Annotated in this window: 52 protein-coding genes (2 of these 52 only partly in view); 33 read left to right on the forward strand and 19 right to left on the reverse strand. The window is 64.3% G+C overall.

Annotated elements, in window-relative coordinates:
* Nucleotides 1–549, forward strand: partial view of an RsmB/NOP family class I SAM-dependent RNA methyltransferase gene (locus ACPEE1_RS06165; RefSeq protein WP_423935559.1) — the 3' portion only. The gene continues 723 nt to the left of window position 1, outside the view; 549 of the gene's 1,272 nt are visible here — the last part of the coding sequence; the start codon falls outside the window, past its left edge; it ends in the stop codon at nt 547–549.
* A gap of 64 nt (nt 550–613) precedes the next feature.
* Here ACPEE1_RS06165 and ACPEE1_RS06170 read toward each other — a convergent pair whose 3' ends face one another.
* Nucleotides 614–994, reverse strand: coding sequence for a hypothetical protein (locus ACPEE1_RS06170; protein WP_423935561.1), 381 nt, complete (start codon nt 992–994; stop codon nt 614–616).
* 258 nt (nt 995–1,252) lie between these two features.
* On the opposite strand from ACPEE1_RS06170, the gene ACPEE1_RS06175 reads away from it, so the two are divergent.
* Nucleotides 1,253–2,788 carry a PLP-dependent aminotransferase family protein gene (locus ACPEE1_RS06175; protein WP_423935563.1) on the forward strand — a complete coding sequence of 512 codons (1,536 nt, stop codon included), beginning with the start codon at nt 1,253–1,255 and terminating at the stop codon, nt 2,786–2,788.
* 118 nt (nt 2,789–2,906) lie between these two features.
* On the opposite strand, the gene rpmG is transcribed toward ACPEE1_RS06175, so the two are convergent.
* The 3 genes from rpmG to trxB all read right to left on the reverse strand — a co-directional run bounded on the left by rpmG (nt 2,907) and on the right by trxB (nt 4,546).
* The gene (gene rpmG / locus ACPEE1_RS06180; protein WP_021026858.1) at nt 2,907–3,077 is read right to left on the reverse strand and encodes a 50S ribosomal protein L33; all 171 of its coding nucleotides are present in this window, start codon (nt 3,075–3,077) and stop codon (nt 2,907–2,909) included.
* 11 nt (nt 3,078–3,088) lie between these two features.
* Entirely contained in the window at nt 3,089–3,322 is a 234-nt protein-coding gene (gene rpmB, locus ACPEE1_RS06185; RefSeq protein ID WP_021026859.1) for a 50S ribosomal protein L28, read from the reverse strand.
* Nucleotides 3,323–3,592: 270 nt separating this feature from the next.
* A complete protein-coding gene (gene trxB, locus ACPEE1_RS06190) occupies nt 3,593–4,546 on the reverse strand; it encodes a thioredoxin-disulfide reductase (RefSeq protein WP_021026860.1) in 954 nt (317 codons plus the stop codon).
* A gap of 515 nt (nt 4,547–5,061) precedes the next feature.
* Here trxB and ACPEE1_RS06195 point away from each other — a divergent pair.
* Together ACPEE1_RS06195 and lolA are read left to right on the forward strand one after the other, a co-directional pair.
* The gene (locus ACPEE1_RS06195) at nt 5,062–7,470 is read left to right on the forward strand and encodes a DNA translocase FtsK (RefSeq protein ID WP_409935187.1); all 2,409 of its coding nucleotides are present in this window, start codon (nt 5,062–5,064) and stop codon (nt 7,468–7,470) included.
* Between the two features lie 145 nt (nt 7,471–7,615).
* Nucleotides 7,616–8,248, forward strand: a complete 633-nt coding sequence (gene lolA, locus ACPEE1_RS06200) for an outer membrane lipoprotein chaperone LolA (protein ID WP_182343277.1) — start codon at nt 7,616–7,618, stop codon at nt 8,246–8,248.
* A gap of 109 nt (nt 8,249–8,357) precedes the next feature.
* On the opposite strand, the gene mqo is transcribed toward lolA, so the two are convergent.
* The gene (gene mqo, locus ACPEE1_RS06205; protein WP_182343275.1) at nt 8,358–10,085 is read right to left on the reverse strand and encodes a malate dehydrogenase (quinone); all 1,728 of its coding nucleotides are present in this window, start codon (nt 10,083–10,085) and stop codon (nt 8,358–8,360) included.
* Between the two features lie 225 nt (nt 10,086–10,310).
* Nucleotides 10,311–11,630 (reverse strand): branched-chain amino acid transport system II carrier protein, encoded by a 1,320-nt coding sequence (gene brnQ, locus ACPEE1_RS06210; protein ID WP_182343273.1) that lies wholly within the window; start codon nt 11,628–11,630, stop codon nt 10,311–10,313.
* A gap of 392 nt (nt 11,631–12,022) precedes the next feature.
* On the opposite strand from brnQ, the gene ACPEE1_RS06215 reads away from it, so the two are divergent.
* From ACPEE1_RS06215 to ACPEE1_RS06235, 5 genes are all read left to right on the forward strand, one after another.
* Entirely contained in the window at nt 12,023–13,330 is a 1,308-nt protein-coding gene (locus tag ACPEE1_RS06215; RefSeq protein WP_116927777.1) for a replication-associated recombination protein A, read from the forward strand.
* 359 nt (nt 13,331–13,689) lie between these two features.
* Nucleotides 13,690–15,093: a cytochrome c gene (locus ACPEE1_RS06220; RefSeq protein ID WP_423936400.1), complete on the forward strand. Its 1,404-nt coding sequence runs from the start codon at nt 13,690–13,692 to the stop codon at nt 15,091–15,093.
* A 5-nt stretch (nt 15,094–15,098) separates the two neighbouring features.
* A complete protein-coding gene (locus ACPEE1_RS06225; RefSeq protein ID WP_260720216.1) occupies nt 15,099–15,692 on the forward strand; it encodes a sorbitol dehydrogenase family protein in 594 nt (197 codons plus the stop codon).
* Nucleotides 15,689–17,329 (forward strand): GMC family oxidoreductase, encoded by a 1,641-nt coding sequence (locus tag ACPEE1_RS06230; RefSeq protein WP_423935568.1) that lies wholly within the window; start codon nt 15,689–15,691, stop codon nt 17,327–17,329. The genes ACPEE1_RS06225 and ACPEE1_RS06230 overlap by 4 nt, the downstream gene beginning before the upstream one ends.
* Before the next feature lie 79 nt (nt 17,330–17,408).
* Nucleotides 17,409–18,320 carry a bestrophin family protein gene (locus tag ACPEE1_RS06235; RefSeq protein ID WP_116927780.1) on the forward strand — a complete coding sequence of 304 codons (912 nt, stop codon included), beginning with the start codon at nt 17,409–17,411 and terminating at the stop codon, nt 18,318–18,320.
* Here ACPEE1_RS06235 and ACPEE1_RS06240 read toward each other — a convergent pair.
* The 5 genes from ACPEE1_RS06240 to ACPEE1_RS06260 form a co-directional block, all read right to left on the reverse strand.
* Nucleotides 18,283–19,713 (reverse strand): sensor histidine kinase, encoded by a 1,431-nt coding sequence (locus tag ACPEE1_RS06240; RefSeq protein ID WP_116927781.1) that lies wholly within the window; start codon nt 19,711–19,713, stop codon nt 18,283–18,285. The two genes, ACPEE1_RS06235 and ACPEE1_RS06240, sit on opposite strands and share 38 nt — an antisense overlap.
* A complete protein-coding gene (locus ACPEE1_RS06245; RefSeq protein WP_423935570.1) occupies nt 19,710–20,411 on the reverse strand; it encodes a response regulator transcription factor in 702 nt (233 codons plus the stop codon). Before ACPEE1_RS06245 ends, ACPEE1_RS06240 begins: the two co-directional genes overlap by 4 nt.
* A gap of 92 nt (nt 20,412–20,503) precedes the next feature.
* A complete protein-coding gene (locus ACPEE1_RS06250) occupies nt 20,504–22,048 on the reverse strand; it encodes a tripartite tricarboxylate transporter permease (protein ID WP_116927783.1) in 1,545 nt (514 codons plus the stop codon).
* 44 nt (nt 22,049–22,092) lie between these two features.
* Nucleotides 22,093–22,509 carry a tripartite tricarboxylate transporter TctB family protein gene (locus ACPEE1_RS06255; protein WP_423935573.1) on the reverse strand — a complete coding sequence of 139 codons (417 nt, stop codon included), beginning with the start codon at nt 22,507–22,509 and terminating at the stop codon, nt 22,093–22,095.
* 188 nt (nt 22,510–22,697) lie between these two features.
* Nucleotides 22,698–23,609, reverse strand: coding sequence for a LysR family transcriptional regulator (locus ACPEE1_RS06260; RefSeq protein WP_116927785.1), 912 nt, complete (start codon nt 23,607–23,609; stop codon nt 22,698–22,700).
* A gap of 121 nt (nt 23,610–23,730) precedes the next feature.
* On the opposite strand from ACPEE1_RS06260, the gene ACPEE1_RS06265 reads away from it, so the two are divergent.
* The 15 genes from ACPEE1_RS06265 to ACPEE1_RS06335 all read left to right on the forward strand — a co-directional run bounded on the left by ACPEE1_RS06265 (nt 23,731) and on the right by ACPEE1_RS06335 (nt 40,894).
* On the forward strand, nt 23,731–25,851 hold the full coding sequence (locus ACPEE1_RS06265; protein ID WP_116927786.1) for a 3-hydroxyacyl-CoA dehydrogenase NAD-binding domain-containing protein: 2,121 nt from the start codon (nt 23,731–23,733) through the stop codon (nt 25,849–25,851).
* Nucleotides 25,852–26,017: 166 nt separating this feature from the next.
* On the forward strand, nt 26,018–27,214 hold the full coding sequence (locus ACPEE1_RS06270; RefSeq protein ID WP_423935575.1) for an acetyl-CoA C-acyltransferase: 1,197 nt from the start codon (nt 26,018–26,020) through the stop codon (nt 27,212–27,214).
* Nucleotides 27,215–27,354: 140 nt separating this feature from the next.
* Nucleotides 27,355–28,551: an acyl-CoA dehydrogenase family protein gene (locus ACPEE1_RS06275; RefSeq protein ID WP_116927788.1), complete on the forward strand. Its 1,197-nt coding sequence runs from the start codon at nt 27,355–27,357 to the stop codon at nt 28,549–28,551.
* Between the two features lie 156 nt (nt 28,552–28,707).
* A complete protein-coding gene (locus ACPEE1_RS06280) occupies nt 28,708–29,865 on the forward strand; it encodes an acyl-CoA dehydrogenase family protein (protein ID WP_116927789.1) in 1,158 nt (385 codons plus the stop codon).
* Nucleotides 29,865–30,674, forward strand: coding sequence for an oxepin-CoA hydrolase, alternative type (locus tag ACPEE1_RS06285; protein ID WP_116927790.1), 810 nt, complete (start codon nt 29,865–29,867; stop codon nt 30,672–30,674). Before ACPEE1_RS06280 ends, ACPEE1_RS06285 begins: the two co-directional genes overlap by 1 nt.
* A 69-nt stretch (nt 30,675–30,743) precedes the next feature.
* Nucleotides 30,744–31,970: a CaiB/BaiF CoA transferase family protein gene (locus tag ACPEE1_RS06290; RefSeq protein WP_116927791.1), complete on the forward strand. Its 1,227-nt coding sequence runs from the start codon at nt 30,744–30,746 to the stop codon at nt 31,968–31,970.
* A 68-nt stretch (nt 31,971–32,038) separates the two neighbouring features.
* Nucleotides 32,039–32,788, forward strand: coding sequence for an electron transfer flavoprotein subunit beta/FixA family protein (locus ACPEE1_RS06295; RefSeq protein WP_116927872.1), 750 nt, complete (start codon nt 32,039–32,041; stop codon nt 32,786–32,788).
* A gap of 43 nt (nt 32,789–32,831) precedes the next feature.
* The gene (locus tag ACPEE1_RS06300; RefSeq protein WP_423935578.1) at nt 32,832–33,764 is read left to right on the forward strand and encodes an electron transfer flavoprotein subunit alpha/FixB family protein; all 933 of its coding nucleotides are present in this window, start codon (nt 32,832–32,834) and stop codon (nt 33,762–33,764) included.
* A gap of 436 nt (nt 33,765–34,200) precedes the next feature.
* On the forward strand, nt 34,201–35,130 hold the full coding sequence (locus ACPEE1_RS06305) for a branched-chain amino acid ABC transporter permease (RefSeq protein ID WP_021027913.1): 930 nt from the start codon (nt 34,201–34,203) through the stop codon (nt 35,128–35,130).
* 10 nt (nt 35,131–35,140) lie between these two features.
* Nucleotides 35,141–36,217: a branched-chain amino acid ABC transporter permease gene (locus tag ACPEE1_RS06310; protein WP_021027914.1), complete on the forward strand. Its 1,077-nt coding sequence runs from the start codon at nt 35,141–35,143 to the stop codon at nt 36,215–36,217.
* A gap of 15 nt (nt 36,218–36,232) precedes the next feature.
* On the forward strand, nt 36,233–37,012 hold the full coding sequence (locus ACPEE1_RS06315; protein WP_423935581.1) for an ABC transporter ATP-binding protein: 780 nt from the start codon (nt 36,233–36,235) through the stop codon (nt 37,010–37,012).
* Nucleotides 37,013–37,014: 2 nt separating this feature from the next.
* Entirely contained in the window at nt 37,015–37,746 is a 732-nt protein-coding gene (locus ACPEE1_RS06320) for an ABC transporter ATP-binding protein (RefSeq protein ID WP_116927504.1), read from the forward strand.
* 450 nt (nt 37,747–38,196) lie between these two features.
* Complete coding sequence (locus ACPEE1_RS06325) at nt 38,197–38,844, forward strand: DUF47 domain-containing protein (protein ID WP_021027917.1); 648 nt, start codon at nt 38,197–38,199, stop codon at nt 38,842–38,844.
* A 31-nt stretch (nt 38,845–38,875) separates the two neighbouring features.
* Nucleotides 38,876–39,886: an inorganic phosphate transporter gene (locus ACPEE1_RS06330; protein WP_116927506.1), complete on the forward strand. Its 1,011-nt coding sequence runs from the start codon at nt 38,876–38,878 to the stop codon at nt 39,884–39,886.
* A gap of 72 nt (nt 39,887–39,958) precedes the next feature.
* Nucleotides 39,959–40,894 carry an alpha/beta hydrolase gene (locus ACPEE1_RS06335; protein ID WP_116927559.1) on the forward strand — a complete coding sequence of 312 codons (936 nt, stop codon included), beginning with the start codon at nt 39,959–39,961 and terminating at the stop codon, nt 40,892–40,894.
* Between the two features lie 18 nt (nt 40,895–40,912).
* Here the strand turns inward: ACPEE1_RS06335 and ACPEE1_RS06340 are convergent, their stop codons facing one another.
* Nucleotides 40,913–41,392, reverse strand: a complete 480-nt coding sequence (locus tag ACPEE1_RS06340) for a TM2 domain-containing protein (protein ID WP_232539424.1) — start codon at nt 41,390–41,392, stop codon at nt 40,913–40,915.
* Between the two features lie 15 nt (nt 41,393–41,407).
* Nucleotides 41,408–41,935 carry a GNAT family N-acetyltransferase gene (locus ACPEE1_RS06345; protein WP_116927507.1) on the reverse strand — a complete coding sequence of 176 codons (528 nt, stop codon included), beginning with the start codon at nt 41,933–41,935 and terminating at the stop codon, nt 41,408–41,410.
* A 107-nt stretch (nt 41,936–42,042) separates the two neighbouring features.
* Between ACPEE1_RS06345 and rpsP the strand changes: the two genes are divergently transcribed.
* The 6 genes from rpsP (at nt 42,043) to ACPEE1_RS06375 (ending at nt 46,165) form a co-directional block, all read left to right on the forward strand.
* The gene (gene rpsP, locus ACPEE1_RS06350; RefSeq protein ID WP_116927508.1) at nt 42,043–42,294 is read left to right on the forward strand and encodes a 30S ribosomal protein S16; all 252 of its coding nucleotides are present in this window, start codon (nt 42,043–42,045) and stop codon (nt 42,292–42,294) included.
* A gap of 103 nt (nt 42,295–42,397) precedes the next feature.
* On the forward strand, nt 42,398–42,970 hold the full coding sequence (gene rimM / locus ACPEE1_RS06355; protein ID WP_116927509.1) for a ribosome maturation factor RimM: 573 nt from the start codon (nt 42,398–42,400) through the stop codon (nt 42,968–42,970).
* Between the two features lie 39 nt (nt 42,971–43,009).
* The gene (gene trmD, locus ACPEE1_RS06360) at nt 43,010–43,786 is read left to right on the forward strand and encodes a tRNA (guanosine(37)-N1)-methyltransferase TrmD (protein WP_116927510.1); all 777 of its coding nucleotides are present in this window, start codon (nt 43,010–43,012) and stop codon (nt 43,784–43,786) included.
* Between the two features lie 133 nt (nt 43,787–43,919).
* Nucleotides 43,920–44,303, forward strand: a complete 384-nt coding sequence (gene rplS / locus ACPEE1_RS06365; RefSeq protein WP_027011119.1) for a 50S ribosomal protein L19 — start codon at nt 43,920–43,922, stop codon at nt 44,301–44,303.
* 93 nt (nt 44,304–44,396) lie between these two features.
* Complete coding sequence (locus ACPEE1_RS06370; RefSeq protein ID WP_116927511.1) at nt 44,397–45,140, forward strand: CoA pyrophosphatase; 744 nt, start codon at nt 44,397–44,399, stop codon at nt 45,138–45,140.
* 47 nt (nt 45,141–45,187) lie between these two features.
* A complete protein-coding gene (locus ACPEE1_RS06375) occupies nt 45,188–46,165 on the forward strand; it encodes a CobD/CbiB family protein (protein WP_116927512.1) in 978 nt (325 codons plus the stop codon).
* Nucleotides 46,166–46,169: 4 nt separating this feature from the next.
* On the opposite strand, the gene ACPEE1_RS06380 is transcribed toward ACPEE1_RS06375, so the two are convergent.
* A complete protein-coding gene (locus tag ACPEE1_RS06380) occupies nt 46,170–47,336 on the reverse strand; it encodes an MFS transporter (RefSeq protein WP_116927513.1) in 1,167 nt (388 codons plus the stop codon).
* Nucleotides 47,337–47,495: 159 nt separating this feature from the next.
* On the opposite strand from ACPEE1_RS06380, the gene ACPEE1_RS06385 reads away from it, so the two are divergent.
* Nucleotides 47,496–48,476: a LysR family transcriptional regulator gene (locus ACPEE1_RS06385; RefSeq protein WP_423935587.1), complete on the forward strand. Its 981-nt coding sequence runs from the start codon at nt 47,496–47,498 to the stop codon at nt 48,474–48,476.
* A gap of 17 nt (nt 48,477–48,493) precedes the next feature.
* Here ACPEE1_RS06385 and rsgA read toward each other — a convergent pair whose 3' ends face one another.
* From rsgA to ACPEE1_RS06400, 3 genes are read right to left on the reverse strand one after another with little or no spacing between them, the layout of a single operon-like run.
* Nucleotides 48,494–49,477: a ribosome small subunit-dependent GTPase A gene (gene rsgA / locus ACPEE1_RS06390; RefSeq protein ID WP_423935589.1), complete on the reverse strand. Its 984-nt coding sequence runs from the start codon at nt 49,475–49,477 to the stop codon at nt 48,494–48,496.
* A 5-nt stretch (nt 49,478–49,482) separates the two neighbouring features.
* Complete coding sequence (locus tag ACPEE1_RS06395) at nt 49,483–49,827, reverse strand: 4a-hydroxytetrahydrobiopterin dehydratase (RefSeq protein WP_021027931.1); 345 nt, start codon at nt 49,825–49,827, stop codon at nt 49,483–49,485.
* Nucleotides 49,820–51,109 carry a M48 family metallopeptidase gene (locus ACPEE1_RS06400; protein WP_423935591.1) on the reverse strand — a complete coding sequence of 430 codons (1,290 nt, stop codon included), beginning with the start codon at nt 51,107–51,109 and terminating at the stop codon, nt 49,820–49,822. The genes ACPEE1_RS06395 and ACPEE1_RS06400 overlap by 8 nt, the downstream gene beginning before the upstream one ends.
* Nucleotides 51,110–51,169: 60 nt before the next feature.
* Between ACPEE1_RS06400 and orn the strand changes: the two genes are divergently transcribed.
* The gene (orn, locus tag ACPEE1_RS06405; RefSeq protein ID WP_116927515.1) at nt 51,170–51,784 is read left to right on the forward strand and encodes an oligoribonuclease; all 615 of its coding nucleotides are present in this window, start codon (nt 51,170–51,172) and stop codon (nt 51,782–51,784) included.
* Here orn and ACPEE1_RS06410 read toward each other — a convergent pair.
* On the reverse strand, nt 51,777–52,502 hold the full coding sequence (locus ACPEE1_RS06410) for a hypothetical protein (protein WP_423935593.1): 726 nt from the start codon (nt 52,500–52,502) through the stop codon (nt 51,777–51,779). The two genes, orn and ACPEE1_RS06410, sit on opposite strands and share 8 nt — an antisense overlap.
* 406 nt (nt 52,503–52,908) lie before the next feature.
* Between ACPEE1_RS06410 and ACPEE1_RS06415 the strand changes: the two genes are divergently transcribed.
* On the forward strand, nt 52,909–54,981 hold the full coding sequence (locus tag ACPEE1_RS06415; protein ID WP_423935595.1) for a DEAD/DEAH box helicase: 2,073 nt from the start codon (nt 52,909–52,911) through the stop codon (nt 54,979–54,981).
* Between the two features lie 111 nt (nt 54,982–55,092).
* Here the strand turns inward: ACPEE1_RS06415 and ACPEE1_RS06420 are convergent, their stop codons facing one another.
* Nucleotides 55,093–55,917, reverse strand: partial view of a multidrug effflux MFS transporter gene (locus ACPEE1_RS06420; protein WP_116927517.1) — the 3' portion only. 414 nt of this gene lie beyond the right edge of the window; the window shows 825 of its 1,239 coding nt (coding positions 415–1,239); its start codon lies beyond the right edge, outside the window — the gene reads right to left on this strand; its stop codon occupies nt 55,093–55,095.

The raw sequence follows: 55,917 nt of genomic DNA on the forward strand, positions 1-55,917 counted from the left end.
CGCAGCACCGGCCGCCTCTACGCCTTTGATGTGTCGGCCCACCGCCTGGAGGCGCTCAAGCCGCGCCTGGCCCGCTCGGGCCTGTCGAATGTGCACCCGGCTGCGATTGCGCATGAGCGCGATGAGCGGGTCAAACGCCTGGCCGGCAAGATGGACCGCGTGCTGGTCGATGCCCCCTGCTCGGGCCTGGGCACCTTGCGCCGCAATCCCGATCTGAAATGGCGCCAAAGCCCCAAGGCCATTGAAGAGCTGACGGCCAAGCAAACCGCCATTCTGGCCAGCAGTGCCCGCATGGTGAAGTCCGGCGGCCGCCTGGTCTATGCCACCTGCAGCATCCTTCCCGCAGAGAACGAGGCGATTGCCGAGGCCTTTGCCGCCGCCCACCCGGACTTTGTGCCGATGGATGCCGGCGAGCTGCTGGCAGGCCTGAAGGTCGAGCACGCCGCCAGCCTGTGCAGCGGCGGCGACAGCGGCAGCCTCTACCTGCGCCTGTGGCCCCACCTGCACCAGACCGACGGCTTCTTTGCCGCCGTCTGGCAGCGCAAGTAAGGCAGTCAGTCCAATAAGGCATAGGCCACCAAGGCGATTGCGCCTTGGCAGGCTGCCTCAGCTGTCAGCCTTTCCAGCCCAGCCAGTCGGCCACACTGCGCCAACCGGCGCGCCAGCCCGCATAGGCCTGCACCTGCACCAGCAATTGGGCGGGCTGCACGCCTTGTGCTTGCAGCCAGTACCAGCCCGCATGGGCGCCATTGCAGTGCGGGGCGTCTTCGGCCACCAGGCGCAGCGCGCTGTGCCAGGGCGAGCTGATCTGCAGCTGCCCGGCGTGGCAGTACAGGCTGCTGCCCGCCTCCAGATACAACCATTGGCCCTGGCCTGCACGCAAGGCCAGGCTGCTGCTGTGGATGCCTGGCTGCGCGGGGGCGCTGGTCTGGACCTGGGAGGCGGCGCTGCCTGGCAGGGCGGAGGCGAGGAGGGCGGTGGTGCTGGTGGTCATTTTTGCGCTTTCCTGAGCGTGGCAGAACAGGGCTCTAGCGTAAAAAAACGCGCTGCAACACAACAGACACAGTCCGCACCAGGGTCGGGCAGAACAGCGCAAGCACAAAGGGTCTGTTCTGGTTCAAAATCGCAGTTTCTGTATCTGTTCTGTCAGGGTTGAACCTGAGACCATAGCGCTGCGAATGGGAACCTGGCCCTGGCCACTGCGGTGGCGCACAAGGGTGATGGACAGGTTCCCGGAACCAGGAGTCCTGCTGTGCCGCTGTTAGATGAGAGTCTGTGTGACATCCCCGAGAGCCATTCCGTAGACGCGGCAGGCAGCCCGCCCGCCGACGATGCGTTTTTGTACGAGCGCATCGCCGCGCATTTTGAGCAGGCGATTGCCCAGCAGACCCTGGGTGTGGGGGCGCGCATGCCCTCGGTACGCGATATCCGGCGCCAGCACCATGTCAGCCACAGCACGGCGCTGCAGGTGCTGCGCGTGCTGGAGTCGCGCGGGTTGATCGAGGCGCGGCCGCGTGTGGGCTACTTTGTCAGCGACAGGGCTTTGCAGATGCCCGCCGCGCGCGAGCCGCTGCAGCTGGGCCCTTTTCCGATGCAGGACCACCGCTTTGAAGGCATTGGCGAGCGCGCGGCCGAGTACCTGAACAAGGCGCGCCTCAAAGGGCCGCTCAAGGTAGACCTGGGCAGCGCCATGCCCGCGCCCGAGCTGTTCGATGCCAAACTGCTCAATCAGCTGGCCGTGGCCTTGCTGCGCGAGCAGCCCCAGATCCTGGTCCATGGCCCTTCGGCGCCTTTCACCCATCCGGATTTTCAGGCCTCGATGGCGCGCTACGCGCTGGGCTTTGGCGTGCGCCTGGCGCCGATGGACATTGCGGCCACCTTTGGCAATTCCGAGGCGGTGAACCTGGCGCTCGATGCGCTGACCCAGTCGGGCGATATGGTGGCGATTGAGTCGCCCACCTTCTACGGCATCCTGCAGGCGATCGAGGCCAAGAAGCTGCAGGCGCTGGAGATCCCGTCGAGCCCGCACACGGGCATGTCGATCGAGGCGCTGGAGCTGGCCTTGCGCACCCACCCCAACCTCAAGGCCGTTGTGGTCGTGCCCCATCTGCAGATGCCCCAGGGCGCCACCATGCCTGACAGCCACAAGCGGCGCCTGGTGGCCCTGTGCCGCGAGTACCGGGTCGCGCTGATCGAGGACGATATCTACCGCGAATTTGTCGAATCCGACGAGGTGCTCAAGCCCTGTAAGGCCTGGGACACCGATGGCTCGGTGATCTATTGCTCCTCGCTGTCCAAAAGCTATGCGCCGGGCCTGCGCCTGGGCTGGATGAATGCCGGGCGCTGGCAGGAGCGGGTGCAGATGATCAAGTTTGCACGCTCGCGCAACCTGCCGGTCTGGCCCCAGCTGCTGGGCGCACGCACGGTGGGGTCACCGTCGTACATGCGGCACCTGGTGCGCCTGCGCCAGCAGCTGCGCGTGCAGCGCCAGGCCGCGGCGCAGGCGGTGGCGCGCTATTTTCCGATTGGCACGCGCCTAAGCCTGCCCGCGGGCGGCCTGAGCATCTGGCTGGAGCTGCCCGAGCAAATCTCGTCCAGCCGCCTGTACGACGAGGCGCTGGCCGTGGGCATCCGCGTGGCGCCTGGCGACATGTTCAGCAACACTGGCCATTACGACCACTTTCTGCGGCTGAGCTGCGGCATGCCGTTTACCGACGCAGTGGACGAGGCCTACCGCAGCCTGGGGCGCATGATGCATGCGCAGCTGGGGCTGCCGCCCAGGGCTTGATGCCGAGGCGCCGTGGGCGTGCTGCCTAGAAAAACCGGACGCAAAAAAACACAAAGGACACCGAGGTGTCCTTTGTGGTGTTTGCATGCCACCAAGTCAATGGCGGCGTACAGGCTGATTACTTCAGCTTCACTTCCTTGTAATCCACATGCTTGCGAGCCTTGGGATCGAACTTCGTGATCAACATCTTTTCAGGCATTGTCTTCTTGTTCTTGGTGGTCGTGTAGAAGTGACCGGTGCCGGCTGTCGATTCCAGCTTGATTTTTTCGCGTCCGCCTTTGGATGCCATGGTGATACTCCTTAAGCTTGGCCACGTGCGCGCAGGTCTGCGAGCACAGAATCAATACCGTTCTTGTCGATCAGACGCAGAGCGGCGCTGGAAACACGCAGGCGAACCCAGCGGTTTTCAGTTTCCACCCAGAAACGGCGATATTGCAGGTTCGGCAGGAACCGGCGCTTGGTTTTGTTGTTGGCGTGGGAAACGTTGTTTCCCACCATGGGCTTCTTGCCCGTTACTTCGCAAACGCGTGCCATCAGGACACTCCGAAAGTTTTAACAGCTGCTTGCCCTGTCCGCCTCGTTAAAAGCAGCGCGGCGCGGCTTGCAGCCTCACCTCGCCAATCAAAGGGTGGCGGTAGCCCATGTTCACAGCCGGGTCGGCTCAGTGGTGCAAGACCGCTGGCAAACCTGCCGTAGTTTCCTGTTCACGCGCCGAAGATTGCGAATTAGCAAAAGGCGGCAAGCAGCAAAGCCAAGGATTATAGCCTGAAAGCAAAATTCGGGCTATGCCCCTGGCTTGCGGGCTTATTCCTGTTCCAGAAAGCGCTGGGCATCTAGCGCAGCCATGCAGCCCGTGCCCGCGCTGGTAATGGCCTGGCGGTAGACATGGTCTTGCACGTCGCCAGCCGCGAAGATGCCGGGCACGCTGGTTTGTGTGGCAAAACCGCCACGGCCCATCTGGGTCACCAGGTAGCCGTTTTCCATCTCCAGCTGGCCTTGGAAGATGTCGGTATTGGGGTGGTGGCCAATGGCGATAAAGCAGCCTTGCAGCGCGATGTCCTCGGTGTGGCCGTCTTGCGTGCTCTTGATGCGGATGCCGTTGACGCCCGATTGGTCGCCCAGCACTTCATCGAGCGTGAAATGGGTCTTGAGCTCGATCTTGCCTTCCTGGACTTTCTCCATCAGCTTGTCGACCAGGATGGGCTCGGCCTTGAACTTGTCGCGGCGGTGCACCAGCGTCACCTTGCTGGCGATGTTGGACAGGTAGAGCGCTTCTTCCACGGCGGTGTTGCCGCCGCCGATCACGCAGACGGGCTGCTCGCGGTAGAAGAATCCGTCACAGGTCGCGCAGGCCGACACGCCACGGCCCATGAAGGCCTCTTCGGTGGGCAGGCCCAGGTACTTGGCCGATGCGCCGGTGGCGATGATCAGGCTGTCGCAGGTGTAGGTGCCGCTGTCGCCCTTCAAGGTGAAGGGGCGCTTGCTGAAGTCGACCTGGTTGATGTGGTCAAAGATGATCTGGGTCTTGAAACGCTCGGCATGCTCCAAAAAACGCTGCATCAACGCCGGGCCTTGCACGCCCATCACATCGGCGGGCCAGTTGTCCACTTCGGTGGTGGTCGTCAGCTGACCGCCCTGGGCCATGCCGGTGATCAAGACGGGATCGAGGTTGGCACGCGCCGCATAGATGGCGGCGGTATAGCCCGCAGGGCCCGAGCCCAGGATCAGAACTTTGGCATGTTGGTGGATGGCAGACATAGAACTCCTATCGCATTCAGGGGGCAGCTGCGGGGCAGCCGCGAATCAGTGAGCAGGCTGGCGCATGGCGCTCAGCAAAACATGAAAGAGTATCAAACACTGGCCACCCTCTGTGGATGGCTTGTGTCAATGTCCTTGATTGTCGCAAGCCATCACAGCACCTGAGGACGCCCGGCGCTGCATTTGCGCGCCAATGACAACAATCGTTGCGGCGTGCTGGCGCAAGGGGTGGGATTGTAGGAAGATAGGTAGATTACAAAATGTTGCGTATTGCCAGGTGACAGGGGCCTAGCACCGGTAGCTAGCCATGCTTTTCGTGCATCAGACTTATGTTTTTATTGGGTATTTGTGCTGATGGCCAGCGCCTGTCGGGGCCTTGGCGGCCCGCTCTGTGCGGCAGGGCCGCCCGCACTTTGCCTGAAGCACCGCGTCGCACCAAGGCATCACCCGGCCCCAGGCGCCTGGCCTGCTATCGAATTTGCAATCCGCTTAGGGTAAGCTCTGGCTCCTAGGTTATGGCTTACTCATCAAAGAAATCAAAGACAGCACCCCAGACCGGCCATTCGCTGGTGATGGGGGTTCGCCGTTTTGGGCACGAGCTGGTGCTCATCGTCAGTTTTGTGCTGATGGCGTTTTGCGTGGCGGCCATGGTCAGCTACTCGCCCAAGGACCCGGCCTGGTCCACCTCGGGCACGCAGATGGCTGGCCATGTCAGCAACTGGATGGGTCGCCTGGGCGCGATGGTGTCTGACGGCGGCTATTTCATGGTGGGTTTTTCCGTCTGGTGGCTGGTGGTGGCCGCCGTGCTGGCCTGGTTCTCGTCGCTGGCGCGCTGGCTGCGCGCCGGTGAGGCGCCACCCAACGATCCGCGCCCGCTGTGGCTGCGCCGCATGGTGTTCTGGGGGGGGCTGGTGGTGCTGCTGCTGGCCAGCGCTGCGCTGGAATGGTCGCGCCTCTACCGTTTTGAGGCCAGCCTGCCCGGCGCTGCCGGCGGTGTGCTGGGCTTTTTGCTCGGCCCGATGGCCGAGCGTTGGATGGGCTTTACCGGCTCGGGCATTGTCGGCGTGATGCTGCTGCTGCTGGGCCTTTCCTGGATTCTGGGCTTCTCCTGGGGCCAGATCGCCGAGAAGGTCGGCGCCGGGATCGAGCGTACTTTGCAAAAGCTGATGCTGCGCCGCGAAGCCGCTGCCGACAAGGCCGTGGGCAAGAAGGCAGCGCTGGCGCGTGAGGCCGAGGTCAGCAGTGCAGCCCCTGTGCCGATGGCCTCACGCCTGGATCCAACCGGTGATGGCCTGGACAGCATGCTGCCCGCTGCGCCGCGCAGCGCAGCGGTCGATTCGGGCCTGCATATCGCCCAGCCGCTCAAGCCCCAGGCGCAGCCCAGCGCCCGCGTGGTCAAGGAGCGGCAAAAGCCGCTGTTCAACGAGCTGCGTGACACGCGCCTGCCCCAGGTGGACCTGCTCGATGCGGCGCCCAAGACGCAGGAGAGCGTCTCCTACGAAACCCTGGAGATGACCAGCCGCCTGATCGAGAAAAAGCTCAAGGACTTTGGCGTCGAGGTGCGCGTGGTCGAGGCCGCACCCGGCCCGGTGATCACCCGCTACGAGATCGAGCCGGCCACCGGCGTCAAGGGCTCTCAGATCGTCAACCTAGCCAAGGACCTGGCCCGTTCGCTGTCGCTGGTGTCGATCCGCGTGGTCGAGACCATCCCCGGCAAGACCTATATGGCGCTGGAGCTGCCCAATGCCAAGCGCCAGACCATTCGGCTGACCGAAATCCTGGGCTCACACGAGTACCACGACGCCAAGAGCCTGCTGACCATGGGTCTGGGCAAGGACATCATCGGCAAGCCCGTGGTGGCCGACCTGGCCAAGATGCCCCATGTGCTGGTGGCCGGTACCACCGGCTCGGGCAAGTCGGTGGGTATCAATGCGATGATCTTGTCCGTGCTCTACAAGGCCGAAGCCAAGGATGTGCGGCTGATGATGATCGACCCCAAGATGCTGGAAATGTCGGTCTACGAAGGCATTCCGCACCTGCTGTGCCCGGTGGTCACCGACATGAAGCAGGCGGCCAACGGCCTGAACTGGTGCGTGGCTGAGATGGAGCGCCGCTACAAGCTGATGAGCAAGCTGGGGGTGCGCAACCTGGCGGGCTACAACACCAAGATCGACGAGGCCAAGGCGCGCGAGGAGAGCATTCCCAACCCCTTCAGCCTGACGCCCGAATCCCCCGAGCCCCTGCAGCGCCTGCCGCATATCGTCGTGGTGATCGACGAGCTGGCCGACCTGATGATGGTTGTCGGCAAGAAGATCGAAGAGCTGATTGCACGCTTGGCGCAAAAGGCGCGCGCTGCTGGTATCCACCTGATCCTGGCCACTCAGCGCCCCAGCGTCGATGTGATCACTGGCCTCATCAAGGCCAATATCCCTTCGCGGATCGCGTTCTCGGTGGGCTCCAAGATCGACAGCCGCACTATCTTGGACCAGATGGGCGCCGAGGCGCTGCTGGGCATGGGTGACATGCTCTACATGGCGAGCGGCACGGGCTTCCCGGTGCGGGTGCATGGCGCCTTTGTGTCTGATGAGGAAGTGCACCGCGTCGTCAGCTACCTCAAGGAGCAGGGCGAGCCCGACTATATCGACGGTGTGCTCGAAGGCGGCACCGGCGAGGGCGATTCCGGCTTTGGCGATGAAGAGGGCGGCGGCAGCGGTGAGAAGGACCCGATGTACGACCAGGCGGTCGAGATCGTGCTCAAGGACCGCAAGGCCAGCATCTCCTACGTGCAGCGCAAGCTGCGCATCGGCTACAACCGCTCGGCCAACCTGCTCGAAGAGATGGAGCGCGCCGGCCTGGTGAGCGCCTTGACCGGCAGCGGCCAGCGCGAAGTGCTGGTGGCCCACCGTCCCGGCGGTGAAGAATAGCGCAGCGGCGGGTAAACATTCGCAAAGCCAGCGCCTTGGCGGCCCACAGCGGGCACTTGTGGCCCGCTGCCGCACTCCAAACCCCTTGTTGGCCCGAAAGTGGCCCATGCATTGGCTTTGTTCGCAAAGCACGAAAGGATTCACGATGAAACAATGGATCGCAGCAGCCGCCCTGGTCAGCCTGACCGGTTGGGCACAGGCCGATGGCCTGCAAAGCCTGGAAAAGTTCATGACCAGCTCGCAGGCCGGTGAAGCCCAGTTCACGCAGACGGTCACCTCGCCCGCCAAGCAGGGCCAGGCAGGCAGGGTCAAGACCTCCAGCGGCAGCTTTGCTTTCCAGCGGCCGGGCAAGTTCAAGTTCATCTACCAAAAGCCGTTTGACCAGACCATCGTCGCCGATGGCGCGGTGCTGACCGTCTATGACGCCGACCTGAACCAGGTCACCCAGCGCCAGCAGAGCAAGGCCCTGGGCCAGACGCCTGCCGCGCTGCTCGCGTCCGCTTCAAGCTTGCAGGCGCTGAAGGCCGAGTTCGACGTGAGCAGCTTGCCCGAGGCCGATGGCCAGCAATGGGCCCAGGCCATTCCGAAGAACAAGGACGGCCAGATCAAGCAGGTCAAGGTCGGCTTCAAGGGCGATGAGCTGCAGACCTTGGAGATCGAGGACGGTTTTGGCCAGCGCTCGGTGCTGCGCTTTGTCGGCTTCAAGGCCCTGCCTTCGTTGCCGGGCTCGGCGTTCGAGTTTGCGATTCCTTCTGGCGCGGAAGTGATTCGCCAGTAAGCAGCATTCCAGCGGTGATGCCAACCGCGCGGACATAAAAAAAAGGTGCTCACGCATAGGTGAACACCTTTTTTGCTGTGCAGCCACCGTGGACGGCTGCAGCTAGGGCTTACAGCGCCATGTCCGGCACCTTCTTGACAGCGCCCTTGTCTTCCTGGGGCTGCACACCGGCTTCCACGCCGTGCAGGCTGGGCGAGGCAATCGCCAGGTTCAGCGCCTGCTCGGTGGCCTGCCATTCCTGCTGCAGCATGGCGGGGTTTTCGTTGAGCTTGACGCCGTAGCTCGGCACGATCTGGCGGATCTTCTCTTGCCAGTCGGCGCTCTTTACCTTCTCGGGGAAGGCCTTTTCCAGCAGGGTCAGCATGATCGCTGGCGAGGTCGAGCCCCCGGGCGACGCGCCCAGCAGCGCGGTCAGCGAACGGTCCTGGGCCACGACGACCTCGGTGCCGAGCTTGAGAATGCCGCCCTTTTCGGGGTCGTTCTTGATGATCTGCACGCGCTGGCCCGCTTCCCACAGGCGCCAGTCGGCATCCTTGGCCTCGGGCATGTAATGGCGCAGCGCGTCCATCTTCTGCTCCTTGTTCAGGCTCAGCTGCTGGGCCAGGTACTTGACCAGCGCAAACTCGTTGACGCCGACCTGCAGCTGCGGAATCACGTTGGCAAAGGTCGTGGCCTTGGCCAGGTCAAAGTAGGAGCCGTTCTTGAGGAACTTGCTCGACCAGGTCGCGAACGGCCCGAACAGCAGCACACGCTTGCCGTCCAGCACGCGGGTGTCCAGGTGGGGCACCGACATCGGAGGCGAGCCGGTATCGGCCAGGCCATAGACCTTGGCCAGGTGGCGCTCAGTGATCTCGGGCTTTTCGGTGACCAAGAACTCGCCGCCGACTGGGAAGCCGCCGTAGACCTTGGACTCGGGAATGCCCGACAACTGCAGCAGCGGCAGCGCCGCGCCACCGGCGCCGATAAAGATAAAGCGCGCATCCACGGTCTGGATCTTGCTGCTGTCCTTCATGTCGAAGGCCGACACGCGCCAGGAGCCGTCGCTGTTGCGCGTGATGGAGCGCACTTCCTGGCCGGTGCTGAGCTTGAAGTTGGGCTTGGACGACAGGTTCTTGTAGAACTGGCGGGTAATTTCACCCAGGTTCACGTCGGTGCCCAGCGGCGAGCGGGTGGCGGTCACCACTTCGGCCGGGTCGCGGCCTTCCATCATCAGCGGGATCCATTCCTTGATCTGTGCTGGGTCGGTGGACGACTCCATGCCGGTGAACAGCGGCGAGGCTTCCAAGGCCTTCAGGCGCTTTTGGATGAAGGAGCGGTTTTCCTCGCCGAACACCAGGTTCATGTGCGGCGTGGAGTTGATGAACTCGCGCGGATTGCCGAGTACTCCAGCGCGCACCTGGTGCGACCAGAATTGGCGCGAGACCTGGAAGTTTTCATTAATGTTAATGGCAGAGGAAATCTGCACATTGCCATTTTTATCCATCGGCGTGTAATTGAGCTCGCACAGCGCCGAGTGGCCGGTGCCGGCATTATTCCAGCCATTGGAGCTTTCTTCGGCAACCTGGTCGAGGCGCTCGAACAATTCATAGCTCCAACCGGGTTCGAGCTCCTGCAGATAAACGCCCAAGGTGGCACTCATGATGCCGCCGCCAATCAGCAGCACATCGACCTGGCGGTCTGCTTTTTCTGCGCGGTATTGGCTACCGAAGAAATACTGGTAACCGACCACGCCCGCACCGACGGCCGCTGCCGAGGCGACGAACTTGCGGCGGGTGAAGCCCTTCTTGGGCGCTTTGGCAGCGGAGGCCGCTTGGGGATTTTCTGTTGGATTCGTCATTGCTGAAACTCCACAAATTTTTGGATTTTGACGGTGTTGTCGTAAAAGACCATGAATAACCATGGTTTAAGCAGGCTCAATGTCTCTCCGATTCTGGGGTGCCTGTTCTGACGGTATTGAGCTGCTTGGCGTAGGCGGTTCTGAATGAGGGTGTCAATGAATATCCGAGGCCGATATTAAGGGTGGCTCTGCATATCCATTAAGCAGGAAGTGGTTAATCAGCCATCAAGGACGCACCGGTATTTGGCGGCGTGCCAAAAACCAGTCGGCCAGCCCCGCGCAGACCACGGTGGCGGCCACTGGCGTAACCCAGCCCAGGCCCAGCGCGGCGCCGGGCAGGTGGTCCAGCCAGGTGGGCAGGGCAGCAGTCCATTGCAGCGCCTTGGCGCCGTCGACCAGGCCAAACACCAGCGCCACCAGCATGACGGGGATGTAGACCCGAGCGGGCTGCTGCCAGCGCTGCAGCAGGCTGAGCGAGACCAGCGCAATCGCGGGGGGGTAGAGGGCGACCAGCACCGGGCCGGCGATCTCGATCAGCTGCGCCAGGCCCTGGTTGGCCACGGCGGCACTGAAGATGCACAAGGACAGCGCGACACTGCGGTAGGAGAAACCGGTGAGCTGGCTGAAAAAGCTGCTGCAGGCGCTCACCAGGCCTACGCCGGTTGTGAGGCATGCCAGCAGGATCACGGCGGCGATCAGCCAGATGCCGGCGCTGCCAAAGCGGTGCTGCACAAAGGCGCTGAGGATCTGCACGCCAGTCACGGTGTTCTGTGCCAGCTCGCCATTGGTGGCGCCCAGGTAGCACAGTGAGATGTAGACCAGGCTCAGGCACACCGCAGCAATCAGCCCGGCATAGATGGCGTAGCGGGTGTGCAGGCGCGCATCGGTCACGCCCGCATCCTTGATCGCGTTGACGATGACAATGCCGAACACCAGCGAGGCGAGGGCGTCCATGGTCTGGTAGCCCTGCACAAAGCCCTGGGCAAAGGCGGCCAGCTGCGTGCCATAGTCGGGGTTGGCCGTGCTGTAGCCGCCCACAGGGGCCAGCACCGCCATGCCGCCCAAAGCCAGCAACGCGGCAATCAGCAGCGGGGTGATGAGCTTGCCCAGGGTGTCCATCAGCTTGCCGGGGAACAGCGACAGCAGCAGCACCAGCGAGAAATAGACAATGCTGAACACCAGCAGCGCAATCGAGGTATTGCCGACAAAGGGGGCAATACCCATCTCGAAAGAGACCGTGGCGGTGCGTGGCGTGGCAAAGAAGGGGCCAATGGTCAGATAGATCGTGGTGGCCAGCACCAGGCCGGCAATGCGGCCAATCGGATGGGTCAGCTGGTCCAGGCCGCCACCGACGCGCGCGAGTGCAACGACGCCCAATAGCGGCAGGCCCACGCCGGTCAGCAGGAAGCCGGTGGTGGCGCCCACCAGGTTCTCGCCAGCGGCCAGGCCAACCAGCGGCGGGAAAATGATATTGCCCGCGCCCAGGAACAGGGCAAAGGTCATGAAGCCGAGGGCGATAATGTCCCTGGTTTTCAGTGATTTCATAATGGCTCTTGGTTCTTGCTGGTTAGCGCCCACTTGTAGTGGATGCCGTCAGCGAATGGATTCGCGCAGACGCGCATCAGAAAAATCGCCCCATGGGGGACATGCGCTGTGCAAAGCGTTGGCTGCGGGCTCGGCGCAAAGGCCTGGAGCGCGTGGCGTCCATGTCGGGCTGGTGTTATAGGCTGGGCCAATAAGAGCCCTGTCATCTGAAGCGGCGCAAATCCGTATAAACCCTTATTTTCTGCGAAAAATCGTGACCCATATCAGCAAAGGCATATGTACCCCAGGGATTAGTGGGGTGGCAGCGCACAAACGTAGTAAGCACCTGCCCCGCCCCGAGGCGCAGCGGCTGGCGCCTGGCCAGGCACCAGGCCGTGGTTCCGGAGCCCTGCATGGCTGATTTGTTCAGCCAGGAACCGGCCGCGCCGCTGGCCGAAGCGCTGCGCCCCAAGACCCTGGACGAGGTGGTGGGTCAGTCCCATTTGCTGGGAGAAGGCAAGCCGCTGCGCCTGGCCTTCCAGTCCGGCAAACCGCATTCGATGATCTTCTGGGGTCCACCCGGCGTGGGCAAGACCACGTTGGCGCGGCTGACGGCGACGGCGTTCCAGTGCGAGTTCATCGCCCTGTCTGCGGTCTTGTCGGGTGTGAAGGACATCCGCGAGGCCATGGAGCAGGCCAGGCAATATCTTGCGCAGGGCAAAAACACCATCTTGTTCGTAGACGAAATCCACCGGTTCAATAAGTCGCAACAAGATGCCCTGTTGCCGCATGTGGAATCAGGGCTGTTCACCTTTATCGGTGCTACCACCGAGAACCCCTCCTTTGAGGTCAACTCGGCGCTGCTGTCGCGGGCCCAGGTCTATGTCCTCAAGTCGCTGACAGAGGCGGAGCTGAAGCGCTTGCTCCAGCGGGCCCAGGAAGAACATGCGCTTGACGATCTGGCGTTTGACGACCTGGCCGTCGATACCCTCGTGGGGTATGCGGATGGTGACGCCAGAAGATTTTTGAACCTGCTTGAACAAACGAGCACAGCAGCCAAGGCTTCAGGCGTTGCGGAGATCACGGCCGAGTTCTTGCAGAACGCGCTGACCTTGAACAGCCGCCGTTTTGACAAGGGCGGCGACAATTTCTACGACCAGATCTCGGCCTTGCACAAGTCGGTGCGCGGCTCGCACCCCGATGCCGCGCTCTACTGGCTCACGCGCATGCTCGATGGTGGCGCCGATGCGCGCTACCTGTCCCGGCGCATTGTGCGCATGGCCTGGGAAGACATTGGCCTGGCTGACCCACGCGCGATGCAGATTGCCAACGATGCTGCGCTGACCTATGAGCGCCTGGGCAGCCCCGAAGGCGAGCTGGCGCTGGGCCAGGCCGTCATCTACCTGGCCATGGCCGCCAAGAGCAATGCCGGCTACAACGCCTACAACCAGGCCAAGGCCTTTGTGAAGCAGGACAAGAGCCGCGAAGTGCCGGTGCATTTGCGCAACGCCCCGACCAAGCTGATGAAGGAGCTGGGCTATGGGCATGAATACCGCTACGCCCATGACGAGCCCAATGCCTATGCAGCGGGAGAAACCTATCTGCCAGATGGGATAGACCCGCCCGGCTGGTACCAGCCCGTGCCCCGGGGGCTGGAGCTCAAGATTGGCGAGAAGCTGGCGCAGCTCAAGCGCTGGGATGAGGAAGCCGGGCAGGACTGAGGCCCGGTTTTTCCAGCGCAGTCATTGGCTTGCTGGCGGTTTGAGCGGCGTGGTAGGGCACCCGCTGCCAAGGCCTTGCCTCCTGTGCGCAGCACGCGCTGATAGTTGCGCATGAAACCGGTACCACATCTTCGCGCAACGCATATTGCGCTGGATGAAGTGTGAGTAAAACACCGGGGTACACCCGGGGACCTCGGCAGAGGTCGTACAAGTTGTCGAAAATTTGCCGTAGATACGACAAAAGACTCTAGCGAGCATGGCGGGCATGCGCGGGAGTCGTATGACAACAAAGGTCTCTCACGATGCGGTTTTGCAAGTCAAAGTCGGGCGTCTCCTGGTCCAGGACTGCCTTCGGCTTGGTGTTTTCTGTGTGGGCGGGGATGCATGCGGCTCAGGCCCAGACGGCGGCGCCTGTAGCGGCCACGGCCTCTAGCGATGCGCTGCTGGTGGAAAAGGGCCGTAAGCTGGCGGTAGCTGCGGATTGCGCAGCCTGCCACACGGCGCCCAAGGGTGGCGCCAGTTTTGCCGGTGGCTACCCCATCGCCTCACCGCTGGGCAGCATCTATGCCACCAATATTACCCCGTCCAAGACGGCCGGCATTGGCAGCTACAGTCTCGAAGACTTCAGCCGCGCGCTGCGCCAAGGGCTGCGCAAGGACGGGGCCCATCTGTACCCGGCCATGCCGTACACGGCCTATGCCCAGATCAGCGACGAAGACACCGAGGCGCTCTACGCCTACTTCATGCATGGCGTCGAGCCGGTGGACCAGGCCGCGCCGCAAACGGCCCTGCCTTTCCCCTTCAACATCCGCCTGTCGATGGCCGTGTGGAATGCGCTCTACCTGAAGGACCAGCGCTTCAAACCCGATGCCAGCAAGCCGCCGGAGTGGAACCATGGCGCCTACCTGGTCGATGCGCTGGCCCACTGCAGCACCTGCCACACACCGCGCAATGCGCTGATGGCTGAAGACAGCAGCCGCTACCTGGGGGGCGGCTCGCTGGGCGCCTGGTACGCGCCCAATATCACGTCGGACGCGGTTAATGGCATCGGCGGCTGGACCGAGGCCGAGCTGGTGCAGTACCTCAAGACCGGCCGCGTGCCCGGCAAGGCCCAGGCCGCCGGCCCGATGGCCGAAGCCATCGAGCACAGCCTGCAGCACCTGCCTGACAGCGATATTCAGGCTATGGCGTCCTACCTCAAGCAAACCAAGGCGGTGGCAGGCGGAGAGACCCAGCCGCGCTACCGCTATGGCCAGGCCAGCCTGCAGTCCGAAGACACGCAGCGCGGGCTGGTCGACGGCGCCGATGCCGGCTGGAAGGTGTTCAGCGGCAGCTGCGCCCACTGCCACCAGGCCAATGCCAGCGGCACGGCCAATGGCGAATACCCTTCGCTGTTCCACAACAGCGTGACCGGTGCCGACCGCGCCGACAACCTCATCGCCACCATCCTGCACGGCGTGGACCGCACGGTGCAGGGGCGTGCCCATTTCATGCCTGCGTTTGGCGATGCCGCATCCTTCACCGACCGGCTCAGCGACCAGGAGATCGCCGATGTCAGCAACTATGTGCTCACGCAGTACGGCAACCCGGCCGTCAAGGTGCAGGCCGCCGATGTGGCTGCCGCACGCGCCGGAGGCAAGCCGCCGCTGATCGCCCAGCTGCCCGCCCTCATCGTGCCGGCCGCTGTGCTGCTGCTGGTGTTGGTGCTGGCCTTCATCGTGATCCGTCAGCGCCGCAAGGCCGCTGCCTCGTCTGGAGTCTGACCCGCATGACCTCGTCCTCTTTCCCCCCATCCGCCGTGCTCTGCGCCAAGCCCCTGGTGCCTGCGATGCCTGCGGGCATCTCGCGCCGCCGCCTGCTGGGCGCTGCGGCTGCCACCGGTGTGGCGCTTGCCGCCGGCGGCTTTGCCGTGCTGGGCTCCAGCAATGCCTTTGCCGCCAGCGAGGCAGCCGATGATTTCCTGCGCCTGTCGGAGTTCGTCACCGGCGGCAGCCCGCTGTCGGCAGCCCTGGCCACGCGCTACCTGGCGGCACTGACCAAGAGCGATGCGGCCTTTGCCGCCGCAGCGCAGGCGCTGCACCAGCATGTGGCCAGCCAGAAGATCAGCCATGTCGACGACCTGCTCGCTGCGCCCGATCTGGACCCGGCGCTGCGCGCCACCGCCACCCAGATCGTCTCGGCCTGGTACCTGGGCGTTGTCGGCGAAGACGCAGACGCCGTGCTGATCAGCTATGCCAATGCGCTGATGTACCGCCCCACGGCCGGCATCCTCGATATTCCTACCTACGGCAGTGGCCCCGATTCCTGGGGCGAAAAGCCCGTCGTGCCTGTCAGCCCCAACAAAAAGAGCCCACAAGCATGAGCAGCAACCAAACGCAATACGACGCCGACCTGATCGTTATCGGCTCCGGGGTCATGGGCGGCATCATCGGTGCCAAGCTGGCGCAGGCCGGCAAGTCCGTCATCATTCTGGAAGCGGGACCGCGCGTGCGCCGAGCCGACATCGTCGAGACCTTCCGCAATGCGCCGATCAAGCTCTCGCTGGCCAATATGAAGCTGCAGGGTGCGGGCTCGCCGTTCCCCAATCCGCCGCATATCCCCTCCACCTATGGCGACTACCTGCAGCAGACCGGCCCGGTGAAATACCCCACCAAGTACCTGCGCGTGGTGGGCGGCACCACCTGGCACTTTGGCTCGGCGCTGTGGCGCATGATCCCCAATGACTTCAAGCTGCAGACGCTGTACGGCCGCGGCCGCGACTGGCCGATTGGCTATGACGAGCTCGAACCCTATTACTGCGAGGCCGAGGCCGAGCTGGGCGTGACAGGCTACGACGGCCAGGACGAGAGCGGCCACGGCGGCGAGGCGCATCCGCCGCGCTCCAAGCCCTTCCCGATGAAGGGCTTCAACGTGCCCTACTTCATGCAACGCATGGACGAGATGCTCAAGCCCGGTGGCTACCACCCAGTGCTGGAGCCCCATGGCCGCGCCAGCCGCCCCTACGGCAACCGCCCGGTCTGCGCCGGCAACAACAACTGCAACCCGGTCTGCCCGATCGGCGCCAAGTACGACGGCTCCATGCACATCGATGTGGCCGAGCGCGCAGGCGCCAAGCTGCTCGACAACGCTGTGGTCTACAAGATCGAGGCGGGTGACGACGGCAAGATCACGGCCGTGCACTACAAGAAGCCCGATGGCACATCGCAGCGCCTCACCGCACGCCACTTTGTGCTGGCCGCCTATGGCATCGAAAGCCCCAAGCTACTGTTGATGTCGACCTCGGAGAAATACCCGAACGGCATTGCCAATTCGTCCGACCAGGTGGGCCGCAACCTGATGGGCCACACCGGCATCAGCATGAACATCATGATGAACGAGGACGTGTGGCCGGGCCAGGGCCCGACCGAGCTGCTGGTCTACCTGAACTACCGCGATGGCGCCTTCCGCAAGGACATCCCCAGCTACAAGACCAAGTTCCGCAATACGGTGACGACCTCGCAGATTACCTCCAGCCTGATCGCCAAGGGCGTGCTGGGCAGCAAGCTGGACGAGGAAATCCGCCGCCAGTCGGCCCGCTCGCTCAACGTGGCAGTGGACTTCGAGACCGAGGCGCTGCCGCAAAACCGCGTGGTCCCCAGCAAGACCAAGACGGATGCGATCGGCATCCCCGTGCCCGAGATCTACTACAGCGTCAATGACTACTGGAACGCCGGCCGCGACTTTGCCGTGAAGGACCTGCAGCGCATGGCTGGCCTGTTGCAAGCCGACATCCTGAAGATGGACACCAACCACCAGGACCGCCAGCACATCATGGGCACCACCATCATGGGCGACGACCCGAGCAACTCGGTCGTGGACCGCGACTGCCGCACCCATGACCATCCCAACCTGTTCATCGCCGGTACCAGCGTGATGCCCTCGGCATCGTGCATGAACCCGACCTTGACGGGGGCCGCCTTGAGCGTGCGTATTGCGCACCAACTGCTGAAAGAAATCTAAGCAGCCCGGCCTCAGCCGCTGCCCGGCGCTGAGGCCAGCCTTTCCCCTCGGATAAGCCCCGAGCAGGACAATACCGGCCATGATCGTCCGTCCTCCCTTGCATTGGCTGCGCATGCTGTTTGTGTGGCGCGGCTCCATCCTGCCGGCGATCACGCCGCAGCTGATCCTCATCACCATCCTCGCGGTGGTGGCCACGCTGCTGCATGGCTCCATCCTGAGCTGGAAGGTGCCGCTCAACTTTGTGCCGTTCTCGCTGATCGGCCTGACCCTGGCGATCTTTCTGGGCTTCAGAAACAGCACCTCGTATGCGCGCTTTTGGGAGGCGCGCACGCTCTGGGGGGTGCTCCTGGTCGAGAGCCGGCACCTGGCCGCCCAGGCGCTGAGCCTGACCCAGGACCGCGCACAGGCGCGCGTGCTGGTGCTGCGCCTGTGCGCCTTTGCCTATGCGCTCAAGCACCAGCTGCGCGCCAGCGATGCGCGTGCCGATCTGGCGCTCTTCCTGCCACCGGGCGAGGTGCAGCAGATCAGCGAAGCGCGCTTTCCGGGCGCGATGGCCATGCTGCTGGTGCAGCGCTGGGTGGGTGAGCAATGCCAGCAGGGCCGCATTGCGCCGGCCGTGGTGCCCGTGTTCGAGCAGGCGCTGGCGCGCCTGGGCAGTGCGCTGGGCGGCTGCGAGCGCATTGCCAGCACGCCCATTCCGTTCACCTATTCGGTGATCCTGCACCGCAGCATCTACATCTACTGCTTTTTGCTGCCCTTTGGCTTGCTCGATTCCATCGGCACGATGACGCCGGTGATCGTCTGCTTTGTCGCCTACACCTTCTTTGCACTGGAGGCGCTGGGCGCCGAGCTGGAGCACCCCTTTGGCATGGAAGCCAATGACCTGGCGCTCGATGCGATGGTCTACGGCATTGAGTCCTCGGTGCTGGAGATGCTGGGCGAGGCGCCGTTGGCTAAAGCTCCCCAGGTGCGCGATTTTGTACTGCACTGAACACCAGGCTGGCGCGCAGTCCTGCGCCCTCTGAGCGCGGCGCCAGCTGAAACCGTGCCTGCTGCAAATGGGCCAGTTTGGCCACAATCGCCAGGCCCAGGCCTGCGCCCTGGCCGAGCGACTGGCCGCTGGGCCCTTGCTGCCAGCGCTGCATGGCGGCCTGGCATTGCGCCTCGCTCATGCCCGGGCCGTCGTCAATGACGGCCAGCTCGACGCTGCGGCCATCGTCAGCAGCCTGCAAGGCCACGGTGACCGACTGGCCGCCATAGCGCAGCGCATTGAGGATCAGGTTGTCGAGCATGGCTGCGAGCAGGTTGGCATCGGCGGCAATGCGCAGCTGTTCGGACTCGGGCCTGTCCAGGCCCTCGGCACCCAGGTCGATCCGGGCGCGGCTGGCGGCATCCCAGTGGCGCAGCACCGCCTGCTGCACCAGGTCAGCGGGGGCGACGGGCAGCAACTGCACGGCGCTGGCCTCGTCGCTCAGCGCCAGCAGCAATAACTGATCGACCAGGTGACTGGCACGCGCCACGCTGTCGGAGATGCGCTGCAGTTGCTGCTGCTGCACCGCAGGGTCAGCATGGCCCAGCCCATAGTCGGCCAGCGCCTTGATGCCGGCCAGCGGCGTGCGCACCTCATGGGCCACATTGCCGGCAAACTCGCGCTGGGCCTCGACGTTGTCGGCAATGCGGGCGAGCAGCGCATTGGTGGTCTGGCGCAGCTGCTCGATCTCGCGCGTGGTGGCCGGCGCGCTGGGGGGGATGGGCGCCAGATCCTGGGCATCGCGCCGCGACAGCGACCGTTGTAGCGCCGCGAGCGGCGCCATGTCTTGGCCAATGCGGTGGTGCAGCCACCACAGCAGCAGCACCAGCAAGCTCAGCTGCGGGATCGCGGCATAGAGGAACAGGTGCTGGATCAGGCTGTCGCGCACCCGCGTGGTGTGCATCATCACGATGCTGAGCTGCTGCTCGCCCACGGCGCTGCGCAGCGCCACGGCCCGTACCAGCTGGCCGTTGTACAGGGTCTCGCGGTAGCTCACCGGCTCGCTCTCGTCCCAGGGCAAGAGCGGCAGCGGCTCGCCGGCCAGCTGGCTGCCGTCGGCGCGGTAGACCGCGTAGTACACATACTCGGCTTGGTCAAACAGGGCAGCCTTGAGTTCGCTGTCGGTCAGCTGCAGGGCCACGTCGCCTGCGTCATCGGCGCGCAGGTGCGAGGCAATCGCATAGGCATCGTCGAGCAGCGCGCGGTCAAACGCACTTTGGGTGAAATGGTTGGCCAGGCCCATCATGAACACGGTGCCCAGCAGCCAGGTCCAGACCAGCGGCCAGCGCACATGGCGCAGCACGCGCATGCGCAGCGATGGCAGCGCGGCGGGATGGGGGGCCGCGGCGCTCATGGGGCATCGCCGCTGTCGGCCTCGATCAGGTAGCCAATGCCGCGCAGGGTGCGGATGGCCGCGCCGCTGTGCTGCAGCTTCTTGCGCAGGCGCGAGATAAAGGCTTCGAGCGCGTTGTCGCCCAGCGCCTCATCAAAGTCCGAGAGCTTGTCCGACAGGCTGCGCTTGCTCACCGCGCGGCCGGGCGGGCTCATCAGCTCCCAGAGCACTTCGAACTCGCGCGCGGGCAGGTCCAGCGGCAGCGCACCCACGCGAAAGCGGCGGTTGTTGCGCTCCAGGCTGAGCTGGCCCACGGTCGATACATCCTGCGTGCCAATGGCGCGGCGCACCAGGGCGCGCAGCCGGGCCTCGACCTCGGCCAGCTCAAAGGGCTTGCCCAGGTAGTCGTCGGCGCCGCTGTCCAGGCCGGCAATGCGCTCGGGGGTCTGGTTGCGGGCGGTGAGCACCAGCACGGGGGTGTTGTCGCCGCGCCTGCGCACCTGCTGCAGCAGCGCCAGGCCGCTGACCATCGCACTGCCGCGCACGGCGCTGCAGGGCAGGTTCAGGTCGAGCAAGATGGCATCAAAGCGCTGCACCCGCCACCAGTGCTCGGCCGCGCCCAGGTCGGCCGCCTGGTCCACATGGTGGCCTGCATCGCGCAGGCTGCTGACCACCACATCGCGCAGCACCGCGTCGTCTTCAATCACAAGAATTCGCATGGTCCAAGCCTAGCAAAAGCAAAGCACCGCAGCCAGAAAAAAGCCTGTTCAGGCCGGATGGCCAGAACAGGCGCACACTGGAGTGCAAACGGTCAAGACGATGCTGCAGCGGGCACAGCGATGTCTTGCGCCTGGGCAAAGGCCCGGGCTTCCTTGCGCGATTTGCGCACGCCCGACCAGATGGCCCACAGCAAGATTGCGCCAGTCAGCGCCAGCAAGGAGGCGCTGATCGGGCGATTGAAGAACACCGAGGCATCGCCACGCGAGAGCAGCATCGCACGGCGCAGGTTTTCTTCGAGCATCGGTCCCAGGATATAGCCCAGCAGCAGCGGCGCCGCTTCAAAGCGCAGCACCATCAGCACATATCCGATGATGCCCAGCACGGCCACCATGTAGATGTCGAACAGGTTGTTGTTGACGCTGTAGACGCCCAGCGCGACAAAGACCAGGATGGCCGGGTACATCCAGGCAAACGGAATGCGCAGCAGCGCCACCCACAGCCCGATGGTGGGCAGGTTCAGGATCACCAGGAAAATATTGCCGATCGCAAAGCTGACGATCAGCCCCCAGAACAGCTCGGGCTGCTCGGTCATCAACATCGGGCCGGGCTGGATACCGTGGATGATCAGCGCGCCCAGCATCACGGCCATCACCGCGTCACCCGGAATACCGATGGACAGCGAAGGCACAAACGCGGTTTGCGCAGCGGCATTGTTGGCCGACTCGGGCGCAGTGATGCCTTCGATGGCGCCATGGCCAAAGCGGCTCGGGTCCTTGGCCACGCGCTTTTCGATCGCATACGACATGAAGGACGCAATCGACGGGCCCACGCCCGGCAGCGCCCCCAGGAACGAGCCCAGCGCCGAGCCGCGCAGCATCGGCTTGACGGTGGCGCGGAACTCCTCGCGCTCAGGCACCATCGAGCGCAGGGTGACCTTGTCGGGCTTTTGGTTGGCATCGGCCAGGTTGATGCATCGGATCACTTCGGCCACGCCAAACAGGCCCATCGCCAGCGCCACCAGGTTGACGCCATCCATCAGCTCGGGAATGTCAAACGAGTAGCGCGCCACGCCCGAGTTCACATCGGTACCGATCATGCCCAGCAGCAGGCCAAACACCACCATGCACAGGCCCTTGGTGGCCGAGCCGGCGCTCATCGACGAGGCGGCGACGAGGCCCAGCAGCATCATCGAGAAGAACTCGGTGGGGCCAAACTGCAGGCCGATCTTGGAGATCGCCGGCGAGAACAACACGAGCAGGATGAGGCCCGACATCGCGCCGACCAGCGAGGCAATGGTGGTGACAAAGAGCGCCACCCCGGCCTTGCCCTTGCGCGCCATCGGGTAGCCGTCCAGACAGGTCACCGCCGAGGACGGTGACCCGGGCAGGTTCAGCAAGATGGAGGCGGTGGAGCCGCCATACTGCGCGCCATAGTAGACGCCGGCCAGCATGATGATGGCCGCCGTGGGCGACATATGGTAGGTAAAGGGCAACAGCAGCGAGATGGCAGCGAGCGCACCGATGCCGGGCAGCACGCCGACGACGGTGCCCAAAAAGACGCCCAAAAAGCAGTACCACAGCGTCGAGGGATCGGCCACCACATTGAGGCCCATCCAGAGGTTTCCAAGCAAATCCATACAGATCCTTCGTCAGTGCCGGGCTCAGGGCCAGATGGGCAGCGTCATGCGCAGGCCAATGGGAAAATCACGGTGGTCAGGGCCGCGACGGCCAGGCTCACCAGCAAGCGGGTGCGGATGCGCATCTTGGTGGCCAGCAGTGCGACCAGGCTGGCCACCAGCGCGGCCAGCGCCACGCCCAGCGGATAGAGCAGCAGCGCAAAGGCCAGCAGACTGGCCACGGACCAGAACAGGTTGCCCCACTGCAGCGTGATGGGGCTGCCCTGGCGCCAGAAGGCGGGCAGGGCCAGCAGCAGGCCCAGGCCAAACAGCAGCCAGCCCAGCACGACCGGGAAGTAGCCCGGCCCCATGCGATCGGCGCTGCCAAAGTTGTATTCGCGCCCGTACAGCGCAAAGAACAGGCCTGCTGCTGACATCAGCAGGCCGCCGACGATGTCATGGATGTCTCTTGTCATTTTCATTCGGTTCAATCCTGTGTGGTTCCATGCCTGCGCGCAGTGGAGCCAGGATGGGCACACACGCAGGCGCCGCCACCTTAAAGGCGCTTACCTGACGGGAACCTGATTGAAGGGCGCAAGTCGCGCTGGCAGGCGTGCTGCGGGCGACTCGGCGCTGAGCCTTGAAGGGCCGCTGAAACGGGGCCCGACGCTTAGCCCAACGCAGCCAAGCTGCCGGCCTGCTGCGACTGCTCGAGCAAAAAGCTGATCATCGTGCGCACGGCCTTGGTCTGGTGGCGGTTGGGCATCCACAGCAGGTACATGTGGTTGCCAAAAATGCTCAGCCGCCAGTCGCGCAAGGTGGTGACGACCTCGCCGCGCTCGACCTCGGCGCGGATCACATAGTCGGGCACGATGCCCACGCCCAGGCCGGCCATGATGCCCTGGCGCAGAAACGGAAAATGCTCGGAGATGAGGCTGGGCTCGAGCCGGATCTCCTTGCGCAGCTCGCCCTGGTAGGCGCGCACCAGCAGCTGCTGGCCGACTACACCGCTGGTGATCAGCGGCACATGGCGCAGGTCCTCGGGCTGCTGGGGCAGCATGTTCTGGCCGGCATAGTCGATGCTGGCGCAGGCCACATAGTTCATCTCGCCCATGTGGCGGGCCACCAGGTTGTCCGGTGGCGTGGGCAGCACGCGCACTGCAATGTCCACCTCATCGCGCACCAGGTTGTCGACCCGGTTCTCAAAGATCACATCGAGCACGATGTCGGGGTAGAGGCGCTTGAAGGCGATCAGCCAGTCGCTCATCACCAGCTGGCCATAGCCGCTGGGCACCGCCAGCCCGACCCGGCCTTGCAGGCCCTTGCCCAGGCTGCGGATGGTCTCGGCGGCGGCGGCCAGCTCGTTGCGGATGCTGCGGCCATGCTCATACAGGCGCAGGCCCACCTCGGTGGGCTCGACCCGGCGCGTGGTGCGGCGCACCAGCTGCACGCCCACCGATTTCTCCAGCTGGCCCAGGTGGTAGCTGACATTGGCGCGGCTCATCTTGAGCTTGGCGGCAGCCCGGCTGAGATTGCCGGAGTCGATGATTTCCACCAGCAGGGTGAGGGCGTTGTGGTCCATGGGGTGTGATTGTCCAAATTCTTTTGACAGTCTGTCAATCCTCTATGTGATTGTCAAATAAGCCTAGTTGCATTGACAATGGTTCGCAACCCGTTTTCGATTGAACAACCAGGAGACATGCATGAGCGCAGAGAACGCTGCGGTGGTGGACATTGCCCGCGAAGGGCAGGTATTGGTCGTCACCATCCAGAACCCCCCCGTCAACGCCTTGAGCCAGGCCGTGCGCCAGGGCCTGGCCGATGCCGTGGCCCAGGCGCGCAGCGATGCGCAGGTCCAGGCCATCTTGCTGGTGGGCAGTGGCAAGGCCTTTATCGCCGGTGCCGATATCCGTGAGTTCGGCAAGCCTGCGATGCCGCCCAGCCTGCCCGATGTGCTGGTGCAGCTGGAAAACAGCGACAAGCTGGTCGTGGCTGCCATCCATGGCCCGGCCCTGGGCGGCGGCCTGGAAGTGGCGCTGTCTTGCCACTACCGCCTGGCGGTCTCCGGCGCCAAGCTGGGCCTGCCCGAAGTGCAGCTGGGCCTGCTGCCCGGCGCCGGTGGCACGCAGCGCACGCCGCGCCTCATTGGCGTCAAGGCTGCGCTCGATCTGATGCTCTCGGGCCGCCACGCCAGTGCCGAAGAAGCGCTGACCATGGGCCTGGTCGACAAGGTCGAGCCCGCAGGCAGCGATGCCCGCACGGCAGGCCTGGCCTACGCCAACGCGCTGCTGGCGCAAAACGCCCCGGTGCGCCGCACCCGCGAAGCGACGGCGCTGGCCGACAAGGCCACCTCGCAGGCCGAGCTCGATGCCGCCAAGGCCGAGTCGGCCAAGAAAAGCCGGGGCCTGTTCTCACCCGGCAAGATCATCGAATGCGTGCAAGGCGCGCTCGATCTGCCGTTTGAGCAGGGCATGCAAAACGAGCGCAAGCTGTTTGTGCAGTGCCTGGAGAGCCCGCAGCGTGCCGGCCTGATCCACGCGTTCTTTGCCGAGCGTGAAACCGCCAAGATCCCCGAAGCCAAGGCCGCTGCACCGCGCGCCCTGAACAGCATCGGCGTGGTGGGTGGCGGCACGATGGGTGCTGGCATCACCGTGGCGGCACTCGATGCCGGCCTGCCGGTGGTGATGGTCGAGCGCGATGAGGAATCCATCGCCCGGGGCCGCGCCAATGTCGAAAAGGTCTACGACGGCCTGATCGCCAAGGGCCGCATGACCGCTGAGAAAAAGGCCGCCATCATGGCGCGCTACAGCGGCAGCACCGACTACGCCGCGCTCGCCCAGGTGGACCTGGTGATCGAGGCGGTGTTTGAAGAGATGGGCGTCAAGAAGGCGGTGTTTGCCGAGCTGGACAAGGTCTGCAAGAGCGGCGCCGTGATTGCCACCAACACCTCCTACCTGGATATCGATGCGATTGCCGCGAGCATCTCGCGCCCGCAGGATGTCATCGGTCTGCACTTCTTCAGCCCCGCCAACATCATGAAGCTGCTGGAGATCGTCGTGCCCGCCAAGGTGAGCGCCGATGTGGTGGCCACCGCTTTCGAGCTGGCCCGCCGCATGAAGAAGGTGCCCGTGCGCGCCGGTGTCTGCGATGGCTTTATCGGCAACCGCATTCTGGCCGTGTACCGCGAGGCGGCCAACTACCTGCTCGAAGATGGCGCCTCGCCCTACCAGATCGATGAGGCGGTGCGCGAGTTTGGCTACCCCATGGGCCCCTTCCAGGTCGCCGACCTGGCCGGTGGCGACATTGGCTGGGCCACGCGAAAGCGCAAGGCCGCCACGCGCAACCCCCAGGCCCGCTATGTGCAGATTGCCGACCGCATTGCCGAAAAGGGCTGGTTTGGCCAGAAGACCCAGCGCGGTTACTACCTGTACCCGCAAGGCGCACGCGTGGGCGAGCAAGACCCCGAAGTGCTGGCCATTGTGGATGCCGAGCGCCAGCGCGCTGGCGTGACGCCGCGCAGCTTCAGCAATGCCGAGATCATGCGCCGCTACATGGCCGCGATGGTCAACGAAGGCGCCAATGTGGTGCGCGAAGGCATTGCGCTGCGCCCGCTGGATGTGGATGTGACCTTCCTCTACGGCTATGGCTTTCCGCGCTTCCGGGGCGGCCCGATGAAGTGGGCCGACATGGTGGGCCTGGACAAGATCCTCGCCGACATCCGCGAGTTTGCAAAAGAGGACGCGCTGTTCTGGACGCCGTCGCCCCTCTTGGTGGAGTTGGTGGACAAGGGCGAGAACTTCGAGAGCCTGAACAAGGCGGCCTGAGCGCCATCGCGCCCATCCGGCCCTCGGGGCCGGCAGTGCAGCCCGGGGCTTTCGCACAGCCAAACCCCGGGTTGCTACATAAAAAATAGCTGTTAGCGCTTGGGTGACAAGCGCTGGCGGCCGCAAAAATCACAATCAACGGTCGCTCAGACCCAAGGAGACATGCATGCGTGAAGCCGTCATCGTTTCGACAGCGCGTACGCCGCTGGCCAAATCCCACCGTGGGGAGTTCAATGTCACGCCCGGTGCGCAGCTGGCGGCCTTTTCCATCAGCGCAGCGGTGCAGCGCGTCGGCATCGACCCGGCCTTGATCGAAGATGTGGTGCTGGGCTGCGGCTACCCCGAGGGGACGACCGGCCGCAATATCGGCCGCCAGGCAGCGGTGCGTGCCGGCCTGCCCATCAGCGTGGGCGGCACCGTGGTCAACCGTTTTTGCGCCTCGGGTCTGCAGGCGATTGCCTTTGCGGCCGGCCGCATCATCGTTGACGGCGCACCGGCGATGGTGGCTGGCGGGGTCGAGAGCATCTCGCTGATCCGCTCGAGCAACACCAACCCCTCGGATGCCGACCCCTGGCTCGTCGAGCACAAGCCCGACCTCTTCATGGCGATGATCGACACCGCTGATGTGGTCGCCAAGCGCTACGGCATCAGCCGCGAAGACCAGGACGCCTTCTCGCTGCAGAGCCAGCAGCGCACCGCAGCGGCCCAGGCCAATGGCACCTTCGACAACGAGATCGTGCCCTGCGCCACGCGCATGGCCGAGAAGAACAAGGAAACCGGTGAAGTCAGCTACAAGGACGTCACCGCGACCATGGACAACTGCAACCGCCCCACGACCACGCTCGCGGGTCTGGCCAAGCTCGAACCCGTCAAGGGCGCGGGCAACTTTGTCACCGCCGGCAATGCCTCGCAGCTGTCCGATGGCTCGGCCGCCTGCGTGCTGATGGAAGCCAAGGAAGCGGCCAAGCTGGGCCTGGCGCCGCTGGGCGCCTTCCGCGGCCTGGCCACTGCCGGTTGCGAGCCCGACGAGATGGGCATTGGCCCGGTGTTTGCCGTGCCCAAGCTGCTGGCGCGCCACGGCCTGACGGTGCAGGACATCGACCTCTGGGAGCTGAACGAGGCCTTTGCCTCGCAGGCACTGTACTGCCAGCGCAAGCTGGGCATCCCGATGGAGCGCCTCAACGTCAACGGCGGCGCGATCTCCATCGGCCACCCCTTTGGCATGACCGGCGCGCGTTTGACCGGCCACATCCTGCTCGAAGGCCAGCGCCGCAAGGCCCGGGGCGAGAAAGTGAAGTGGGGCGTGGTGACCATGTGTGTGGGCGGCGGCATGGGTGCTGCAGGCCTCTTTGAGATTTTCTGACCCCCTGAGGCGCTGCGCGCCTTCCCCCCGGGGACGCAGCCGCCGCTACGGGGCGGCCCTGGCTGGGCGTCACCCAGATCGCGCAGCGCAGAGTTTGAGATGTGCGGGCCTTGCCCGCCCACGTTAATGAGGAGATAGCCATGGACTTGCAATTCAGTCCCGAAGAAGAAGCGTTCCGCGCCGAAGTGCGTGCGTTTCTGAAAGACAACCTGCCCCAGGACCTGGCCGCCAAGGTCAAGGCCGGCCAGCGCCTGACGCGCTTTGACCAGGAAAACTGGCATGCCATCCTGAACAAAAAGGGCTGGCTGGCCTACCACTGGCCGCAAGAGTTTGGTGGCACGGGCTGGTCGCCGGTGCAGAAGTTCATTTTTGACGACGAGTGCGCACTGGCCGGTGGCCCGCGCCTGGTGCCCTTTGGTTTGTCCATGCTCGGCCCGGTGCTGATCAAGTATGGCAACGAGGCGCAAAAAAGCCACTGGCTGCCACGCATTTTGAATGGCGATGACTGGTGGTGCCAGGGTTACTCCGAGCCCGGCGCTGGCTCCGACCTGGCCTCGCTCAAGACCACGGCCGTGCGCCAGGGTGACCACTACATCGTCAACGGCCAAAAGACCTGGACCACCCAGGGCCAGCACGCCAACATGATGTTCTGCCTGGTGCGCACCAACAAGGAGGTGAAGTCGCAGCAGGGCATCAGCTTCGTGCTGATCGACATGAACCAGCCTGGCGTCGAAGTGCGCCCCATCCGCACCCTGGACGGTGACAAGGAAGTCAACGAAGTCTTTCTGACCGATGTGAAGGTGCCGCTGGACAACCTGGTGGGCGAGGAAAACAAGGGCTGGACCTATGCCAAGTACCTGCTGACCTATGAGCGCACCGGCATTGCCGGCGTGGGTTTTTCGATGGCCGGGCTGGAAAAGCTCAAGGTGATTGCCCAGCGCGTGCAGCGCAACGGCAAGCCGCTGATCGAAGACCCGCAGTTTGCCACCCGCATGGCCAAGGTCGAAATCGAACTGCTGAACATGGCCACCACCAACCTGCGCGTGATCGCCTCGGTCGCGGGCGGCGGTGTGCCGGGCGCCGAGAGCTCGATGCTCAAGATCAAGGGCACTGTCGTGCGCCAGGAGCTGCTGTCGCTGATCCGCCGTGCGATGGGGCCGTACGCGCTGCCCTTTATCGAAGAGGCGCAGTTTGCCGAATACGCCGACGCGCCCGTGGGCCCCAAGGAAGCGGCCACCGCTGCTGCGGCCTATTTCAACTACCGCAAGCTGTCGATCTTCGGCGGCTCGAACGAGATCCAGCGCAACATCATCTCCAAGATGATTCTCGGCCTATGAAATAAGCCACCCCCTGAGGCGCTGCGCGCCTTCCCCCTGGAAGGGGGACGACGCCTATGCTGCGGGGCGGCCCTTGCTGGCGTCTCGCAGCTGTGCCCTGCAGGTTCCAGGCGCTGCGATCTCAGCAAGCGCCATGGTTAGATAAGGAGATTTTTTATGAACTTTCAACTGGATGAAGACCGCCGCATGCTGGCCGATGCGCTGGGCCGCTACCTGAGCGAGCAGTACAGCACCGAGTACCGCAACAAGGCCGCCTATGGCGACCAGGGCTTCAGCGCCGAGACCTATGCCAAGCTGGCCGAACTGGGCGCGATTGGCGCGCTGTTCAAGGAGGCCGATGGCGGCTTTGGCGGCGATGGCGTCGATATCAGCGTGGTGTTCGAGGCACTGGGCACGCACCTGGTGGCAGAGCCGCTGCTGGGCGCCTTGCTGGTGGGCCGCGCGCTGACCGAGGCCGGCAGCGAGGCGCAAAAGGCGCAGCTCGAAGGCATCATCGGCGGCGAGACGATTGCCGCGCTGGCGCATGACGAGCCCGCGAACCACTATGAGCTGAGCCGCGTGGCCACCACTGCCCAAACCCAGGGCGATGGCTGGGTGATCAACGGCAGCAAGGCGGTGGTGCTGTTTGGCGACCAGGCGCAGCTGCTGCTGGTCTCCGCCCGCACGGCAGGCGCCGTGGGCGATGAGGCCGGCATCTCGCTGTTCCTGGTGCCGGGCGATGCCGCAGGCATCAGCAGCCGGGGCTATGGCCGCATCGATGGCGGCCATGCCGCCGAGCTGGTGCTGGCCAACGTCAAGGTCGGTGCCGATGCCTTGCTGGGCACGCTGGGTGAAGGCCATGCGCTGCTCGAACGCATCTGCGGCTTTGGCCTGCTGGCGCTGGCGGCTGAATCGCTGGGCGCGATGGATGTGGCCAAGAACCACACGCTGGAATACCTGCGCACGCGCAAGCAGTTTGGCGTGCCCATTGGCAGCTTTCAGGCGCTGCAGCACCGCATGGCCGATCTGCTGCTCGAAGCCGAGCAGGCGCGCTCGGCCGTCATCAACGCGGCAGCGGCGATTGACAACCCCGACTACCTTGAGCGCGAGAAAGCGCTGTCGGCTGCCAAGTACAGCGTGGGCCAGATTGGCACCTTGATGGCCGAAGAGGCGATCCAGATGCACGGCGGCATTGGCGTGACCTGGGAGCTGCCGCTGGCGCACTACGCCAAGCGCATCATCATGATTGACCACCAGCTGGGCGACATGGACCACCACCTGGCGCGCTACATGGCGTTGCAGGCCCAGGAACGCGCCGCAGCCAAGGCCGCCTGATGACGACCGCCAGCACCGCCACCCCCGCGCTGCTGGCGCGCCGCGAAGGCGGCGTGCTGGTGCTGACCAACAACAACGAGGCGGCGCGCAATGCGCTCTCGCCCGACTTCTACCTGGGCCTGACCGCAGCGCTCAAGGAGGCTGCGACCGACCCGGCCGTGGGCGCGATGGTGCTCACCGGTGCCGGCGGGCATTTTTGCTCGGGCGGTGACCTGCGCCGCATTGCAACGCGCCGGGACCAGCCCGTGGAAAAGCGCCGCGAGCTGCTCGAAGGCCTGCATGACCTGGTGCGTGCACTGCGCGACTGCCCCAAGCCCGTAGTGGCAGCGGTGGAGGGCGCAGCCGCCGGTGCCGGCCTGTCGCTGGCCTTGGCCTGCGACATGCTGGTCGCTGCGCGCAATGCGGCGTTCTCTGTGGCCTATGTGAAGGTGGGGCTGTCGCCCGACGGCGGCGCCACGGCCTTTTTGGCCGAGCACCTGTCGCGCCAGCTGCTGACCGAGCTGTGCCTGACGGGCGACCGGGTCAGCGGCGAGCGCATGCAGCAGCTGGGCCTGGTCAACCGTCTGGCCGAGCCGGGCGACGCGCTGGCGCAGGCCATCGCGCTGGCCGCGCAACTGGCCGATGGCCCCTTGCAAGCCATGGCCAGCATCAAGTCGCTGTGCCGCGCCGCCTATGACAACAGCCTGGAAGCGCAGCTGGACATGGAGGCCGAGCTGATGGTGCAGGCGCAGGCTACACCGGAATCGGCCGAGGGCATTGCCGCGTTTTTGGAAAAGCGCCCCGCCAACTACCTGGCGCTGCGCCGCTGAGATGGATCGAAAAAAGTGACGCCAGGCGGGCCCGTGTTGCGGCCGCCTTGGTGATCCGAGGAGACAAGTATGCGTGAGCAAGAGAACGCCGCGGCCCTGCCGCTGGCGGGTGTCAAGGTCCTGGACCTGTCCCGTGTTTTTGCCGGCCCGCTGTGCGGCCAGGTGCTGGGCGATCTGGGGGCCGAGGTGATCAAGGTCGAGCACCCCAAGCGGGGTGACGACACGCGGGACTGGGGCTTGCGCATTGGCAAGACCGAGACGACTTACTACAACAGCATGAACCGCAACAAGCGGTCCATCACGGTGGACCTGCAAAAGCCCGAAGGCCTGGCGCTGATCCTGGCGCTGCTGCCGCAGTTCGATGTGGTGATCCACAACTTCAAGCATGGTGGCGCCGACAAGCTGGGCCTGGGCTACGAGGCACTGAAGGCCTTGAAGCAGGACATCATCTACTGCAGCGTGACGGGCTATGCCACCGACACCGAGGAGGCGGCCCGCCCGGGCTACGACATTTTGGTGCAGGGCGAGGCCGGCTTGATGGCGATGAACGGCGAGGCCTCGCAGCCGCCGCTGAAGTTTGGCGTGGCCGTCGTGGACCTGATGACCGGCATGAGCGCCGCCCAGGCCGTGCTGGCCGCGCTGTTTGCCCGCGAGCGCACCGGCCAGGGCCGCAAGATCGACATGGCGCTGTTTGACAACGGCGTCAGCATCACCGGCTACTACGGGCTCGATGCGCTGTTCATGGGCAAGGACCCGGAGCGTTTTGGCAATGCCCACCCCTCGATCGTGCCCTATGGCATGTTCGAGGCGGCCGATGGCCCGCTGATCATTGCGGTGGGCAACAATTCGCAGTTCGAGCGCTTCTGCCGCGATGTCATCGAGCGCCCCGACCTGGCCGACAACCCCAAGTACGCGACCAATGTGGAGCGTGCCAAGGACCGCAAGCTCTTGCTGCCGCTGATGATCGAGACGATCCGCAGCTTCCCGCGTGCGCTGCTGATCGAGCGGCTCAATGCCTGTGGCGTGCCATGTGGCGAGGTGCTGGGCCTGCATGAGGCGCTGACCTCCGAGCGCGTGCAGCAAGCCGGCCTGGTGCAGAACATGCCCCATCCGGTGGCCGGCCACACCGCCGTGCTGGCGCCGCCCATCCGCATGGATGGCGAGCGCCTGCCGATTCGCCGCGCGCCGCCCACACTCGGTGAAGGTACACGCGAAGTGCTGCAAAATCTGCTGCGTTTGAGTGATTCGCAACTGCAAGCACTCCAGACGCAAGGCGTGCTGACCTTGCCCGATTGATACCGTGGCCTGCAGGCGGCAAGCGACGCCGCAGCGGGCCCAGAGTTTATTGTTAGAAAGCTGAGACTATGAAAGTACTGGTACCCGTCAAACGCGTGGTGGACTACAACGTCAAGGTGCGCGTCAAGAGCGATGGCTCGGGAGTGGACATTGCGAACGTGAAGATGTCGATGAACCCCTTTGATGAAATCGCGGTGGAAGAGGCCGTGCGTTTGAAGGAAAAGGGCGTGGTCACCGAGATCATCGCAGTGAGCTGCGGCGTGACCCAGTGCCAGGAGACGCTGCGCACGGCGATGGCCATTGGTGCAGACCGCGCCATCCTGGTCGAAACGGCCGAAGAGCTGCAGCCGCTGGCGGTTGCCAAGCTCCTGAAGGCGCTGGTGGACAAGGAGCAGCCGGGCCTCGTGATCTGCGGCAAGCAAGCGATTGACGACGACGCCAACCAGACCGGCCAGATGCTGGCAGCGCTCGCTGATCTGCCCCAGGCCACGTTCGCCTCCAAGGTCGAGGTCGCTGGCGACAAGGTGAGCGTCACGCGCGAAGTGGACGGCGGTCTGGAGACCCTGTCTCTGTCCATGCCCGCTGTCATCACCACCGACCTGCGTCTGAACGAGCCGCGCTACGTCACCTTGCCCAACATCATGAAGGCCAAGAAAAAGCAGCTCGACACCGTCAAGCCCGAAGACCTGGGTGTGGACGTGAGCCCGCGCCTGAAGACCTTGAAGGTGCAGGAACCTGCCAAGCGCGGCGCCGGCGTGAAGGTGCCCGATGTGGCGACCTTGATCGACAAGCTCAAGAACGAAGCCAAAGTCATCTGACCTTGACCCGACACCTGACACATTGAATGGAAAGACGATAGACATGACCGCTCTCGTTATTGCAGAACACGACAACCAAACGATCAAGACCGCCACGCTCAACACCGTCACCGCAGCCCTGGCTTGCGGCGGCGATGTGCATGTGCTGGTAGCGGGCGAAGGCGCAGCAGCTGCAGCCCAGGCCGCAGCCCAGATCGCAGGCGTTGCCAAAGTCATCCTGGCCGATGGCCCGGCGCTGAAAGACGGCCTGGCCGAAAACCTGGCCGCGCAAGTGCTGGCCATTGCCGGCAACTACAGCCACATCCTGGCGCCAGCCACTGCCTCGGGCAAGAACGTGGCGCCACGCGTGGCAGCCAAGCTGGACGTGGCCCAGATCAGCGACATCACCAAGGTGGTGAGCGCCGACACCTTCGAGCGCCCCATCTACGCGGGCAATGCCATTGCCACCGTGCAATCGATCGATGCCACCAAGGTCATCACCGTGCGCGGCACCGGCTTTGACGCCGCAGCGGCCACCGGCGGCTCGGCCTCGGTCGAGAACGCGGCAGCCGCCGCTGACAGCGGCAAGAGCAGCTTTGTGGGCCGCGAAGTGACCAAGAACGACCGCCCGGAACTCACGGCAGCGAAGATCATCGTCTCCGGTGGCCGGGCGCTGGGCAGCGCCGAGAAGTTCAACGAAGTGATGACCCCGCTGGCCGACAAGCTGGGCGCGGCCATTGGCGCGAGCCGCGCAGCGGTGGATGCGGGCTACGCGCCCAACGACCTGCAAGTGGGCCAGACCGGCAAGATCGTCGCGCCCCAGCTGTATGTGGCAGCGGGCATCTCGGGCGCGATCCAGCATCTGGCCGGCATGAAGGACTCCAAGGTGATCGTGGCGATCAACAAGGACGAAGAAGCGCCGATCTTCAGCGTGGCCGACTATGGCCTGGTGGCCGACCTGTTTGAGGCTGTGCCCGAGATGGCGGGCAAGCTCTAAACGCGGATCGACCTCTTCCTAGAACGCGGCCCAGGCCGCGTTTTTTTATGCCTGTTCGCCAGCCTGTGTATTTGGTTGTTTATGCAACTTAAAGCCGATATAGGTATTTACACCAGTGTCCCAGCCGCGAGACGCAGCCACTTATTTGATTATTGTGTTTGCGGCATCAATTGTAAAAAGTGTGTGGCGATTCGTTGAATCGATACCTAGTAAATTCCCTAGGTGGTCGCTGCGGTCTCACCTGTATTCATGCAGTTTGCGCATGGGTCACTAGGGAAAGCGCTAGCGGGCTAGTCGCCGAAAAACTGAGGGCGCGTCTATAGAATTGTTTCGATCCGCATAAAACTGTTATCGCGGTTAGAGGCGGCTGCATCGCGGGAGACCCCCGTTTCATGCAGTTTTCGCTGTTGTGGTTCCAAGCTGAAGGGTTGGTTGTATGGATATTTTGCTGCAGCAGATCATTAATGGTCTGGTATTGGGCAGCATGTACGCTTTGATAGCCTTGGGCTACACCATGGTGTACGGCATTATTCAATTGATTAACTTCGCGCACGGCGAAGTGCTGATGATCGGGGTGCTGACCAGCTGGAGCATCATCGGCGTGATGCAGGAGGCCATGCCGGGAACGCCGGGCTGGGTCATCTTGCTGATAGCGACGCTCATTGCCTGTGTGGTGGCGGCGGTGCTCAATTTCACCATCGAGAAGCTGGCCTACCGGCCGCTGCGCAACAGCCCGCGCCTGGCGCCGCTGATCACCGCGATCGGCATGTCTATCCTGCTGCAGACGCTGGCGATGATCATCTGGAAGCCCAACTACAAGCCCTATCCAACCTTGCTGCCGATGGAGCCCTTTGACCTGGCCGGTGCGGTGATCACGCCGACCCAGATCCTGGTGCTGGGCGTGACGGCCGTGGTGCTGGCGGTATTGATGTACCTGGTGAACTACACTCGCCTGGGCCGCGCGATGCGGGCCACGGCAGAGAACCCCCGCGTGGCGGCGCTGATGGGCATCAAGCCCGACATGGTGATCTCGGCCACCTTTGTGATCGGTGCGGTGCTGGCGGCGATCGCCGGCGTGCTCTGGGCCTCGAACTACGGCACGGCGCAGCACACCATGGGCTTTTTGCCTGGCCTCAAGGCCTTTATTGCGGCGGTGTTTGGCGGTATCGGCAACCTGGCCGGCGCCGTGGTGGGTGCGATGATCCTGGGCCTGGTCGAAGCCATTGGCGCGGGCTACATCGGCCAGCTCACCGGAGGCGTGCTGGGCAGCCAGTATGTCGATATCTTCTCGTTCATCGTGCTGATCATCGTGCTGACGCTGCGCCCCTCGGGTCTGCTGGGTGAGCGGGTGGCCGATCGGGCTTAAGGGGAACAGCATGAAGAACAACAAAGCACAGTTCATTGTGGGCGCGATTGCGCTGCTGGTATTGCCGCTGATCCTGCAGTCCTTTGGCAACGCCTGGGTGCGCATTGCCGACCTGGCACTGCTCTATGTCCTGCTGGCCCTGGGCCTGAACATCGTCGTGGGCTTTGCCGGCCTGCTGGACCTGGGCTATGTGGCCTTCTACGCGGTGGGCGCCTATATGCTGGGCCTGATGGCCTCGCCCCACCTGGCCGAGACCTTTGAAGGCTTCAAGGCCATGTTCCCCAATGGCCTGCACACCTCCATCTGGCTGGTGATACCGCTGGCCGCGTTGCTGGCGGCGATAGCGGGGATGATCTTGGGCTTTCCGGTGCTCAAGCTGCGCGGGGACTACCTGGCCATCGTGACCCTGGGTTTTGGCGAGATCATCCGCATCTTCATGCTGAACCTGGACCAGCCCGTCAACATCACCAATGGGCCCAAGGGCCTGGGCCAGATCGACTCGATCAAGATCTTTGGCTTTGACTTTGCCAAGCCGCTGGAGATCGGCAGCTACACGGTCTCGTCGGTCACCTTGTACTACTACCTGTTCCTGCTGCTGGTCGTGGCCAGTGTGGTGATCTGCTACCGCCTGCAGGACTCGCGCATCGGCCGCGCCTGGATGGCCATCCGCGAGGACGAGATTGCCGCCAAGGCCATGGGCATCAACACCCGCAACCTCAAGCTGATGGCCTTTGGCATGGGTGCCACGTTCGGTGGCGTGTCCGGCGCGATGTTTGCCGGCTTCCAGGGTTTTGTCTCGCCCGAGTCCTTCAGCCTGATGGAGTCGATCATGATCGTCGCCATGGTGGTGCTCGGCGGCCTGGGCCATATCCCCGGTGTGATTCTGGGTGCCGTGCTGCTGTCGGCGCTGCCTGAGGTGCTGCGCTATGTGGCCGGCCCGCTGCAGCAGATGACCGATGGCCGTCTGGATGCCTCCATCCTGCGCCAGCTCTTGATTGCGGTGGCGATGATCGTGGTGATGCTGCTGCGCCCACGCGGCCTGTGGCCGGCACCCGAGCATGGCAAGAGCGCGATCCAGAAAGACTGAGCAGGAGAGACGAGCATGACGAACACACAAGCTCCTACACTCAAGGTGGCAGGTATTTCCAAGCGCTTTGGCGGCTTGCAGGCCCTCTCGGATGTGGGTCTGACCATCGAGCGCGGCCAGGTCTATGGCCTGATCGGCCCCAACGGTGCGGGCAAGACCACGTTCTTCAATGTGATCACCGGCCTGTACACGCCCGACAGCGGCAGCTTTGAGCTCGCTGGCAAGCCCTACGAGCCCAAGGCCGTGCACCTGGTGGCCAAGGCCGGCATTGCGCGCACGTTCCAGAACATCCGTCTGTTCTCCGACATGACGGCGCTGGAGAACGTGATGGTGGGCCGCCATGTGCGCAGCCATTCGGGCCTCCTGGGCGCGATCTTTCGCACACCGGGCTTCAAGGCCGAGGAGCGGGCCATTGCCGAGCGTGCCCGCGAGCTGCTCGCCTATGTGGGCATTGAGCGCTATGCCGATTACAAGGCGCGCACCTTGTCTTACGGCGACCAGCGCCGCCTGGAGATTGCGCGCGCGCTGGCCACCGACCCGCAACTGATTGCGCTCGACGAGCCCGCCGCCGGCATGAATGCGACCGAGAAGGTGCAGCTGCGCGAGCTGATCGACCGCATCCGCAACGACAACCGCACGATCTTGCTGATCGAGCATGATGTGAAGCTGGTGATGGGACTGTGCGACCGGGTGACCGTGCTCGACTACGGCAAGCGGCTGGCCGAGGGGGCGCCCGCCGAGGTGCAGAAAGACGAAAAAGTGATTGAGGCCTATCTGGGCACCGGAGGACACTGAGCATGGTTGACAAGACATCCAACCCCGTACTGCTGAAGGTGCGAGGGCTGAAAGTGGCCTATGGGGGCATTCAGGCCGTCAAGGGCGTCGATTTCGAGGTGCATGAGGGCGAGCTGGTATCGCTGATCGGCTCCAACGGTGCGGGCAAGACCACGACGATGAAGGCGGTGACGGCCACGCAGGCCATCAATGACGGGCAGATCGAGTTTCTGGGCGAGAACCTCAAGGGCCGGGGCGCCTGGGACCTGGTGGCCAAGGGCCTGGTGATGGTGCCAGAAGGGCGGGGCGTCTTCACGCGCCAGACCATCACCGACAACCTGATGCTGGGCGCCTACCTGCGCAAGGACAAGGCCGGCATCCAGGCCGATATCGAGAAGATGTTTAACATCTTCCCGCGCCTGCGCGAACGCAAGGACCAGCTGGCGGGCACCATGTCCGGCGGCGAGCAGCAGATGCTGGCGATGGCGCGCGCGCTGATGGCGCAGCCCAAGCTGCTGCTGCTCGATGAGCCATCGATGGGCCTGTCGCCGATCATGGTGGACAAGATCTTCGAGGTGGTGCGCAATGTCTATGCGATGGGCGTGACCATCGTGCTGGTGGAACAGAACGCCAGCCGCGCGCTGGCCATTGCCGACCGGGGCTATGTAATGGAGTCGGGCATCATCACGATGACCGGCCCGGGCCAGCAGCTGCTGGCCGACCCCAAGGTGCGCGCCGCCTATCTGGGTGAATAGCGGCAGCGCGCATGCACTCCCCAAGCACTGCCCGGCAGTGCTTTTTTTATTGCTGCCGGTTGGCGCAGGCATTTGGCCATCGCCCCGCAAAAACACGGTGGGAGCCGATGGCGGCAAGCGCAAGGTAGCGCGCTTTGGGAGACAGCGCCAGCGCTGCCGTTCTCCCTCTGTACCAGGCGCGGCGGGCAGGGCGCGGGCTGCGCTGTTTTCGGCGTCGCGGCCTCAAATGCGACAAAGAAATGACAATTGCATTTAAAATTGGTGAATTTTGCAGTGCAGCAATGCGCCGTGAATGACAGATTTTGCGCACTGCAAACCACTGACACCGCTGGCAATTCAAGGAGTTGCAGGGTGGCGGCAGGGCCAGGGAGCCGGGGCTGACAAGCCAGATTCCGGCCGGGTGTGCGCAGGTTTTTCCCTTTTTTGCATTGAAACCGAATAGGTGCACCCATGCTCTTTGGCAAACTCTTGCCGCGCGAAGGCAATTTCTTCGAACTGTTCAACCAGCACGCCGACCGCATCGTTGAAGCGGCCCACGCGTTCTCCCAACTGGTGGCCAATTACAACGACCCCCATCTGCGCGAAAAATACAACCAGGACGTGGACAATGCCGAGCGCGCTGCCGACCGCGTGACCCACGAGGTCAACCGCACCTTGCACAAGACCTTCATCACCCCCATCGACCGTGAACAGATCCACTCGCTGATCAACACCATGGACGATGTGGCCGACCTGATCCAGGACTCGGCCGAGACCATGGCGCTCTACGATGTGCGCCACATGACCGAAGAAATCACCCGCCTGACGGACCTGAGCGTCAAGTGCTGCGAGCGCGTGCGTGATGCCGTCAAGATGCTCGACCGCATTGCCGATCCCTCGACCACCGAAGCGGCCATCAAGACCTGCGAAGAGATCGACCGCCTCGAGAGCGATGCCGACCGCGTGATGCGCTCGGCGATGAGCAAGCTGTTCCGCGAGGAGCCCGATGTGCGCGAGGTGATCAAGCTCAAGGCCATCTACGAGCTGCTCGAGACCATCACCGACAAGTGCGAGGATGTGGCCAACCACATCGAAGGCATCATCCTGGAAAACTCCTGATCCGTTGCAGCAAGCAGGAGACTGAACTTCCATGGAACCGATGCAAACAGCCCTGTGGGTGATTGTCGTGCTGGTGGCGCTGGCCATCTTGTTCGACTTCATGAACGGGTTTCATGACGCGGCCAATTCGATTGCGACCGTTGTCTCTACTGGCGTGCTCAAGCCCACCCAAGCGGTGGTGTTTGCGGCATTTTTCAACTTTGTCGCGATCTTTGTCTTCCACCTGAGCGTGGCGGCGACCATCGGCAAAGGCATTGTTCACCCGGGCATTGTCGACACCCATGTGATCTTTGGCGCCCTCGTGGGCGCCATCGCCTGGAACCTGATCACCTGGTACTACGGCATCCCGTCGAGCTCCTCGCATGCGCTGATCGGCGGCATCGTGGGCGCGGTGATTGCGAAGGCGGGCTCGGGCGCGCTGGTCGCCAGCGGCATCTGGAAGACGGTGGCCTTCATCTTTGTCTCTCCGGTGCTGGGCTTTTTGCTCGGCTCGATCATGATGGTGATCGTGGCCTGGCTGTTCCGCCGCACCACGCCGGGCCGGGTCGACAAGTGGTTCCGCCGTCTGCAGCTGGTCTCTGCCGGTGCCTACAGCCTGGGCCACGGCGGCAATGATGCGCAAAAGACCATCGGCATCATCTGGCTGCTGCTGCTGTCCACCGGCTACGCATCGCCCAACGATGCCGATCCTCCTGCCTGGGCCATCATCTCGTGCTATGCGGCCATTGGACTGGGCACGATGTTTGGTGGCTGGCGCATTGTCAAGACCATGGGCCAGAAGATCACCAAGCTCAAGCCCGTCGGCGGCTTCTGCGCCGAAACCGGTGGCGCGATGACCTTGTTCATCGCCACTGCGCTGGGTATCCCCGTTTCGACCACGCACACCATCACCGGCGCCATCGTCGGCGTGGGCTCGACCCAGCGCATGAGCGCAGTGCGCTGGGGTGTGGCCGGCAATATCGTCTGGGCCTGGGTGCTGACCATCCCGGCCAGCGCCTTTGTGGCGGCCTTTGCCTACTGGGTGAGCCTGCAGCTCTATTGATGGTCGCAGTGCGATAGCCAAAAGGCGGCTGGCGGATATGATCTGCCAGCCGTTTTGATTTTTGGCCAAGGCATGACCGACCCCGCACTGACCCCTTCGATCTTTTCGCTGCATCCGCTGGCCTGGGTTGCGGCTGCACTGGCCGTATTGATGCTGGTGGTACTGGCGCTGGCCTGGTGGGCGGCAGGCTGGCTTTCGCAGCCCTACCGCCAGCAGATCGCTGAGCCCCCGGCGGCGCTGGGTGCCAACGCCGTCGAGATCGCCACGGCGCAAGGCATGGTGCGGGGCTGGTATGCAGCGGGCACGCCCGGGCAGGGTGCCGTGCTGCTGCTGCACGGTGTGCGCGCTGACCGGCGTGCGATGCTGCCCCGGGCGCTGGCGCTGCATGCGCGCGGCCATGGGGTGCTGCTGATCGATTTGCCGGCCCATGGCCAAAGCGATGGGGAGATACTGTCCTTCGGGCCCCGGGAGGGCCTGGGCATTGCCGCTGCGCTGGCCTGGTTGCAGGCGCAGCAGCCGACGGAGAGGGTGGCAGTGATCGGCGCATCGCTCGGCGGCGCCGGGCTATTGATGGCGGAGCTGGCGCGGCTGCCCGATGCGGTGGTGCTCGAAGCCGTGTTCCCGAGCATGGTGGCCGCCGTGGACAACCGGGTGCGTGCGGTGCTGGGCTCCTTGACCCCGTTGGCGCCGATTGCCACGCCGTTGTTGCTCTGGCAGATGCCGCTGCGCCTGGGCCTGGATCCCCACCAGCTGCGGCCTATCGACCGCCTGGCCGGTTGGACCCGGCCAGTGATGGTACTGGGCGGCACGCAAGACCGCTACACCCCGCCCGCTGAAACCCGGCAGATGGCGGAGGCCGCAAGCCAGGCGCAGCAGTCGCCGCAACCGCTATGGCTGGTGCCGGGCGCGGCGCATGTGGATCTGCACCAGTTTGCGCCGCAGGCCTATGAGGCGCAGGTGTTTGGCTTTCTCCGCACGCATCTGCAGGTGAATGAGCAATCGCGCTGACCTTGCACAGTTATCCCTTTACTGCGAAATCTTGCGCGCTTCCTCGATCTGGTACTGGAAGTAATGCTCAAAGCTGTAGGCCAGGCTGGCCATCAGGATCGTGGTGCCGATCAAGAGCGAGGCCACGATGCCGAAGATCGTCATCCAGCGGGTGCGGCCGGGCAGCGCGTCCTCGGGCAGGCCGGGGTTGTGGCGGGCGTTCCACTTCTCGGGCGCCATCAACCCGTAGACGATGGCCGTCAGTGCGCAGGCCGCAATGGTAAAGCCCAGCAGCGGCACCAGAACCCAGCTGACCTGGTCGTCAATGCCATGGCTGGCAATGCGCTCCATGCCATACAGGCCCAGCGCTGTGGGGATGGGCAGCATCCAGCCGACCATGTCACCCAGGCCATGCAGGTAGAAGCGGTGCAGGCCCAAAGGCCCGCCCAGAAAGGCCAGCCAGGTGGCGAGGGTCTTGCTCTTGCTGCGCGGCATCGCGTGGGTGATGGGGTGGCTCATAGGGTGGGGGGGTGTTTAGGTGGTGGGGGCGCTGTTGTCGCCATCGCCCAGGGTTTTTTCCATCATCACGATATCCAACCAGCGGCCAAATTTCCAGCCCACCGAGCGCATCACGCCCACCTGGGTAAAACCGGCTGCGCGGTGCACACCGACCGAGCCGGCGTTGTTGGAGTCCCCGATCACGGCGATGAGCTTGCGCACGCCAGCTGCCTCGCAGTGGTCGATCAAGGCGTTCATCAAGAGGCGCCCCAGGCCCCGGCCATGTTGCCCATCGGCCACATAGATCGAGTCCTCGGCCGAGAAGCGGTAGGCCGGCCGGGCCTTGAACCAGTTCGCATAGGCAAAGCCCAGGATCTGGCCGTCGGCGTCCTCGGCGACCAGGTAGGGCAGCTGGCGCGACAATACCTCGTCACGGCGCCGGGACATTTCTGCTTCGCTGGGGGCTTCGGTCTCGAAGCTGCCCGTGCCATGCAGCACATGGTGGGCATAAATGCGGGTGATGGCGGGGAGATCCTGAGGGATGCTGGCACGAACACTTGGCATGGTTGAAATAAGTTTGTATAATTTGCGGCTTTACTGCGTGTCGCTGGCCGGGTGGCTAGTTGCGTGTCTCAAACGTGGTAAGAAAACTAACCACCCGAAGGATTATTATGGTCGTTATTCGACTCTCCCGCGGCGGCTCGAAGGCCCGTCCGTTCTACAACATCGTCGTTGCTGACAAGCGCGTGCGCCGTGACGGCTCGTTCATCGAGCGCGTGGGTTTCTACAACCCACTGGCCAAGGAAGGCGTTGAAGGCCTGCGCGTTGCTCTGGACCGCGTGGCTTACTGGAAGAGCGTTGGTGCTCAGGCTTCCACCACCGTGGACCGTCTGGTCAAGCAAGCTGCTGCCAAGGCTGCTTAATTTGCCTCTCTCATCACGGGTGGTGCTTCGGTACCATTCGTGCATGCGGGCCGCTGCTGCGATGAGCACTGCGGCCCGTTTTTTATTGCCCTGTTGAACTGCCATGCCCGCTACCGAGTTGTTGTTAAGCCCTGCAACCTTGCCCGATGACGCCATTGAAGTGGCGCGCATTGCCGATGCCTGGGGCGTCAAGGGCTGGTTCAAGGTGATTGCCCTCAGCCCCGACCCGCAGGCGCTGCTCAAATCCAAGCTGTGGTTCATCCAGCCGCCCGAGAAGGGCGCACGCCACTTCCAGGGCGTTGCTCAGCTCGAGATGCGCCAAGCGCGTTTCCATGGCGATGGCATGGTGGGCTGGGCCCAGGGCGTGGACGACCGCGACCAGGCCGAAAAACTCAAAGGTGCGCGGGTGTTCATCTCGCGCGCCGATTTCCCCAAGACCGATGACGGCGAGTACTACTGGGTGGACCTGCTGGGTCTGGCCGTGGTCAACCGTGAAGGCGTGGCGCTGGGCACCGTGAGCGACCTGATGGCCTCGGGCCCCCAGACCGTGCTGGTGCTGAACTACGAAGAAGACGGCAAGACGCAGGAGCGCCTGATTCCGTTTGTCGGCGCCTTTGTCGACGAGGTCTCGCTGCCCACCAAGCGCATCACGGTCGACTGGCAGCCGGACTACTGATCGTGCCGGACACGCAGGCCGCCAGCGGGGAGAATTTCTATGCGCTTTGACATCATCACCTTGTTCCCCGAGCTGTTCGGCCCCTTTGTCGAGGTGGGCGTGACGCGCCGTGCCTACAGCAGCGGCCAGGTGGCGGTGCAGTGCTGGAACCCGCGCGATTACGCCCCAGGCAACTACCGCCGCGTCGATGACCGCCCCTTTGGCGGCGGCCCCGGCATGGTGATGATGGCCCAGCCGCTGGCCGACTGCCTGGCCGCCATCCGCGAAGCGCGTGCCGAGGCGCAGCCCGCGCCGCTGGTGCTGTTCTCGCCGATTGGCGAGCGTATCGACCATGCCCAGGTGCAGCGCTGGTCCGATTCGCAGGGTGCCATCTTGCTGTGCGGCCGCTACGAGGGCGTGGACCAGCGCTTTATTGACCGCCATGTCGATGTGCAGCTGAGCCTGGGCGATTTTGTGCTCTCGGGCGGCGAGATTGCCGCGATGGCCTTGCTTGACGCCGTGGCCCGCCTGCAACCCGGTGTGCTGCATGACGAGGGCAGCCACCAGTTCGACAGCTTCAACCCCGCGCTCGACGGTCTGTTGGATTGCCCCCACTACACCCGGCCCGAGGTCTGGGATGGCGAGCCAGTGCCCGCCGCCCTGCTGTCGGGCCACCATGCCAATATCGAGCGCTGGCGCCGCGAGCAAAGCCTGCGCAACACGGCCATCTACCGCCCTGAGCTGCTGGACCAGGCACGCAGCCGCAAGCAGCTCAGCCGCAAGGATGAGCAGCTGCTGGCCAGTGCCGATTTGGTAAATTTGGCAAAACCGCTATAATTGCCGGTTTTACGATCCTCTACACGGCCGCTTTTTTCAATGGTGAGAGAAGCAACACGCCGCAGATGCCCAGCACACCGTGCCGGGCGCGGCTGCCAAATTCATGGCGCGCGTATGATCGTTGGATGAAACCATGAACCTGATCCAGATTCTCGAGCAAGAAGAAATTGCTCGCCTGAACAAGACCATTCCTGAATTTGCCCCTGGCGACACCGTTATCGTGAGCGTGAACGTTGTTGAAGGTACGCGCAAGCGCGTGCAGGCTTACGAAGGCGTGGTGATTGCCAAGCGCAATCGCGGTCTGAACAGCGGCTTCACTGTGCGCAAGATCTCCAGCGGCGAAGGCGTGGAACGTACGTTCCAAACCTACAGCCCTATGATCGCCGGTATCGAAGTCAAGCGCCGCGGCGATGTGCGCCGTGCCAAGCTGTACTACCTGCGTGAACGCAGCGGCAAGTCGGCTCGTATCAAGGAAAAGCTGCCAGCACGCAAGGCAGCACCTGTGGCAGCTGCGTAATCACGCTGCGACAGAGCCCAGTGCTGAAAGCCGCTACAGTGCAAGCTGTGGCGGCTTTTTTACATGGGCCACCGTGCTTGCTGCCTGTTGTCTATGTCTAACGCCTCCTCCCTCTCGCCTTCATCACCGCCCGCCGCCGCTGCGCGGGTGTCGTCCATCATGGACCCGCGCCGCGCGCCGGTCGTGCAGATCGACTCGGCCCTGCCGGCGGTCGCTCCGCGCCTGTTGCGGGCCGATTCGCTGCGCCAGGCTTTTGTCGCCCATCCCCATGGCGGTGAGCCGGAAATCTTCCGCGAGCGCAGCTGGACGGACCGGCCCCCGGCCAAGGCCGCCGTGCTGGTAGCACTGGTGCAGCGCCAGGAGATGCATGTGCTGCTGACCCAGCGCAGCGCCGGCCTGACGAACCATTCGGGGCAGATTGCCTTTCCTGGCGGCCGCCAGGACCCGGAGGACCGTGATATCAACGACACCGCGCTGCGCGAGGCCTGGGAAGAGGTGGGACTGGCGCGCGAGCGGGTTGAAATCATTGGCCGCCTGCCCGAGTACGCGACCGGCTCGGGCTTTGAGGTGACGCCCATCGTCGGGCTGGTGCAGCCACCGCTTAGCCTGCAGGCCAACCCGGGCGAGGTGGACGAGGTGTTCGAGGTGCCGCTGTCCTTCTTGATGAACCCTGCGCACCACCGCTGGCAGCAGCTCGATACACCCGAGTTCAGCCGGCGCTGGCTGTCGATGCCCTATGACGATCCCGCATCGGGCCAGCAGCGCTTTATCTGGGGGGCAACGGCCAGCATGCTGCGCAATTTGTACCGGTTTTTGGCCTTTCCACCCGCTTCCTAGTTTGTAACGGCTTGTGTGATACATCACAGCCGGTATGATCACTGTCCATGAGTTTTTTCGCCACGCTGATGGCCCTGCTGCTGGAGCAGGCCAAATCCCTGTCTCGCGACAACCCGGTTTATGCCGGTGTGCGGGCCTGGGTGCAATGGCTCAGCCGCAACCTCGATGCCGGCGAGCAGCGCCACGGCTGGCTGGCCTGGAGCGTGGCGGTACTGCTGCCCACGGCCCTGGCCATGGGCATGCACTGGCTGCTGGTGGCCCTGGTGGGCTGGCCCCTAGCGATGGCCTGGCATGTGCTGGTGCTGTATGTGACCTTGGGCTTTCGCCAGTTCAGCCACCATTTCACGCGCATCCGCCATGCGCTGGAGTCCGGCGATGAGGACCAGGCGCGCCAGTACCTGGCCGACTGGCAGCAGGTCAACGCCGATGATCTGCCGCGCCGCGAGATCGTGCGCCATGTGATCGAGTACTCGGTGCTGGCCGCGCACCGCCATGTGTTTGGCGTGCTGGCCTGCTACTCCATCGGCTCGGCACTGGGCCTGGGGCCTGCCGGCGCGGTGTTTTTCCGCATGGCTGAATACGCCTCGCGCTTTGCGCGCCCATCGGTGCAGCCCGCGGTCATGGTGCAAGGCGCTTTCGAGACGGTTGCGGCCAAGGCCTGGACCATCGTGGACTGGCTGCCTTCCCGGCTCACGGCGCTGAGCTTTGCCGTGGTGGGCAATTTTGAAGAGGCCATCGACGGCTGGCGCTTTCAGACCCAGCATTTCCCCAATGACAACGATGGCGTGATCCTGGCCGCGACCGCCGGTGCCATCGACATCCGCCTGGGCGGGGTGGCCTTGCGCGCCCGCAGCGTCGATATCGATGCCGCCGCGCCCCTGCAGATCCAGGGCGATGGCGCCACCACCCCCGGCCGTGACCCGGAAGTGGCCCACCTGCGCAGCGTGGTGGGCCTGGTGTGGCGCTCCGTCGTGGTCTGGATGCTGCTCTTGGCGCTTCTCACCTTGGCGCGCCTGCTGGGGTAATAGCTCAGGCCGTCTGCAGTGCAGCGGCAGGGCTGCGGCGCTGGCCCATTGCCACCAGCACCAGGCCGATGGCCGACAGCGCTGCAGCGCCCCAGATGATCGACAGCAGGCCTGCGCCGGCAATCAGGCTGCCGCCCACCCAGGCACCCAGCGCATTGCCCAGATTGAAGGCCGCAATGTTCAGGCTGGAGGCCAGCGTCGCACCCTGGCTGCCCACGCCTTGCATCACCCGCATCTGCATGGGGGCGACGGTGGCAAAGGCGACAACACCCAGCACGGTCACATAGGCCATGGCCACGGCAGCCGAGATGCCAAAGGCCCAGCGGCCCGCCAACAACACGGCCACCAGGGCGCCCAGGGTGATCCATAGCGCGCGCACCACGCCCCGGTCGGCCAGCTTGCCGCCGGCAATATTGCCCACGGCCGAGCCGGCGCCAAACAGCAGCAGGCTCAGCGCCACGCCGGTGTTGCCCATCTGGGTGATCTGCGAGAGCAGCGGCTCCACATAGGTGTAGAGCGCAAACACACCACCAAAGCCGAAGACTGTCATGCCCAGGCCCAGCCACAGGGGCGTGCTCGCCAGGATGGACAGCTCATCGCGCAGCGCAACAGGCGCCGCCTGCTGGAGCTTGCTGGGCACAAAGGCGGCCAGAATGCCCAGCGCGACCACGCCGATCACGGCCACGGCGGCAAAGGCCATGCGCCAGCCAAAATGCTGGCCGATCCAGGTGCCGGCCGGCACGCCCAGCAAGGTGGCCAGCGTCAGGCCCGAGAACATCAGCGCAATGGCCGAGGCCTGCTTGTCCTTGGCGACCAGGCCGGTGGCCACGACGGCCCCCACGCCAAAGAAGGTGCCATGGGTGAGCGAGGTGAGCATGCGCGCGCCCATCAGCCAGCCATAGCTGGGGGCCATGGCCGCAGCGATGTTGCCCGCGATAAAGATCAGCATCAGGCCCAGCAGCAGCCATTTGCGCGGCCAGTGGCGCGTGGCCAGGGTGAGCACGGGCGCGCCGATGGCCACGCCAAAGGCGTAGCCGGAAATCAGGGTGCCGGCCGTGGGGATGCTGATGCCCAGGTCCTGGCTGACCTGGGTGAGCAGGCCCATGATGATGAATTCGGTGGTGCCGATGCCAAAGGCACCGGCGGCGAGTGCCAGCAATGAGACAGGCATGGGAGGATTCCTTGTGTGTTGGGGCGAAGGCCGGATGGCCGTCACTGAGGAATGCGATTGTGAAGCGCGGCCTGATTCTTGTGTAGCCGGAACAGTGGAAAGGTATTTGTTCCCAAACGGAATAAATAAAGGCAGAATTTGCCACCACCATCTGGCGCTATGACGCTTTTGACCATGCGCAACCCTGCTTTTCCCGCCAGCCCGACCTTCGAGACCAACCGCTCCGGCGAGCTGGAGGTGTTTGTGCAGGTGGCCGAACACGGCAGCTTCTCGGCAGCGGCCCGCCACCTGGGTGTGTCGCCGTCGGCCACCAGCAAGATCGTCGCGCGCATGGAGGCACGCCTGGGCGCGCAGCTGCTGCTGCGCAGCACGCGCCGCGTGCAGCTGACGCCCGAGGGCCGCCAGCTCTACGAGCGTGGCCAGCGCGTGCTGGCCGATCTGCAGGAGGCCGAAGCGGCTGCATCTTTGCGCAGCACGCCCAAGGGCGTCGTGCGCATCAACTCCAGCTCATCGACCGGGCAGGCCATCCTGGTGCCGCTGGTGGGCCGGCTGATGCAGCAGTACCCCGGCCTGGTGCTGGACCTGAGCTTTACCGACGAGGTGGTGGACCTGATGGAGGCACGGGCCGATATCGCGATCCGCTGGGGCAAGCTGCCCGCCTCGGACATGGTGGCCCGCCTCTTGGGCCATACCCGCCAGGTCATTGTGGCAGCACCCGCGTATCTGGATGCCCATGGTGTGCCCACGCACCCCGATATGCTGGGCGGCCATGTGCGCATTGGCTGGAACTACCAGCGCACGGTGCCGCACTGGCCGTTCCGGCTGGCGGGCCAGGATGTGGAGGTCGCCATTGGCGAGCTGCTGCGCGTCAACGATGGCGATGTGATGCGTAACCTGGCTGTCGAAGGCGTGGGCCTGGCGCGGCTGTCGCTGTTCCACGCCTGGCACGATATCGCTGCGGGCCGGTTGCAGGTGGTGCTGGAGGCCTTCAACACCGGTGTGCTGGAACCCATCCATGCGGTCTACCTCGGCAAGCCCGAGCGCCTGCCGTCGCGCACCCGGGCAGTGCTTGATTTTCTAAAGGCCCATGTGGACCTGGGCCATGCCGAGACCTTGCCCAAGCAGTGGTGCCGGGGCTGAGGTCTGTCGTAACAGGCTCAGTAAGCGCTCAGATTGAGCTCGTCAAACAGCTCGCTGTAGATGCGGTAGCGGTTGTCGCTGATCGGCAGCTCGGCATGGCCGTTTTGCACCGCATGGATGACGCCACAGCCGGGCTCGTGCAAATGCGTGCAGTTGTAGAACTTGCACTCCTTGGCATGGGCGCCGATGTCGGGCATGCAGGCGGCCAGTTGTGTGGGCGCGATGTGGTAGAGGCCAAACTCCTGGAAACCGGGCGAGTCGATCAGCGCGGTCTTGCGCGCCTCGTCCACCCAGTACAGGGTCGTGCTGGTGGTCGTGTGCTTGCCGGTGTTCAGCGCCTGCGAGATCTCGTTGGTCGCCACATTGGCGCCCGGTATCAGCAGGTTGATGAGCGTGCTCTTGCCCACGCCCGAGGGGCCGAGCACCAAGGTGGTCTTGCCTTCGAGCAGGCCGTAGATGGCATCACGGTCTTCCTCGTCGGCGCCTTCCAGCGCAAAGGGCAGCACCATGTAGTGCGGCGGGTCCTCGGCCTGGTCGCGCATCGTGCGGTAGGGCTCCAGCCGCTCCCAGGCGCGCAAAAAGGGCTCTTCCAGGTCCATCTTGTTGAGCGCAATGATGGGCGTGATGTGCGCCGCTTCTGCCGCAATCAGCGCGCGTGCCAGCTGCACCTCGCTGAAGACCGGCTCGGCCGCGATCAGGATCAGCAGCTGGTCCAGGTTGGCGGCAAAGGTCTTGGTGCGGATGTCGTCCTGGCGGTAGAAGACATTGCGCCGCTCCAGCACTTTCTCTATTGTGCCTTCCTCGCCCTGGCCGGGCGGCGGGGCCAGCCAGCGCACCTGGTCGCCGACCACGGCCTGGCTCCTCTTGCCCCGGGGGTGGCAGATGCGGCGCACGCCGTCCGGGGTTTCGACCACACAGTGGCGGCCATAGCTGGCCACGACCAGGCCCGTCTGCGTACCCGTCTGGCTGGGCGCGCTGGCGCGTCTTGCAGGTTTTGCCATGTCTCTCAGGCCAGCTGCAGCATGGCTTCGATGCGGCGCGCACATTCGAAGTCGGTGACCGACAGCCCATGCACATCATGGGTGTTGAAGCGCACCACGCAGCGGTTGTAGTGCACCGACAGGTCTGGATGGTGGTCCTGCGTATGGGCCACCAGCGCGACCCCATTCACAAAGGCCATGGTCTCGTAGTAGTTGGCAAAGCGGAAGGTCTTCTCGATGGCCACCTCGGCGCCATCACCGCTCAGCACCCAACCGGTCAGTGGGCTCAGCTGGGTCACCACCTCGGAGGCGGACAGCGCGCGGCGGCTTTGGGTGGACCAGTCTTGTTGGGGCAGGTGGGATTCAGTCATGGGCCAATTGTTGCATGTGGCGGATACGCTCTACGGCGGGCGGGTGCGAATAGTAATAGCGCACATAGACCGGGTCGGGCGTCAGGGTCGAGGCATTGTCCTCGTAGAGCTTGAGCAGGGCCGACTGCAAATCGGCCGCGCGCGTCTGCTGGACGGCATAGGCATCGGCCTCGAACTCGTGCTTGCGCGACGAGTGCGCCATCAGCGGCGAGACAAAGCTGCTGAACACCGGCACGGCCAGCATGAACAGCAGCAGCGCCAGTGCATCGTTGGGGCTGGCGCCGGGCACGCCCGGGATGTTCAGGTTGGGCGTCACGCCCAGGCCGGTGTAGAACCAGCCCTGCTGCGACAGCCAGCCCAGCAGCGCAAAGCCCAGCAAAGTCAGGCCAAACAGGCCCAGCATGCGCTTGAGGATGTGCCTGTGCTTGAAGTGGCCCAGCTCATGGGCGAGCACCGCTTCGACCTCGTCGCCATTGAGCTTGTGCAGCAAGGTATCGAAAAACACCACGCGCTTGCTGGCACCAAAGCCGGTGAAATAGGCATTGGCATGCGCACTGCGGCGGCTGCCATCCATCACAAACAGGCCCTTGGCCGCAAAGCCGCAGCGCTGCATCAGCGCCTGCACGCGGGCCTTGAGGCTCTCGTCCTCCAGTGGCTGAAACTTGTTGAACAGCGGCGCGATGAAAGCCGGGTAGATGACCATCAGCAGCAGGTTGAAGCCCACCCAGAAGGCCCAGGCCCAGAGCCACCACCACTGGCCGGCCGATCCCATCAGCCACAGGATGACGGCCAGCATGGGCAGGCCCACCAGCGCGCCCATGACCGTGCCTTTGACCAGGTCGGCCAGCCACAGGCCGGGCGTCATCTTGTTGAAGCCAAAACGCTGCTCCAGCACAAAGGTCTGGTAGTAGCTGGCCGGCAGATCGATGAGGCCGCTGATCAGCGCAAAGGCGGCGACCAGGGCCAGCTGCTGCCACATGCCGCCACCCAGCGCTTCCAGCAGACTGGCGTTGAGCAGATCCAGGCCCCCCAGCAGGGTCCAGCCCAGCAGCGCAGCCGTGCCGATGGCCAGCCCCAGCAGCCCAAAGCGGGTCTTGGCGATCGTGTAGTCAGCCGCCTTGTGGTGCGCTGCCAGGCTGATGCGGTCGGCAAAGAGGGCAGGGACCGCATCGCGGTGGGCGGCCACATGGCGCATCTGGCGGCTGGCCAGCCAGAGTTTGGTCAGCACACTGGCAGCCAGTGCGATCGCGAATAGCAGGGTGAACAGCAGCGATAGAGTCACAAGTGGGGGTGTTGGTTGGCGAATACCGGACAGTGTAGGGCATAGGCGACAATCGCCCCCATGCAAAACAAGAACACCCTGGATACGCCGCTGGCACCCGTGCCCGAGCTGGCCAAGTCCGATCTGAACCTGGTCTGGCTCGACTGTGAAATGACCGGTTTGAACCCGCAAGAGCACCGCGTGATCGAGATCGCGCTGGTGGTCACCAATGCCGATCTGAGCGTGCGCGTCGAAGGGCCGGTGATTGCGATCCACCAAAGCGATGAGGAGCTGGCCAAGATGGATGCCTGGAACCGCGGCACCCATGGCCGCAGCGGCCTGACAGAGCGGGTCAAGGCCTCGCAGATCGACGAGGCCGCTGCGCAGGCCGAGGTGCTGCGCTTCATGAAACGCTACGTGCCCAAGGCCAAGGTGCCCATGTGCGGCAACAGCATTGGCCAGGACCGCCGTTTTCTGGCGCGCTACATGCCCGATCTGGAGGCCTACTTCCACTACCGCAATGTCGATGTGAGCACGCTCAAGGAGCTGGCACGGCGCTGGCGCCCCGAGCTGGTCACCGGCTTCAAGAAGGCGCAAAAGCACACCGCGCTGGCCGATGTGCATGAGTCGATCGACGAATTACGGTACTACCGGACGCATTTTCTGCAGCTGGCGCCCGTAGCCGCGGCTACCTGATGTCGAAGCGGTTGACCTGGCTGGTCTCCGTCACCAAGGTGTCGGTTTTTCCGGCTTTGCGGGTGCTGGCGCTCTCCTTGAGCGTGAGCCCGCGATAAGGGCCCGCTGATGCCACCCAGGTGGTGGCCTGCGTCTCTCGGGTCTCGTCTGGTTTGCCTTCCTGGCTGGCCGCAACCGTGCTGAGGAAGCGGCAGGCCTCCACCGTACCGAGCGCCGTGGTGATGGTTTCTCTGCCTTCGTAGGTTCGGGTCTCGGCCAGCGTGGTCACGGTCTTTGTTTCTCCGGCAGAGGTCGAGAGGCTATCCGTTTGTACGATGGTTTGGGAGGTAGTCTGGCCGGGCGCCATCGCCATCAGCGACTGGCGGGGCGGGGCCAGGCTTTGGCGGCTGGTGGCGCCAATATTGAAGGCGTTGTAGCCGTGGTAGAGCAGCGCACCGCCCTCGATGCTGTAGTGCAGGCTGGCGCGCCCGTTGTCTGGCGCGGGACTGATGTAAATATGGTTGATGCCGTTCTCTACCGCCTGGCTGGTCACCCACTGGTAGACAAGGTTGGTCGAGGCCGGCGCACCATTCAAGCGGCTGCTCTGGCTGGTGTAGATCTGCGTGTCCTGGCGGTAAAAGCCGGCGTTGAAGCAGTCGCTGGAGTCCTTGGCTGCTTCTGGACTGTCGCTTCCGCCGCCGCAAGCGGCCAGCAGGGCGGCGCTGAGAAGGCCAGTCATGGTGGTGCAGGTGCGTGAATAGCGGGTCATGCGGTCTCCTTTTATGATGTCGGGCCCATCCTAGGACAAGCATGTCCCCGGTCAACCCCCGTGACCCGGGTCCTTGCGTTTCCCCAAGGCTCTGCGCTGGCTCGTGGCGCATGGGACACAGAAGTCCTTCCATTGATGCGGGAAAACCCGAAATGTGCGATAATTTGCGCTTCCCCGCCAAACAGGCGGTTGATACGCACATCTCCCTTCATTCTCTGGGCGTCCAGGCCATGCGATTCGCAGCATGGCCGATTTGAACAAGCCCGCGGCAATTTGTACGGCCGTTACCGTTTGATGGTTGATGTATTTAAAACCATGAACGGTACGGAACTGCGTCGCGAAACGCGCAGGAGCCGACCTATTGCTATTGTTCAAAATGACGCAAGACCTCCATCTGCAGGGCGAAGCCGCGCCTGCGCAAAACACTGTTGACGCTACCCAAGATATCGTCAATACCTCTCCCCTGTCGGCCCTGGCCGAAGACGCTTTGCAAGAAGACAGCACCGAGCTGGTGGCTGAGGCCGAAGCCGAAGTGCTGCCTGAAGAGCCCAATGGCTTTGTCGAACTGGGCCTGGCGCCCGAGCTGGTGCAGGCCGTCAAGGACCTGGGCTACACCCAACCGACCGCTGTGCAATTGCGCGCCATCCCGCTGGCGATGATCAACGACGGTGAAGCGTCGCAGCACTTTGCTGACCTGATGGTCTCCAGCCAGACCGGCTCGGGCAAGACCGCCGCCTTCCTGCTGCCGGTGCTGCACACCTTGATCCAGCAGCAAGGCCAGGCCGAAGCGGCCGAACGCGCCGAGCACGAGCGTCTGGTGGCCGAAGCCCTGGCCCGTGGCGAACAAGCCCCCAAGCGCGCCAAGCGCAAGAACCCGCTGAGCCCGCGCAATTTCAAGGCTGCCCAACCGGGTGCCCTGATTCTGTGCCCCACCCGTGAGCTGGCCCAGCAAGTGGCCCATGACGCGATCGAGCTGGTGCGCCATTGCCGTGGTCTGCGCGTGGCCAATATCGTCGGCGGCATGCCCTACCAGCTGCAAATCGCCAAGCTGCAAAATGCCGATCTGGTCGTGGCAACGCCTGGCCGTCTGCTCGACCTGCAGCGCTCGATGCAGATCAAGCTCGACAAGGTGCAGTTCCTGGTCGTCGACGAAGCCGACCGCATGCTCGACCTGGGCTTCTCGGACGACCTGGCCGAAGTCAACCAACTGACGGTGCAGCGCAAGCAAACCATGATGTTCAGCGCGACCTTCGCGCCGCGCATCCAGCAGTTGGCCATGCGCGTGATGCATGACAACGGCGCCAGTGTGCAGAAGATCACCATCGATTCGCCCCAGGAAAAGCATGCCAACATCAAGCAGGTGCTGTTCTGGGCCGACAACTCCCAGCACAAGCGCAAGCTGCTGGACCACTGGCTGCGTGATGCCTCGATCAACCAGGCCATCGTCTTTGCATCCACCCAGGTGGAATGTGACGGCCTGGCCAACGACCTGCAGCAAGAAGGCTTCTCTGCGGTGGCACTGCACGGCGCGCTGAGCCAGGGCCTGCGTAACCGCCGCCTGATGGCGCTGCGCAATGGCCAGGTACAGATCCTGGTAGCCACCGATGTGGCTGCGCGCGGTATCGACGTGCCCACCATCACCCACGTCTTCAACTACGGCCTGCCGATGAAGGCCGAAGACTACACCCACCGCATTGGCCGTACCGGCCGTGCTGGCCGCTCGGGTCTGGCGATCACTTTCGCCGAGTTCCGCGACCGCCGCCGTGTGTTCGATATCGAGGCCTACACCAAGCAGCAGTTCAAGCCGGAAGTGATTCCAGGCATGGAGCCGCAGCAACGCTTCCCCGCCCGCAGCGAAGGCGGCCCTCGCGGCGCAGGTCGCGGTGGTGACCGTGGCCGTCCAGGTGCTGGCCGTGGTGGCGAGCGCCGTGGCGGTGGCGGCTTTGGTGCCGACCGTGGTTTTGGTGGCCGCCGTGATGGCGAAGGCTATGGCCGCAAGCCAGGTTTTGGCGAAAGCGCTGGCTTCGGTGGTGGCCCACGTGGTGGCGACAGCCGTCCCCGTTTCGAGCAGCGCGATGACCGCGCACCGCGCTTTGAGCCGCGTGCTGACCGTGGTGGCGACCGCTTCCAGGACCGTGCCCCGGACCGTTTTCAGGAGCGCGGCGCCGATCGCGTCCAGGACCGTGGTGCAGACCGCTTCCAGGACCGCGCACCCCGCCCCGAAGGCCGCAGCTTTGACCGTGCGCCTGAGCGCCGTGCCGACCGCTTTGGTGGCGACAGCCGTGGTGCTGACAGCCGGGGCCCGCGCAGTGCAGCCCCACGCCACGCCGGTGGTGGTGACTTTGCCCAGCGCCGTCCAGGCGGTGACAGCCGCTTTGGTGGCGAGCGCGGTGGCCGTCCCTACAGCCCCGCTGGTGGTGACCGCAAGCGCACCGAGCGCAGCCGCTAAGCAGCGCATCGCACGATGAACAAGAGCTTCCCACGGGAAGCTCTTTTTTTATGCCTGGTTCAGGCCGCTGGGTGGATGACGGCGCCTGCGAAGCGCCGTTGGAGGCATTGCTCAGACCGCGTTATGGCGGCCGATATCGGGCCAGCGGTGGTGAAAATAGATCCAGCTGAGCAGGCCGGTCAGCATCAAACCCATCGATGCGATGGCGAGCGCCACCGTCGAATGCATGACCAGCGGGGCAAGCACGCCCGCGACGATGCCATTGGCCACCGAGGTGACAACCGCCTGCAGCGAAGAGGCCAGGCCCCGGCGCTCAGGGTGCAGGTCCAGCACCAGCAGGGTGACCACCGGGGTCATCAAGGCCCAGCCAAACGAATAGATGCCCAGTGGCAGCAAGGCCCAGGCCGGGTGCGGCGGCAGCACCAGGTTCAGCGCCAGGTAGATGCAGGAAGTCAGGAACATGATCAGAAAGCCATGCCGTACCTGGCGCTTGGGCGGAATCTTGCCCGCCAGCCGGCCGCTGACCCAGGCGCCCAGCATGATGCCGCCAATGGTGCAGATGAAGAACCAGAAGAACTGGGTGGGCCGCATGTGCATGTGGGTGCCCAGGAAGGTGGGGGCCGACAGGATATAGATGAACATGCCGTTGAAGGGCACGCCGCTGGCGGCGGCCAGCAGCAAAAAGCGCGGGCTGCTGCACAGCTGCCAGTAGCCGCGCATCAGGTTGCGCACATCAAAGGCCTGGCGCTTCTCGGGCGGCAGGCTCTCGGGCAGCAGGCGCCAGTTGTAGGCCCACAGCAGCGCGCCAATGGCGGTGAGCAGCCAGAAGATCGATTGCCAGCTGGCGTAGGCGATAAAGACGCCGCCAATCATCGGCGCGACCGCCGGCGCGATGCCAAAGTAGATGGTGATCTGGCTCATCACCCGCTGGGCCTG

It is taken from the genome of Comamonas sp. 23 (assembly GCF_049601575.1).
GTDB lineage: Bacteria > Pseudomonadota > Gammaproteobacteria > Burkholderiales > Burkholderiaceae_C > Comamonas > Comamonas squillarum.

Bases quoted from the DNA above. Each gene is read 5' to 3' on its own strand.
- ACPEE1_RS06345 (WP_116927507.1), bottom strand. From the start codon at position 41,935: ATGCCAAGTGTTCGTGCCAGCATCCCTCAGGATCTCCCCGCCATCACC.
- ACPEE1_RS06225 (WP_260720216.1), top strand. From the start codon at position 15,099: ATGACCTCGTCCTCTTTCCCCCCATCCGCCGTGCTCTGCGCCAAGCCC.
- rpsP (WP_116927508.1), top strand. From the start codon at position 42,043: ATGGTCGTTATTCGACTCTCCCGCGGCGGCTCGAAGGCCCGTCCGTTC.
- rsgA (WP_423935589.1), bottom strand. From the start codon at position 49,477: ATGGCAAAACCTGCAAGACGCGCCAGCGCGCCCAGCCAGACGGGTACG.
- ACPEE1_RS06260 (WP_116927785.1), bottom strand. From the start codon at position 23,609: ATGGACCACAACGCCCTCACCCTGCTGGTGGAAATCATCGACTCCGGC.
- lolA (WP_182343277.1), top strand. From the start codon at position 7,616: ATGAAACAATGGATCGCAGCAGCCGCCCTGGTCAGCCTGACCGGTTGG.
- ACPEE1_RS06280 (WP_116927789.1), top strand. From the start codon at position 28,708: ATGAACTTTCAACTGGATGAAGACCGCCGCATGCTGGCCGATGCGCTG.
- ACPEE1_RS06370 (WP_116927511.1), top strand. From the start codon at position 44,397: ATGTCTAACGCCTCCTCCCTCTCGCCTTCATCACCGCCCGCCGCCGCT.
- ACPEE1_RS06315 (WP_423935581.1), top strand. From the start codon at position 36,233: ATGACGAACACACAAGCTCCTACACTCAAGGTGGCAGGTATTTCCAAG.
- ACPEE1_RS06255 (WP_423935573.1), bottom strand. From the start codon at position 22,509: ATGAAAATGACAAGAGACATCCATGACATCGTCGGCGGCCTGCTGATG.
- ACPEE1_RS06415 (WP_423935595.1), top strand. From the start codon at position 52,909: ATGACGCAAGACCTCCATCTGCAGGGCGAAGCCGCGCCTGCGCAAAAC.
- brnQ (WP_182343273.1), bottom strand. From the start codon at position 11,630: ATGAAATCACTGAAAACCAGGGACATTATCGCCCTCGGCTTCATGACC.
- ACPEE1_RS06320 (WP_116927504.1), top strand. From the start codon at position 37,015: ATGGTTGACAAGACATCCAACCCCGTACTGCTGAAGGTGCGAGGGCTG.
- rimM (WP_116927509.1), top strand. From the start codon at position 42,398: ATGCCCGCTACCGAGTTGTTGTTAAGCCCTGCAACCTTGCCCGATGAC.
- ACPEE1_RS06285 (WP_116927790.1), top strand. From the start codon at position 29,865: ATGACGACCGCCAGCACCGCCACCCCCGCGCTGCTGGCGCGCCGCGAA.
- trmD (WP_116927510.1), top strand. From the start codon at position 43,010: ATGCGCTTTGACATCATCACCTTGTTCCCCGAGCTGTTCGGCCCCTTT.
- trxB (WP_021026860.1), bottom strand. From the start codon at position 4,546: ATGTCTGCCATCCACCAACATGCCAAAGTTCTGATCCTGGGCTCGGGC.
- rpmB (WP_021026859.1), bottom strand. From the start codon at position 3,322: ATGGCACGCGTTTGCGAAGTAACGGGCAAGAAGCCCATGGTGGGAAAC.
- ACPEE1_RS06330 (WP_116927506.1), top strand. From the start codon at position 38,876: ATGGAACCGATGCAAACAGCCCTGTGGGTGATTGTCGTGCTGGTGGCG.
- ACPEE1_RS06295 (WP_116927872.1), top strand. From the start codon at position 32,039: ATGAAAGTACTGGTACCCGTCAAACGCGTGGTGGACTACAACGTCAAG.
- ACPEE1_RS06325 (WP_021027917.1), top strand. From the start codon at position 38,197: ATGCTCTTTGGCAAACTCTTGCCGCGCGAAGGCAATTTCTTCGAACTG.
- ACPEE1_RS06265 (WP_116927786.1), top strand. From the start codon at position 23,731: ATGAGCGCAGAGAACGCTGCGGTGGTGGACATTGCCCGCGAAGGGCAG.
- ACPEE1_RS06195 (WP_409935187.1), top strand. From the start codon at position 5,062: ATGGCTTACTCATCAAAGAAATCAAAGACAGCACCCCAGACCGGCCAT.
- ACPEE1_RS06170 (WP_423935561.1), bottom strand. From the start codon at position 994: ATGACCACCAGCACCACCGCCCTCCTCGCCTCCGCCCTGCCAGGCAGC.
- ACPEE1_RS06290 (WP_116927791.1), top strand. From the start codon at position 30,744: ATGCGTGAGCAAGAGAACGCCGCGGCCCTGCCGCTGGCGGGTGTCAAG.
- ACPEE1_RS06305 (WP_021027913.1), top strand. From the start codon at position 34,201: ATGGATATTTTGCTGCAGCAGATCATTAATGGTCTGGTATTGGGCAGC.
- orn (WP_116927515.1), top strand. From the start codon at position 51,170: ATGCAAAACAAGAACACCCTGGATACGCCGCTGGCACCCGTGCCCGAG.
- ACPEE1_RS06410 (WP_423935593.1), bottom strand. From the start codon at position 52,502: ATGACTGGCCTTCTCAGCGCCGCCCTGCTGGCCGCTTGCGGCGGCGGA.
- ACPEE1_RS06375 (WP_116927512.1), top strand. From the start codon at position 45,188: ATGAGTTTTTTCGCCACGCTGATGGCCCTGCTGCTGGAGCAGGCCAAA.
- ACPEE1_RS06240 (WP_116927781.1), bottom strand. From the start codon at position 19,713: ATGAGCGCCGCGGCCCCCCATCCCGCCGCGCTGCCATCGCTGCGCATG.
- ACPEE1_RS06395 (WP_021027931.1), bottom strand. From the start codon at position 49,827: ATGACTGAATCCCACCTGCCCCAACAAGACTGGTCCACCCAAAGCCGC.
- ACPEE1_RS06275 (WP_116927788.1), top strand. From the start codon at position 27,355: ATGGACTTGCAATTCAGTCCCGAAGAAGAAGCGTTCCGCGCCGAAGTG.
- ACPEE1_RS06335 (WP_116927559.1), top strand. From the start codon at position 39,959: ATGACCGACCCCGCACTGACCCCTTCGATCTTTTCGCTGCATCCGCTG.
- ACPEE1_RS06380 (WP_116927513.1), bottom strand. From the start codon at position 47,336: ATGCCTGTCTCATTGCTGGCACTCGCCGCCGGTGCCTTTGGCATCGGC.
- mqo (WP_182343275.1), bottom strand. From the start codon at position 10,085: ATGACGAATCCAACAGAAAATCCCCAAGCGGCCTCCGCTGCCAAAGCG.
- ACPEE1_RS06250 (WP_116927783.1), bottom strand. From the start codon at position 22,048: ATGGATTTGCTTGGAAACCTCTGGATGGGCCTCAATGTGGTGGCCGAT.
- ACPEE1_RS06235 (WP_116927780.1), top strand. From the start codon at position 17,409: ATGATCGTCCGTCCTCCCTTGCATTGGCTGCGCATGCTGTTTGTGTGG.
- rpmG (WP_021026858.1), bottom strand. From the start codon at position 3,077: ATGGCATCCAAAGGCGGACGCGAAAAAATCAAGCTGGAATCGACAGCC.
- ACPEE1_RS06310 (WP_021027914.1), top strand. From the start codon at position 35,141: ATGAAGAACAACAAAGCACAGTTCATTGTGGGCGCGATTGCGCTGCTG.
- rplS (WP_027011119.1), top strand. From the start codon at position 43,920: ATGAACCTGATCCAGATTCTCGAGCAAGAAGAAATTGCTCGCCTGAAC.
- ACPEE1_RS06270 (WP_423935575.1), top strand. From the start codon at position 26,018: ATGCGTGAAGCCGTCATCGTTTCGACAGCGCGTACGCCGCTGGCCAAA.
- ACPEE1_RS06215 (WP_116927777.1), top strand. From the start codon at position 12,023: ATGGCTGATTTGTTCAGCCAGGAACCGGCCGCGCCGCTGGCCGAAGCG.
- ACPEE1_RS06340 (WP_232539424.1), bottom strand. From the start codon at position 41,392: ATGAGCCACCCCATCACCCACGCGATGCCGCGCAGCAAGAGCAAGACC.
- ACPEE1_RS06230 (WP_423935568.1), top strand. From the start codon at position 15,689: ATGAGCAGCAACCAAACGCAATACGACGCCGACCTGATCGTTATCGGC.
- ACPEE1_RS06385 (WP_423935587.1), top strand. From the start codon at position 47,496: ATGACGCTTTTGACCATGCGCAACCCTGCTTTTCCCGCCAGCCCGACC.
- ACPEE1_RS06300 (WP_423935578.1), top strand. From the start codon at position 32,832: ATGACCGCTCTCGTTATTGCAGAACACGACAACCAAACGATCAAGACC.
- ACPEE1_RS06245 (WP_423935570.1), bottom strand. From the start codon at position 20,411: ATGCGAATTCTTGTGATTGAAGACGACGCGGTGCTGCGCGATGTGGTG.